This is a genomic window from Alkaliphilus pronyensis, from assembly GCF_009017275.1.
Lineage (GTDB): Bacteria > Bacillota > Clostridia > Peptostreptococcales > Natronincolaceae > Alkaliphilus_C > Alkaliphilus_C pronyensis.
Genome location: NZ_WBZC01000046.1, coordinates 1 through 54,741, shown reverse-complemented (window position 1 = coordinate 54,741; position 54,741 = coordinate 1). Strand labels below are relative to the sequence as shown.

The following is a 54,741-nucleotide window of genomic DNA, read 5'->3' as shown; positions in this document are numbered from 1 at the left end:
TAGTTCTGACACCTTAATCAAATATTTTAATTTTACAGTAATGATGTAATATGTACCCTAATGATAATATATAGCTTAATTCACACTATTTAGCGGAACAATATCTAAAAATTGATCCTTTGGTACCTGTATATATGTATTAGGAACCTTACCAACTATAACCGTCTCTGCAATAGGTACATATGTTGTAACTGCGATTCTGTTGGTACTGAAGGGAACTATGACCCTTACATTGGTATTAATGATTAAGTATATCCTATGCCTTGTTTGGTTAATGCCTGATTGCTGAAATTCTGTTCCAAAATTTACATCCACCATACCTACTGGTGTAACAGTCAGTTTTATTTTTGGGCCATATTGTGCCAATAGTTGACTTCCTAGTGCATTACCTAAAGGTATACGATCGGATGTTGCTTTAATTTGATTAAGCTGTTCCTGTATTGTAAGTGCAACATCTGAGGCCACCTTGTTCATTGACATTGTATTGGCCTGCATTAGTGTAATATTTCCTTCTTCGTCCTCCTTTACATATATTAAATCATCATACTTAATTCCACCCTCAAGGACTAAGCTGACTGCTTGGTTTACTGCCCTTGTTGTAACCTCTTGAGCCTTTAACTCTCCAATAGCCTGAACAGTAGGCATTATTTCCCGGTCAATGTATACAAAGGCCATTGTAGATGATATAAAAATAAAAATCAAAATAAAGATAACCTTAAGCTTAAATAGCTTTTTTCGCCTTAGGGCCTTAATATACAAAAAAACACCCCCTTTTATATATTATATGAATAGTAAACGGGAAAGGTGCATAGTTTTATTTAAGCTTTACATTATCTGCATAGAATGGCAGTTGTTGTATAATACTCTATATCAAATAATTATATGTTATAATGTCTTTATTATATCAAGTATTCTTTTGTTTAACATTATCCTTCTTATATGATATAATTATTCTGATTTATGCTTCTTTAAATATTAATAAATAAGCATATTCTTAATGGAGGTATTAATATGTCAGAAAAAAAATCATCTACAGAAAACAATAAAAACAGTAAAAAGAATAGAAATAAAAAATTAAGTATTTTAAGAGTTATAATATTAACTATAATTCTGATAGGTTTTATTGGTGGAGGCACAGTTGCTGGTATAGTTTTAGGGATTATTAAAGATACTGAGCCTATTGACGCCACTAATATTTATCAGCTGTTGGATGAAAGCTCTTTTATATTGGACTCAGATGGTAATGTATTAGAAAAAATTCAGGGTGAAGGACATAGAATTATAATTGATTATGATCAGATGCCTAAAACTCTTGTTGACGCCTTTGTTTCAATAGAGGATGAACGTTTTTGGAGCCATCCTGGCATTGATATTAAACGTATTTTTGGAGCTACCTGGAGAAATTTACGTACAGGCTCACGTCAAGGTGCAAGTACTATAAACCAACAGCTAGCTAAGGTAATCTTTTTATCCTACGAACAAACCTATACCAGAAAAATTCAAGATGCCTATTATGGTATATTAATTAATCGTCAATTATCTAAGGAGCAAATACTTGAGGCCTATTTAAATACGATAAATCTGGGAAGCGGTGCTTATGGAGTGGAGGCTGCTGCTCAAATTTACTTTTCTAAAAGTGTCGACCAGCTTTCAATAGCAGAATCAGCTCTCTTAGCTGGAATAACCCGTAACCCCAGTAGATATAGTCCTTTAATGACTCTCCCTAAGGAAAGTGTTAATGAAGAGCATTTTGTAATTGACGACTCGGATTCAACTTATTCTATTGTGTATAGAGATTCCTATAGAAATAGAATGCATACTGTGTTGGCTAAAATGCTAGAGCATGGCTATATTACTGAGGAAGAATATGAGGAAGCCCTTAATGAAGATATTCAAGCTAATTTAAAGCCTAATAGATTTTATGCCGATGAAATCTCCTCTTATTTTGGAGACTTGGTAAAAAGAGATGTTATTTATGCACTGGAATCAGAAGGCTATACAAAGGATGAAGCAAGAAACCTACTTCTTTCTGGTGGTCTAAGGATTTATAGTACTATGAATGTTGAAATTCAAAGAATTTTAGAGGAAGAATATGATAATCCCGACAACTTTCCAGGCACCCTAAAGGATGAAGAGGGAAATCTATTGAAGGATGCCGAGGGTAACATTCAACCTCAATCTGCAATGGTAATTATTGACCATAGTACAGGTGAAATAAAAGCACTAGTTGGAGGTCGAATGATTACTGGGCAAAAAATATTTAACCGCGCCCTTTCACCAAGACAGCCTGGGTCCTCTATGAAGCCTATTGCAGCCTATACACCAGCAATAGACCAGGGCTATACTGCAGCAACAGTGATAGACGATATACCTGTTTATTTTAATAAGAATGAACCCAATAAGCCGTGGCCTAACAACTGGTATAAGCATAAATATTATGGATTAATTATCTTCCGTAAAGCCATCGAGCAATCAAGTAATGTTGGGGCAGTTATAGTTGCAGATATGCTGGGCCCTAGTGAAGAAGCATCGAAGTCTATAATGCTGGAATATATAGAAAAAATGGGAATTACAACTGTCGTAAGAAGCTCTGACCCTATAATTATTGGCAATAAGAGGTACTCAGATGAAACCTATTCTACTGCATTAGGGGGTATGACTTTAGGTGTTACACCATTAGATATGACAGCTGCTTACGGTGTTTATGCCAACTTAGGTGTTCACATTGAGCCAATTACCTTTACAAAAATTTATGATAGACATGGTAATTTACTATATGAGAAAAAGCCCACTGTTACAAGGGTTTTAACCCCCGAAGTATCTTATATTATGACAGATATGCTAAGAACAGCTGTTTCATATGGTACTGGTTCAAGGGCTAGGTTAGATAGAGGTAATTCACAAATACCTGTTGCTGGTAAAACCGGAACTACAACAGAAAACAAGGATGCTTGGTTTGTTGGTTTTACTCCCTATTACACAGCCTCTGTATGGGTAGGTAATGATTTACCAAAGCCACTGACGGATGGTAGCCGTATATCTACTGAACTATGGCAAAAGGTAATGGCAAGGGTTCATGAAGAGTATAGTCCGAAAAGCTTTGAAAGACCCGATAACATAATTAGTGTAAATGTATGTAAAATATCTGGTAAACGAGTTTCAGAGCTTTGCCATCAGGACCCAAGAGGTAACGTAGTGGGATCAGAGCTTTTTATTAAGGGCACTGAGCCTAAGGAGGTCTGTGGTCATCATGTTCTTGCAGATATTCACATACCTACAGGAAAGCTTGCTACTGAGCATACTCCTCCGTGGGAAGTTGAATCAAAGGTATTTGTTCAAAGACCAATACCTTACATTCCAGAGGAACATGGTGATATAGTTCCTAGTGATTTTATCTATGAGCTTCCTACAGAATATTATGATCCAATTACTGATTGGTTAGAGGATACACCGTGGCCTGGTTTTGATGGGGATGAAGAGGACTTACAAGACTTTTTTGATAATTACGAATCTATTATTGACTCTAATAATGATGAAAATAATGATTCCAATAATGAAAACAGTGAAAATGAAGAAAACCATAATTCAGAGGACTCTGATAATAATATAATTAGAAATATTAGAAGAACAATAAGAAATAATCAAGATGATGAATAAGAAAACTGTAGCCTTTGCTACAGTTTTCTTATTCAGATGCCTACTATACCCTATTGCTGCTTCCCTCCATAATTACTTTTAAGGCTTTAGTTAGTATTGGCGCACCTATCCTTCTATCATCCTTGCCATTCATTTTTCCAATATCACCTAATCCAACTATTATAGGTGGTTTTGGACATTTTTCAATAATATCAACAGTATCACCATATAAAACCTTAAGTGAGGTTGCCACTCCATTCTTATCTACTGCATTTTCTATTAGACTTCCGTTTTCATCTATAGAAAAATCAACATGTACACCTTCAACCTCCTCGGTGTTTGATGCTACAGCAATTATTCCCATCACTTCAATTTCATCATCTGTTAATAGCTTTTGTAAAGCCCTTTCACCTATTCCCGTATTCTCATTTCCTTCATCATCTGTCATGACAACAACTGGATCATTTTTTGCCTCCTTAACTAAGTTAACAATCTCAGCTCCAGATAAGGGAGTTGGATTGCCTCCCGATTTTGAAATGCATCTACCACCTATCTGTCCAACTGCCATTTCAATTGTTTTTTGTGCACATCTATCACCATCGGTGATAATTATCACTTTTCTTTTATTTTTCAATGGTTTCTCACCTACCCTATGATTTTGTTTTTGGACTAAATAAAATTGCCATAGTATATCCAAAAACCACTGCTGCTGTAATTCCTCCAGATGTAGCCTCTACCCCTCCTGTAAAAATACCAAGTAAACCATTTTCATTAATTCCCTTAAAAACTCCCTTTGCAAGGGCATATCCAAAGCCAGGCAATGGAACTGTTGCGCCTGCACCTCCTATTTTAACTAGAGGCTCATATATTCCCAATGCTGTTAAAATGACACCAGAGGTTACAAATAAAACTAATACCTGTGGAGGATTTAATTTTGTGGCATCCATCAGTAGCTGACCAATTACACATATTAACCCGCCAATAATAAAGGCATATACATATGACATTTTTACCCTCCTAGTTGCCTTTCATTTCTACTGCTATTGCATGGGCAATTCCAGGTATTGATTCTCCCTGTTGAAAGCTTGTTGGGGAAAACAAAGCACCTGTTGAAACCAAAAGTAGTTTCTTAATTTTTTTTAGAATTAATTGCCTATATAAAAAGCCACAAAAAACTACTGCAGAACAACCACAACCACTACCACCGGCATGTGTATCTTGCTTTTTATCATCAAATATCTCTATTCCGCAATCAGTAAAATTCTTTACTATTCTAAAGCCCTCCTTCTTCATTAGCTCTACAGCAATATCTCTTCCATACTTACCAAGATCACCTGTTATTATTAAATCATAATCCTCTGGCCCTCGACCAGTATCAGTCAAATGGGTTGCTATTGTGTTGGCGGCTGCTGGTGCCATTGCAGCCCCCATGTTGTTGACATCAGTAATGCCTAAGTCAACTACCTTTCCTATTGTTGAATAGGTAACTACAGGTCCATTTCCACTAGAGGTTAATAGGGCTGCACCGGAACCTGTAACTGTCCATTGAGATGTGAGGGACCTTTGATTACCTAGTTCAAGTGGATACCTAAACTGTCTTTCGGCTGTAGAAAAGTGACTTGATGTTGTTGCTATTACTTTATCAGCAAATCCTCCGTCCAATAGAACTGCCCCTATACTAATGGCTTCAGTAAAGGTGGAGCAGGCACCATATAAGCCATATAGAGGGAGCTCTAAGTCTCGAGCTGCAAATGTAGTTGAAATCAGTTGGTTTAAAAGATCCCCACCAATCATAAAATCAATATCTGGTATTTTTAGCTTCCCCTTTGAAATAGCTATTGTTACTGCCTCCTTCAATAGCTTGCTTTCTGCCATTTCCCAACTATCCTCACCAAACAAATCATCTTCAAGAACCTCATCATAGTAATCTGCCAGAGGACCTTGTCCCTCCTTAGGCCCAACTATAGAAGCAGTTGTTAAAATTGAAGGAGGGGAAGAAAATTTTATTGTTTGCCTGCCTATTTTTTTTACTGCCACCTCCACTCACCCTACCTTATGAAATAATAAACTATACCTACTATAACAGATGTTGTAATTCCGTATACCAGTACAGGACCTGCTATAGAAAACATTTTTGCTGCAACTCCAAAAATAAAACCCTCTCGTTTAAACTCCATAGCTGGAGAAACCACTGAATTTGCAAAACCCGTAATTGGTACAATCGAGCCTGCACCTGCTACTTTACCTATTTTATCGTAAACTCCAATACCAGTTAAAAATGCCCCTATAAATATCATTATCAATGTTGTAACATTTGTGGACTCTAAATGTGATAGTTTAAACACAGATTCTATAGTATTGTGAAGGAATTGCCCAACAATACAAATTAATCCACCTACACTAAAGGCCCAAAAACAATTTAATAGCAGATTTGGCTTAGGGTTATTACTATCAACCAGCTTCTGAAACTCTTTTTTTTCTTGTGTTTTCATTCGTCTAGCCATAATAATACCTCACTTAACGTAGCTCATTTACAGTAGTCTTTCTTTTTAAATTTTCAAGAGGAAGATTTAAGCTGCTTGCTTCTAGCTGATGGATTTTATTCTTATCCTCTGAATTTTCTAAGGTAACAGGATTAAATCTTCCTTGAGGATAGTAGCATTTTTTTTTCACTTAAACACCTCTATTATTTTATTAGTAGAAAGTCCAACAATGATCCTAAAACCTTACCACATATCAGTGAATACAATATATATATAACATACCCCTGTAGCCTAAATCTTCTTATTAATACTGGAATAACATTCATTACCTCTGCCAACGCAGATGCCAGCAAGCCAACAAAGGTACCCATGAAAAGTCCTATTATAATAATTAGTGGTTTATTAATGCTTATTGCTAAGCTTGTTAATGAAGTAATTGCTGCTAAAACTGAGCCTATAATTATTACATTTTCATATAACTCAACATACTTATATGTGTTGGTTAGCTGTGCCAGCCTAGGTATTATATCTAACAATGTTAATAATGCTACTATACCGCTTCCAACAACTATTCCATTAGAAAACCCAGTTATAATAACTAGAAGATTTATCATTTTTTATTCTTCTCTTTCATTTCAGTATAGTTTTCATTATTCTTAATATAATTATCCATATTTTGCTGATAAAGATACATTTCTACTTCAAGGGGGCTTGGCTCAGTATTTATTTTTTTCTTAAAAATGTGATTAAAAAAAACAGACATACCAACTCCAATTCCTAAACTATAAGGTATTTGCAGTAGCAATGGCGACTCTATTACTTCACCTGTTATAACTCGATAAATGGTTTGATGGGCCAGCTTCATATCAACATCAGAATGAAAGTTGACTATAGCTGTTATTGAGCCTATAAAAAGTAAAAAAGAAACTAAGGCTAACCTGAAAAGCTTTAGTCTGTCCTTCTTATCTATATCTTCTTTAAAGGCCAAAAGAATTTCTGGTTCCCCCAGCACCCGAATGGATGCATTAGGAATTTCCTTCCTTATAAGCTTAATAACTGTCAGTACTGAAATGACATTGGCTTTGTCTTTAGATAATTGCTTATTGCTGTATACTATATTATCTATTTTTTTTTCAATCTCTTTTTGACAGTAAACCTCAACTAGCTCCTTTAAAAAAACAGGCTTATTTTTATTCAATATCACCTTACCCTTTGCTTGAATGTAGATTTCATTATTTGAATCCATTATTTCACTCCTCTAGCAATGTCAGAAAGCTTGGTTTCAATTAATTGGCAGCTCAGGGCCACTTTACTCTCACTTAAGTAGCATAGTATTAATAACTACACCTAGATAAAACAAGATCAGCCTTCTCAGGTACAGGGTCCTCCTGCATGCTACTATATAGTAACCAACTTGAGGCGACAATTATTGAAATGATTAAAATTAAAACTATGTTTTTTTTGTTTTTTAATAACTTCATAGTTGTATCACCATCCTTAATTTTATTATTAACGAAAATCAATATTTAATTCTTTACTAAATGTCTGCAAAAAAAAAGAAATTGATAGTTATCAAATTCTTTTATAAGTAAATTTAAATTGTTAAGCCATCTTCATATATTCCTTCATTGATTTTAAAATCTTCTTTTCAATTCTAGAAACTTGAACCTGTGAAATACCTAATACCTCAGCAATTTCTGTTTGGGTTTTATCTTTAAAGTATCTTAGTATTATTATTTGTCTTTCTCTTGGTTGCAGCTTAGCAATAACATCCTTAAGTATAATTCTGTCAATTACCTCACTATCCTCCAGTGAATCTGTTTCTCCAACCTTATCCATTAAGTGAATTGGTGCTCCATCATCGTGATGTATCACATCATAAAGGTATTCTGGATAGCTACTGGAATCAATTGCCATTACGATTTCTTCCTTAGAAATGTTTAAGTCATCAGAAATCTCTTGAAGTGTTGCTTCTCTCCCCAGCTCTTTTGTAAGCCTTTCCTTTGAATACTTTACCTTAGCAGCAGTTTGCTTTAATGACCTAGATACTTTAATAATGCCATCGTCCCTTAAAAACCTTTTTATTTCTCCTATAATCATAGGTACAGCATAAGTAGAAAAACGAACATCAAAGCTTACATCAAATTTTTTAATAGCTTTAATTAAACCAATGCTGCCTAGCTGAAAAAGATCCTCCTTTTCATAGCCCCTATTTGAAAACTTTTTTATAACACTCCGTACTAAGCCTAAGTTATTACTAACTAGAATCTCTTGAGCCTTAACATCTCCTTTTTGTGCCAGTGCTATTAATCTCATCGTTTCTTCGTGCTGTAATATTTCTCTTTGTTCCCCTGATATCGCCATATGATTCATTTTATCTACCCCTTATTTTACATCCTTGCTCCTATTGAGGCTATTAAATTTTTTTACCATCTTTATTCTTGTTCCCTTTCCTGCCTCAGAATATACATCAACCTTATCCATAAATGTTTCCATTACTGTGAAACCCATACCAGATCTCTCCAGCTCTGGTTTTGATGTATAAAGGGGTTCCATTGCTTTTTCAACATCTACAATACCTTGTCCATCATCTTCGATGATTACTTCAAGCTCATTATCCCTTATTGTACAAATAACCCTAACCATACCCGTAGCCTTTTCATAGCCATGTATTATTGCATTGGTTACAGCTTCTGATACAGCAGTTTTTACATCAGTAATCTCTTCTATAGTAGGGTCAAGCTGAGATGCAAAGGCAGCTACAACTACTCTTGCAAATGCCTCATTCTGAGATTTACTTTCAAACTCTAACTTCATATAGTTCTTATATTCCATTATTTACACTCCTTTACATACTATCCAAGGCATCCTTCAAATTTTCATGTTTATCAACAATACGATACAGTCCTGATAAATTAAATATTTTATCAATTTTATCAGATACTTTAATTACACATACTTTGCCGCCATTCTTTGATATGCTCTTATATCTACCCATTATTACACCAATACCTGAGCTATCCATGAAATGTAGACCACTTAAATCAAATATTAATAGCTTACATCTCTTCTTTTCGATAAGTTCATCTAACTCCTGACGAATCTCCTCAGACACATGATGATCTAACTCTCCCTCCAGCTTAACTACTAATTTATTATCCAGAACTTCATAATTCAATAGCAATACATATACCTCCTCCTATGGATAACTTTATTTCCAGTATATGTTCTATTCTTTATTGTCTATATCCTTCATCAAAAAAACACTTGTTTTGTTTAATTTTAGCTTATTTTGACATTTCTACAATTTTTAAAAGCCTACTTCTTTATTCCAATCATTCCACTTAGTATCATGTTAGTTATGCTTATTAAAATAGAACCTATAACAGCATCCCATAGTGTTGAGACATAAAAGCCATCTACTACTGCCGCAGTAGCATATAGAACTATTCCATTTATAAAAAATGTAAATAAGCCTAAGGTCATAATGTTTAGTGGCAGTGTAAAAAAAACAATTAACGGCTTAACAAAAGTATTAACTAATCCTAATATAAATGCAGCCATTAAAGTAGCTTCAATGGTAGTTACCATTATCCCTCCCATAAAATAAGAAATAATATAAATAGATGCAGCACTTACTAATAAACGAGCTATGAACTTCACAGTATTACCCCCTTGTCTTTCTTAATGATGTATTCAATTATGCTTCTATGCTATACTAATATTATATCTTTCCTATGAATTTTTTTCCAGCAAATTAATGTGACTATTCTTTAACATTTATTACATAATTAGGAGGTAAAACAATGTTTACTGTTGGAGTTATAACAGCAAGTGATAAAGGATTTAAGGGAGAAAGGGTTGACAACAGTGGCCCTTTAATTGGTGAAATACTGAAGGATATTGGTGGTAATGTAGTTGAATATGCTATTGTACCTGACGAAAAAGAAAAGCTAATTGAAAAAATGATTTACATGTGTGACATATTGAATTTAGATTTAATAATAACAACTGGAGGTACTGGTCTCTCACCTAGAGATATAACACCTGAAGCAACACTAGAGGTAATTGATCGCAATGTTCCAGGTATACCAGAGGCAATACGGATGAAAAGTCTTTCTATTACACCAAAGGCAATGCTTTCAAGGGCAGTTGCTGGTATCAGGAAGCAAACTTTAATCATTAACCTACCTGGTAGTCCAAAGGGAGTGCGAGAAGGGCTAGAGGTTATAGTTCCAGCCCTTTCACATGGAATTGGTATATTAAAAGGCAGTGAGACAGAATGCGGTAACGAAAAAAATAGCTAAAAGCAAAATTACCCCTGTATTAAGCAGTAAATTTTTCTGCTTGGTATAGGGTTTTTTACTTCAAATATCTGTTATTTATTTAGAATACAAAAAAATCAATCGGTAATAATAGTATTGAAACCAACCTTTAGAGCCATAAAGTAAAAAAAACATAAAAACTTTTAAAGAAGGTGAACCTATGTCTAGTAAGAAAAAAAAGAAGCTTACTCCTACTCAACAGAAATATCAAGCATTTGCTAAAACAAGAGAGCCTAAAAGACCAGTTGTCACCAATGCAATTAAAGCATTTTTGGTTGGAGGCATTATATGTACATTTGGTCAAGGGTTACAATGGTTTTTTATAAGATATTTTAATTTTACAGAAGTAACTGCAGGTAATCCCACAGTGGCTATTTTAATAATTATCTCTGTTTTACTAACGGGCTTTGGTGTATATGATCATATAGCCCAGTGGGCTGGTGCTGGTACTGCTGTTCCTGTTACAGGCTTTGCCAATACAGTAGCATCAGCCTCTATAGAGCATAGGAGCGAAGGCTACGTATTAGGTGTTGGAGGAAACATGTTTAAGCTTGCAGGACCTGTAATTGCCTTTGGTGTATTTTCTGGATTTGCTGTGGCTTTAACTAAAATAATTATTGAAAAGTTAGGTGGAATATAAATGATAAAGGGACATCAATCCTGGCTATTTAAATCAAAACCTGTCTTAATCTCCTCCTCTGCTGTAGGAGGTCCCTTTGAGGCTAAAGGTCCCTTGGCCGATGATTTTGATGTATTACACCAAGATATTTGGGTAGGTCAAGATAGCTTTGAAAAGGCTGAAAAAAAACTTTTAGAGGATGCATGTGAGACTGCAATTAGAAAGGCAAAGCTTAAAAAGGAGGATATTCATTTTTTACTTAGTGGAGATTTAATGAATCAAATAATATCAAGCAGCTTTACAGCTAGAACTTTAGGTGTACCATATCTTGGTATATTTGGTGCCTGCTCAAGTGCTATGGAGGGATTAGCTTTAGCATCTTTACTTGTTGATAGTCAGAATGCTGAATATACATTAGCTGCTGCAAGCAGCCATAATCTTTCTGCGGAAAAGCAGTATCGGTACCCTACTGAATATGGTGCTCAAAAGCCCCCTACAGCCCAATGGACAGTTACTGGTGCAGGTGCTGCAGTAGTTTCTAAGGCTGGTGATGGACCCTATATTACCTCTGCCACCATAGGCCGTGTTGTTGATATGGGATTGTCTGACCCCTTTAACATGGGGGCAGCTATGGCACCGGCAGCAGTAGCCACTATTGAAGCCCATTTTAAAGATCTGGCTGTTGAACCTGACTATTATGACTTAATTGCTACTGGAGATTTAGGTAAGGTAGGACATAGAATTGCTACAGATCTACTAACAGAACATGGATTAAAAATACCCTCCGATAAATTTACAGATTGTGGCTTACTAATATATGGTGATAATAAGCAGGTTTTTGCAGGTGGTAGTGGTTGTGGATGCTCAGCTACTGTAACCTATGGGCATCTTGTAAATCGAATGAAAAAAGGAGAAATAAATAGAATGTTGATTATAGCCACAGGTGCTCTATTATCTCCTATGTCCTATCAACAGAAGGAAAGTATCCCCTGCATAGCTCATGCTGTATCCTTTGAAATGTAAGGAGGTTTAATATAATGGAAAAATTTATTTGGGCTTTTGTCATAGGAGGAGGTATTTGTGTAATAGGACAGCTTATGATGGATGTTTTTAGATTAACTCCTGCCCACACTATGAGTACACTGGTGGTGGCAGGTGCAGTTCTAGGAGGACTAGGTCTTTATGACCCATTAATAAAGCTTGCAGGTGCTGGAGCAACTGTACCCATAAGTAGCTTTGGTAATGCCCTCGTAAAGGGTGCCCTTTCAGAGGCTCAGCGAAGTGGCATTATAGGGGTTTTAACTGGAATATTTGAAGTAACCAGCGCTGGTGTTTCCTCAGCAATAATTTTTGGATTTATATCATCCTTGATATTTAAACCTAAAGGTTAAAGCTTTACGAAGAAAGGAGGTGTTTTTTTGACGGTAGGTACTCAAATGCAGCAAGTAATAGCAACTCTGCAAAGTGCTTCAGCTACTCTTAAAGGCTTTGCTTTAGAAACTGAAGACCAAAATGCCAAAACACAATTCCAGCAAATAGCAGAATCTCTTGATAATAACCTACAAACCTTAAAGGATAGACAAGCTTATATTAATGAGCAAGAGCCTCAATTTAAGCAGTAGATATATTATCAAAATAAAGAAAGCTTAGTTACAATTATTAGAAGCATGGCGACACTAATCTCCCGCCTAAGAGGCGGGAGTATTAGTAACGCCGTTGTAGTAATTGCGTATTTTAGTTTCTTATGTTTTAAGGTGTGGCTCTAGCTTATCAGTAATCTCCTTGATTTTTAAAGCCATTTGATTATATTCTTTCTTCCACCTTTTATTTTGTGTTTGTAATGAAAAAGTTATAAAATCAGCTTCAATTTTATTTAACGTAGCCATTAAAAGCTCCTTAGTAGTTGGTACTGGCAATTGTATGCTATCATTAAATAAATCAATATATAACTCCCCCATAGAATCTACTTGTGCTATAAAAATATTATCTAATGTTACTCCAGCCTTATCTATCTCTGCCTTTAACCAGCTTCTATTCACACCAATAGTATTTAATGGTTCATCTAGTATATTTCCGTCCAATACTACAGTTTGAGGCTCCCGTATTGTACTAACCTGCATCCTCATATCCTTAGGTGTTAATGGCTGCATTTCTCGTTTTGGCAGTATAGATATATCCCCATTAGCCTCCATTACTGCAAACTCTACATCTGCCAGCTGAAAAATACTTTTCCGTCGTAGCTGTGATAGAAGCTCTTCACCAGTAATTCCTGTTGAATGTAAGTTTTCCTCCAGCACCTTTCCCTCTTTTATAATAACAATTTCTGTACCATAAAAATGATCATGTACCCACTTTGACTTCTGTATTAAGTACCTAACAATGCCAATTGCCAATAGCCAAAATCCTAAGGCTACTATACCCAAAATAACATTTTCTACAACATTTGTTATTATTAAGGCTATTAATACTGCAATTACAAAGCCTGATATGAAATCAAAAGAAGTCATGGCAGATATAGGTTTTCTTCCTATTATTGGTAGAATTATAGCTAAAAAAATAAATAATCCTACTACCTTAAGAATAACTTGTATCCATTCTTCCACTAATATCCCTCCAATACTTAAAAGCCTTTAAACTGTTGTTCTTCTTGTTCTATCTCTTTAATTCTTATGGAAAGGGCATCAATTATAGCTTGTAAATCAGTGTTACATTCCTCCATCAGCCTTTTAGTTTCTGGATTTGGATGATGTAGCTGATATGTTTGAATTGTTGCTAAAGCTCCCTTTAAATTTCCATATGTTTGCTTAACCTGCGTTGCCACCGTCATATATAACCCTACCTCCTTTTGTCTATTAAATATATTATGTTCAATTTTCCGCTATTTAATAAGGCATTAAGAAGGAGTTTATGGATAAATTATGAACTAAAAAGCCTTAGGCTTATACCTTAAGGCATTTATATTTATTATCTAACAATAGGCTTATTAGATAGCTTTAATTCTATCATTTTATCCAGCTCTTCTTCTGTAATATCTCTAAAGGTTCTAAAGGTGTAGCCATTATCCCTATAGTATTCTATTACTTGTGGAAGTATTGATACCATTTCCTTGTTTTTTTCTGTATCATGAAACAGTATTACGATAAAATCCTTACCCTCAGATGCCTTTTTTATGTTTTCAAGCATTTTTTCTCCGTCATTGAAATCAATACCTGTATCACCTGAATTAACATTCCAATCAATATAGTAATATCCTTTTTTCTTAATATCTTCAGTCAACAATGGCATAAATTCCCTTCCACCATAATCAAAGGAGCTATGATTAGATGAACCACCTGGAAAGCGAAGGATTGGTGGAGCTTTAAATCCCATAACCTCTTCATACAGCTTTTCGATGGCATAAAAGTCCTCATAGAAGGTTTCAAGGGTGCTATAGATAGAATAGTCATGGGTATAGGTATGGGGTAAAATCATATTCCCCTCTTCATATGCCTTAAGTGCAATATCTGTATTCTTAATCAATAGCTTACCTATTACAAAAAAACTTGCATTTACTTGATTTTCCTTTAATATCTCCAATATTTCAGTTGTTATTTTTGTAGGTCCATCATCAAAGGTTAAAAATACCTTTTTACCACCATTGGCAAGGGGATTTTCCTCATTTATATTATTTGGTTCTTTATTCCTTATTGCTTCTTCTATAGCTTCCTGAGCCTCATCTTCTATAGCTGTCACTTCTTCTCCCTTTACTTCTTCCTTTGGTAACTTATTTTCATCAATATGGTTGTTATCTGAGTTATTAACGGTTTTTGAGTTTCCTCCAAAAAATCCCTGTGCAATAGTTCCTATTGCAAAAAAGCTAACCATAAAGGTTAATGAGAGAAAAACAATTAAAATTATTTTAAAAAATCTCTTCATAAAATCACTCCAGTCAATTTCAAAAACGTCTATCATAAACCCAGTAAAGTCAGCCGACTATGAATCCTATTAACTGAGTTATTACTGGGCTTATATTCTTTATTCTTTTGTGTAAATAAAATCCTTCATAATTAGCTTAACTCTTTCTAATTCTTCTTGAGGTATTTTCTCATACCAACCTCCGTTAATATAATAGCCTTCCCCTTGTATTGAGGTTTTTTCTAAATCCTCTGTACTAAAGGCTGCGAAGGCCTTTATAAGGTCTTGTATTTCCTTTGGTGTAAGGGTTGTTTTAACATTATTACCCATAATATCCATCATGCTATTTAGTTTTGTTAGTGATTTAAAGGAGGAGACTTTATCAACCAAACCACCAAGTGCCTCCTGCTGTCTTTTCATTCTGTCATAATCACTTGCATGGTTTCCATCATTACTATGCCTAAAACGAACATAATCTAAGGCTTTTTTACCTTCTAGTGTTTGTCTACCTGGCGATAGTCTAATATTTGTCCCATCTGTTGGGTCATCATATTCCATATATCTGGTTACTTCAACTTCAATGCCACCAATTAAATCTACTAGCTTTATAAATCCATCAAAGTCAATAGATACAAACCCATGAATATCTATAGCCAACCAGTTTTCAAGGGTTTCCTCTAGTAGCTTAGAGCCACCTATTGGATAAGCAGCATTAATCTTTTTCATTCCATATTCAGGTATCTCTACATAGGAATCCCTAGGTATAGATATAAGTGTTACTTTTTTCTGGGGGGCATCTATTAAGGCCAGCATAATAGTATCCGAACGCCCTCCATCATCTAGCTGTTTACGGGCACTTATGCCATTTAACAACAAGATAAAGGGCATATCGGTTATTGCTTCATCATGTTGGTTTTCATTGTTAGAATTAGTATTACTATTAACATCTTCTGTAATAGAGATTGCCCTTAATGTAGCCTTGTATTTATGATAAAGGCTAACCCCATACATTAATGATGAGAGCAGCAGTAGGCATACGAAAGCAATGAGGCTTATTTGCCATTTCTTCATCATAAATACCTCCTCTTTAATTACAAATTAATATATGTTTATATCATAATTAATGAAATATCTATTGTCAAATTATATACTAGATAATTACAAGTTATCATTTTCAAAATGTATCAATTTGTGGTAATCTAGCCTCTAGGTCATTTAATACTTTTATAGAGATGAAGTACCTTTTCTGGTGTGGCAGGTAAATCTCTGATTCTTACTCCACATGCATTATAAATTGCATCTGTAATGGCAGGTGCTACTGTATTAATAACCACCTCACCAATTGATTTTGCTCCATAGGGTCCGGTCTCCTCAAAGCCCTCAGCCAGTTCTACATGAATGTTGCCTATATCCATTCTGGTGGGTATCTTATACTCCATAAAGGTATCTGTAATAAGGCGACCCTCTTTAGTATATTTTACCTCTTCATATAGGGCAAGACCTATTCCCTGTACAATTCCTCCCTCTGCCTGTATTCTAGCAAGCTTAGGATTTATTGCTGTTCCACAATCCACTACACCCACAAAATCTATTACATCTACTTTACCAGTTTCTAAATCCACCTCTACTTCTGCAAATCCTGCCATATAAGGTGGAGCTGCTTTTTTAGGAACAAAGGAGCCAGTTGCAGTAAGCTGTACATGAAGCATATTGTAGGTTATTTTTTTAGAAAATTCCTCTAAGGTTATTGATTGCCCATCATTTCTTGAGTATATCCTTTTGCCATCAAAAATAGTATTTTCCTCTATAGTATCAAAATATTTAGCACCATAGGTTACTATAAGGCTTTTCATTTTTTCAGCAGCAGCTATAACAGCATTACCTGTAGTATAGGTTGTGCTTGATGCATATGCTCCACTGTCGAAGGGGGTAACATCTGTATCAGAGGCATAAACGATTAACTTATCTATATCTACACCTAATGCTTCAGCAGCTATTTGACTTAATATTGTATCACTGCCGGTTCCAATATCAGTAGCCCCTAGCATAAGAGTAAAAAAGCCATCATCATTAAGCTTTAGGGTAGCAGAAGCCATATCTATGTTTGGAAGTCCTGACCCCTGTTGTGAAATTGCCATTCCCATACCCCTTACCCTTGTGGAGCTTATAACCTGGTTAGGGTATTTTTTATCCCATGATATTAGCTCTTTCCCTCTATTTACACAGTATTCCAACATACAGCTATCCATATACATTGGCTCTTTACCTGCACCCTTTGTTATAATGTTGTATAGGGGGGTGGTTTCACCTTTTTTAATCATATTTTTCTCCCTAATAGCCACAGGATTTATGTTAAGCTCCTTAGCCAGTTCATTTATGGCTGATTCTAAAACGAAGGTACCTTGTGTAACTCCAAATCCCCTAAATGCTCCCCCTGGAACACGATTTGTATATACAGCCTTTCCATTGAATCTACATGCTTCCACCTTATTATATAGGGTTAAAACCTTTTTACCAGCTGCGGCTAAGGTTGTTTGGGCGTGTTCTCCATAAGCACCTGTGTCCCATAAGCCCTCCATATCTATTGCTCTAATAAGTCCTTTTTTGTCTGCTCCAATGGTTATATCAAATGTCATGGCATGTCTTGAGGTGGTACCTGTGAATACTTCCTTACGGCTATAAACTATTTTAGCAGGTCTACCAGTTTTTAAAGTAACTAAAGCTGGATAAAACTCTGATTGAACCGTCTGCTTTGAACCAAAGCCACCACCTATACGGGGCTTCATTACTCTAATTTTACTGACGGGAATGTCTAGGGCATTGGATAATATCCTTCTTACATGGAAGGGTATTTGGGTTGATGTAACCACTACTAATCTGTCGTAGTTATCTAAGTAAGTATAGGTTCTTTGGGATTCCATCATTGCCTGTGATTGTGACTGTGTAGTATAGCTTCTTTTTATTATAATTTTACTATCCTTTAGAGCCTTTTCCATATCTCCTAAGCTAAAATCAACTTTAGCTACAATATTTTTTACTCTATTATAGCCTACTTCTATATTTGTAAATACATCCTCCTCTGGATGAACTGGAATACTGTCCTCTGCCTCCTTAATATTTAGTACTGGCTTTAGCACTTCATATTCAACCTTTATCAGCTTCATAGCCCTTGTAGCAGTTTTTTCATCTATTGCAGCAATAATTGCTACATCATCCCCAATATGCCTTACATATTCATCCAGTAAAAATTTGTCATAGGGGGACAGCTCTGGATAACACTGTCCAGCCCTAGTAAAGGGTTTTCTTATTACATTTTTGTAGGTAAAAATACAGACTACCCCTGGTACCCTTTCAGCCACGGTGGTATCAATATTTTTAATTCTTGCAAAGGCATGGGGGCTCCTTAAAACCTTTACTAGAAGGGCATCCTTTGGTGCAATATCATCGGTATAGGCAGCTTTACCTGTTACTAGACTCATACCATCTAATTTTGATATGCTGCTATTTACTATCTTCATTGTACTTTACCTCCAAATATTTCTTTATGGCCCTTAGTTGCCCTATGTAGCCTGTACATCTACATAAATTACCATTTAAGTAATGTAATATCTCTTCTTCACAGGGATTTTTAATGCTTTTTTCTAAATAAAGAATACTCATTATGGTACCGCTACTGCAATAGCCGCATTGATCAACACCTTCATCAACTAAATATTTACCAATCACCTTTGCCTCCTCCTATACACCTTCAATGGTGGTGATTTCTCCACCCTCCGCCTTTGCACATAAAAGAACACAGGATAAAACAGCTTTTCCATTTAAATGAATCGTACATACTCCACAGCTGCCTGTATCACAGCCCTGTTTAACCCCAATATACCCATACCTTCTTAATGTCTCCACAAGAAATTCATCAGGTCTAATCTCCAAGGACAGCTTTGACCCGTTAATTATTGTATTAAGCCTCAAGGTAACCCACCTCCAATAAAGCCTTTTTCAGTAAAACCTTACATATTGCTTGTCGATATTGACTGCTTCCTCTACTGTTGCTACCAAAAACTATTTCATTTGATATTATGTCATATATGTCCTTAAGATTTTTATTATTGACGCCGTAATTACTTATATACTCCATTGTGTTATAGGCTAAAACCGCCCTCCCTGGTCTTGCTCCTACAGCTATTTTGATGGTTGGATTTTTGGAAACAGCAATGTTTAAGATAGCATAGTCTCCCCTAGAGTTTCTCATTGACTTAAAGCTTACATTTTTATATTTGCTTTTTATAATGATACTTTGTAAAATATCTTTACTTGCTACTTTTTCTGCCATAAAGGCTTCTAAGGGTATAATACCACCCTTGTAGAGCTTTACCTTTGTATCTAGCACCATTAATGCCGTGTTAAAATCAGAAAAACCATATTTAGAGTATACTGTGGCACCTACTGTAGCAATATTTCTTAATTGCACCCCAACAATTTCCTTAACGGAGTTAGAAAGCATATTGTTAAAGTTTTTGTTTAATATAGGTGATGCTTCAATCTCACCTAATGTAACCATAGCACCTATTTCTATAGATTCCTTAAGCTCGTTAATGCTGTTTAAGCCACACTTTGATAAATCTATAGCTGTAGAAATATTCTTGCTACCCATTCTAATAAATGCACCACCACCTATGAGGGTAGCATTTTTATTTGATATTAAATGCCCATAGGCCTCTTCCAGCGTCGATGGAAAAATATAGTTTTTTATAGTAATCAAATTCATCACCCCTTCGATTCCATTTCTTCCCTCTCTCTTTTTTCATCCCCTAAGGTCTTTTGTGGCAGAATTAAATTCAAAGTAAACACAACTACTGTTGCAATTACAACAGCTGAACTACCAAAAACCATCATCACCCAACTGGGAAACAATTGTAATGATTGGGGAACCTGAGTAATTCCCATACCAAGGGCTACAGCCAAGCCTACTATAGTAATATTTCTACCAGACAACTCATCTTGAATAATTAACTTAATTCCTGTCATTGTTATCATTGCAAATACTGTAATAGTGGCTCCACCCAGTACACTTTGCGGAATTGTAGTCATTACAGCTCCAAACTTCGGTATAAAACCTCCTAAAAGTATAAAGCCAGCTGCAAGAGCTAATACAAATCTACTTACAACCTTAGTCATAGCAACTATCCCTACATTTTGACTATAGGTTGCAGTTGGAAGTCCTCCAAATAAGGAAGCAATTACACTTGAGAATCCGTTCCCAATAATTCCTCCCGAAAGCTCGTTATCGGTAACTTCTCTTCCCATTCCTCCTACTGTTGTGGCTGATAAATCTCCAACTGCTTGAACAGAATTAACTATGTACATTATTACCATTGTTATAATTGCAGATGGGTAGAACTCAATTCCGAAATGCAAAGGCTTAGGTACTGCAAACCATGCAGCCTCCTTTACTGGTGTGAAATCTACTAATCCCATTACAATAGCTATAACATAACCTACTATTATACCAACTAAAATTGAAGCAAGCTTTGTATAGCCCTTAGTAAACTGATTGCAAAACAATACTACTGCAAGGGTAATTAAAGCTATGCCCCAGTTTATAAAGGCTCCATAGGTTGGTGAGCCTACACCGCCAGCAATATAGTTTATTGCTATTGGATAAAGGGACAATCCAATTGTAAATACAACTGTTCCCGCAACCAGTGGTGGAAAATATTTTCTTATTGGCTTTATAAATATACCCACTACAATTGCAGCCACTCCACCTATTAACTGTGCTCCAAAGATACCTGCAATTCCATAGCTAGAGCCAATGGCAATTAGTGAAGGAACATATGCAAAGCTTACACCCATTATTATTGGTAAGCCTGAACCAACCTTACCAAGTGGATAAAGCTGTAGTAGAGTTGCAATACCTGCTATAAACATTGCACATTGAACAAGTAGAGTTCTATCTGCTGAGTTTAGTCCTACCACTCCAGCAACTATGATAGCTGGGGTAACGTTACCAACAATCATTGCTAAAACATGCTGTAATCCTAAGGGTATAGCCTTTCCTAATACTGGAATTCCGTTTAAATCAAATACCGACCTGCTTTTTGTGGTTTCTTTTAACATTGTAATCCCTCCATTTTAGTTTACTTTAAACTTAGTTTTTAGCAGGAATAATTTGCTCCTCCCTTCTTCTTTATTTGAGAATAATTAAATAAACATTCCTAGGAAAACTACATAAAAAAGGTCAGCACAAAAGAAGATTAACTTCTCTAGTGCTGACCCTCTAGAACCTAACAATATACTGCTATTTCTAAAAATTGCCAACTATGCTATTACATTTTAATTTAGCTATACTACTAATGGAGCCTTTTATTTTCTCCTTTAGCTATACATAATTTGCTAAAAAAATCTTTGTCAATATGTTAACATACTAATCTAACAATTGCAACTATAATATTGAAAACGTTAACCTATCTATATCTCTTCTACAATCAATTATTATATCAATTACTTTTACTTGATTCTTTAATATTTCCTTAACTCTTTCTTCTAGTCCATTAATACCCTCTAGGTAAAACAGTCTTCTATTATATTCAACCATACTATGGTTTCTATTATTTGATATTAGGTGTTGCTCTAAGTTGGTAAGAGTATTAAAGGCTTTAATCTCTAAAACATCGCCTTCTATAAAGACTTGAACATCCTTTGGACCTTTACCGCTGTGGACTTTTATAAAATGTGCAACTTCACTTTTTATCTTTTTTTCAATAATTAATTTCTCCTCTTTGCTTAATAAAATATTATCTTCAATTACAGTTTCCTTCATTTTGTTTTTAAAAATCTCTCTTCCTACCTTTTCCATAGTATGAATAAGCTCCATTGGATTAATTGGTTTAACTACATATTTTACAATACCTACCTCCACAGCCTCTATTATTGTCTCTGTATCCGATAGAGCTGAGGTTATTATAATTGATGATGTATATCCCATTTTTCTTATGTTTCTAATCATCTCTAGTCCATCCATTATTGGCATTTTCAAGTCAGTTATAACTATATGGGGATTGTTTTCTTTAAATGCTTCAATTCCTTCTACTCCATTTTCCGCAGTATATAGCTTCCCTATTCTACGCTTTAGAAGCTTGATCATTTCGTATTTGGTGGCTTCTTCATCCTCTACATAAAGCACCCTTAGGTTGCTTAATACATTGTTTTTGTTAGTCATTGCCACAATCATCCACCCCTTTACATGGTACTTCCACTACCATTTTAACTCCATCCTTTGTGTTTTGCCAGTCTATCCTGCCATTTAAATTGTTTTCAATTATTATCCTTGTCATATACAGGCCTAAGCCTGTCCCTTTAGATTTTTCCTTTGTTGTAAAGTAAATATCAAAAATATAATCCTTTATATCATCATCTATGCCGCCACCATTGTCTACTATCTCAGTTATAATGTAATTGTTTTTTTCTAGTATACTTATATTAATTTCTTTATTATCTACCCCAGAAGCTATAAGGGCATCTATTGCGTTTATGATTATGTTAAACATAGCCTGTGAATATTGATTGCTATAGCCATAAGCCTTTTTTGATGTTATGCAATTAAAATAAACCTTAATGTTATTAAGCTTCAATTTTTCCTCCACTAATTCCAACACTGCAATTATACTATCATAAACAGAAAAGGACTCTTTATCAGTTTTCGGATTAGAAAAGTACCTAAAGTCGTCTATTGTATCTGACATTTTATGTATTAGCCTTCTTGATCTTTCAACTGCATCTGTAAGGGAATCCTCAGTTAACTCCCTATGATAATATTCATCTTGTATATTTGCAATAATTAACCCTAAGTTATTTAAGGGCTGTCTCCATTGGTGGGCTATGTTTGCTATCATTTCACCCATGGCGGCCATTCTTGCCTGATATATTATTATTCCTTCCTTCTTTTTGTTTTCCGCCATTTCCTTCTGAAACAGCTCCTCTAACTGTCTCTTTGTTTTCTTCTCTGTAATATGAATTATTAGTATAACCAGTAATAATATTAATGCAGAAAAGAATAGCACCCTTAAAACCTTCTCCTGTACTTTAGCTTCCTCCATTTTTATTGCTTCATAATCAAAAATTAAGGTGTTTATATCAAAGTCCTTAGAAACTAAATTCAATTTATGCAGAGTTTCATGGGTTTTTTCCCATCTATATGGATTTATGTTTCCAACTTCCACAACTGGGTGATAGGTTAATTCTAAAACCTTCTCAGCTTGAAATCTATTATATGCAATAGTAGATTCATTTTTGCTTGTATCTGCTTCAACAAGTAAGGCAATTTTTTCTGCTATCTCCCCAGGATTTTCAAGGGCATATTCCCAGCCTTTTATAGTAGCTCTTTTAAACCCTTCAACCATTTCAGGCTTCTCTTTGGTTAGATTTCGTCTAGTGAATAGGCTATCTCCATAGAAGTCAATACCATAGTCAATTGGTTTTATTGACTTTAATTGAATGTCCTTTTCTTCCGAATAATAAAGAATGCTACTCAAGTAAATTGGAACTACATCATAGGTATCATTAATTAAATCTTCTATAGTGAAGCTACCTGTATGCTGATAAATCTCCAGTCGGCTTGGGTTTATACCCTCTGCTATCAACATTGCCTGTAGCTCTATATCCAATAGATCCTTCTCTCTTCTAGCAGTTTTTAAATCAACTAAATCTACTAATGAAGTAAAGGCAGTATCCTCCTTCATGAAGAACTCAACAGCACTTCTTTGAAAAATTGAGGCTATAATCGATAGGTCATAGCCATTATCATTTGCAATAATAATATCTACAGCCCCAATTCCAAAATCAGCCCTTCCTTCAGCTACTTCATCTGTAGCCTGAAGCACTCCACCATCTTCTGTGAAGCCAGACCTTATCTCAACTTCAAGCCCCTCCTCTTCATAATAGCCCTGCCATAGGGCTGCATAATATCCTGCAAATTGGAATTGATGATGCCACCTCAATTGTAGTACTACTTTTTCTAAAGCCTCAGCTCCATATGTAGTAGTACTCATTAAACTGAATATAGCTAATAATAAAAGAATTTTGAATGTCTTGTTCATTTACTTTACTCCTAATTCCGCTGACTTACCTGTTATTTGCTACACACGGATAATATTTTTTTTACTGCACAATCCACATGATATTGTAAGGATTCATCAACTACTCCTGTAATGTAAATATTGCATTTATTATAGGGTATAAGAATTTTTAGAGCATTGCTTTCTCCAATAGCCTTAGCCATTAGTGGTGTTAACTCACCTAGAATTGAATTAGGTGAAATAATGCCTACTGCACCTACTATAACATCAACCTTATCTGAATTATATACAATAGGATTTTCACCTGTGGCTCCTTCATCTGCCCCTGCCTTCAACATGTTAGTAGTAGCCATAGTATTTGTTCCTAAAGCTAAAACAGAAATATCTTTATTCTTTTGAGCCTTTATCTTCTCTATAATAGCTTTACCAATTCCCCCACCCTGTCCATCTATAACAGCTATACGCATTTTTTTACCTCCATACATTAATTAAAATAATATTATGCTAAGTAAATTATACCAAACCCTACTGTTTATTGACAATCCATCTATTTACTGCTATAATTTTTGTAATTACAGTTATCTGAAGATAATTTTAACCAACAAGAATGTTGTAAATCAAGTAAAGTAATCTAATGCTAATTATAAGAATCATGAAGATTCAATGTTTCTAAGAATAGAAGCACTTCTTCGTGTTTTTTTATGTAGAAATTTAAAAAGGATAGATACTAATGTTTAATGAAAACGCAATAGAATTAAATAATGCTTTTGTAGGTTATGGAGATGTTACTATATTAAAAAACCTTGACTTTAAGGTTAAAATAGGAGAATTTGTATCAATTCTAGGTGAAAACGGTGCTGGAAAAACCACCCTGTTTAAAAGTATCCTTTTAATTCTACCTCTAACAAAGGGAACTATAAGGGTTTTTGACAAGGAAGTAGCTTGGGGAAGGGATAATACATGGTTACGTTCACAAATTGGTTATGTACCCCAAAATCATAATAAAGGTAATTTTCCTATTTCTGTTTTTGATGCAACCCTTTTGGGTCGTTGGGGCTCATCCTTTTCTTATTTTAAGAGACCCTCATTAAGGGATAAGGAAATAACAAGGGAAATCTTAAGGGTAGTAAACCTAGAAGATATGATGCATCATGATTGTAAAGCTCTATCGGGAGGTCAAACCCAAAGACTAAACATTGCAAGGGCATTGGTGAGAAAGCCTAGAATTCTTTTATTGGATGAACCCACCACCCACTTAGATGTAGATTCTCAGAGAAAACTAGATGCAACAATATCCAATATTAGGAATCAATATGAATTGTCGGTAATTATGATTAGCCATGACAAAGCCCATGCAATTAGCTTAAGTGATCGTATAGTATATCTTAGAAATGGAAAAATCTATAATGATATAGGGGTGCCATTATGAACATTATTGAGTTTTTAAAGGTGCCTATTTTCCAAAGAGCTTTAATTGCATCAATTCTAGCTGGCGGAACAATGTCATTGCTAGGTATTGTTATTGTTGTATTTAATATGACTACTATACGATTTGCATTAATGCACTTCGGCTTATTAGGTGGAGCAATTGGCCTTGCACTTGGAGCTAATCCACTTACCGTAGCAATTGCTGCTATTGCCTTAGCCTCGCTGCTATTTGGTCCTCTATCTGATAGGTTAAAGCTAGATACAGGTCTTATTGGAGCCTTCTTTATGACTGGCAGTATTGCAATTGCATTTTTGCTTTTTTATAAAGCAGGAGTCCCGGCCCTTGATGTTTTTAGCCTGTTTACTGGTAGTATATTAACCTTAACCTCCAATGATTTATTATTTATTTGTGTTCTAGCGTTAATTATTGTTTTATTTTACGTTATTTTTTATAAAGAAATTCAATTAATATTCTATGATTCAGATCAGGCAGAATGGTTAGGGGTTCCTACAAAAAAAATACGAAATGCCCTTTTGTTTTTAACCGGTTTATCAATCGGGGTTGCAATGAAGATTGTTGGTGCTTTACTCATTGATGCACTAATACTTTTGTCTGCAATGTCAGCTATGAGATTAGCAAAAAACTTCAAGCAGCTTATTTTACTAACTTCCCTATTTGGAATCCTTACAACCACTGGAGGCTTGTTGTTCTCAATGGTTTTTGATTTTCCATCTGGTGCAACTATAACCTTAACAGGTGTGTTGATTTTATTAATTAGCTTGCTTACCCAAAAATAACTATGTTATGGAGGAGAAAAAATGAAATTTAAAAAAGCTTTTATGATATTATTAATTATATGCTTGTTAACATTAGCTGTAATAGGATGCAGTAATAATACTGATGAGATTACTGGAGCAGATGAGACTTTAAAGGATTTAGAGGAAGCAAGCATTGTGGCCTCAACAAGCTGGACTGCATTAATGGCAGAGGCAGCTGGAGCAAAAAATGTAACCATTATCGCCCCTGTAGAGCTAAAGCATCCCCCTGAATATGATTTTAAACCAAGTGATATTAAAAAAATTCAAGAGGCTGATTGGGTTATTATGGCTGGCTACGAAGCCTTTATGAATAAAATAATTGAGGCTAATAATATAGATCAAGAAAAAATAATAAGAGTAAAAACCACAAATACCTATGATAATTTAGTTGAGCAAACTAAAATAATTGCTGAAAAAATAAATACTGTTAACCTACAGCAGGAATGGGTATCTGAGTTTTCTAATACAATGGATGTAATAATGGAAAAGTCTAAAGAAGGCAATGTCAGCGATATAAGAGTATTAGTCCATACCCATTTAGCAGCCTATACAAAATCCTTAGGCTATGATGTAGTAGAGGTCTATGGTGCAGAAGAGCTAAGCCCTGCTAAAATAGGAGAGCTAGCTAAGCTACAGCCAGATTTAATTATAGATAATTACCACAACCCACAGGGTATAGCAATAGAAGAGCTTAGTGGAGCTAAAAGAGTTGAGTTAAGGAATTTTCCAGGGGTTGAACAGGAAAGTCTTGTAGACCTTATGATTTATAATGCTAAGCTGTTAAATATATATTAAATCTATATTTTAACTGGAGATATGTGTGCCACAAGTGGAATTAAGCCTTTGTTATAATAGTAGCAATTACAATAGGTATTATACATTTTATGTATATATACCTATTTTTTATTGAAAGTGTTTCACATTTCCCTCTAATAGATTATAATTGACTTAGATAAAGCTTATAACCACACAGCAAAACTAATAATGCATAGGGTTTCAAATATCTTGCATTTAGAAACATACCCATTAGTTTAAGCTATAACCATGATATAAGGGGGATTAAAATTGAGTAAACAAGATGAACTTTTTGATTTAATGACTAAGATGTATGCCGACTTAAAAGACGGTCAAAGCAAAATACAGGATGATATTTTCGATATTAAAGGTAAATTGAGTGAAGTTGATACACGACTTGAAAAAGTTGAAATGGAATTTGAAAAAGCAGAGTTTAAGTTAGAACATAAAATTGAAGCTAAAATTGATGCCTTATTCGACGGCTACATACAGAACTCTGAAAAATTAAGTCGTATTGAAAAAGAGGTAACAAAGCACGATGAAATAATCCTAAGAAAGGTAAAACCATGATTAAAAACCCACCCTCCGAAACCTTTCGAAAAGTGGGCTTTATCAACGTTTTAATGGAGCTGATGAGCGGACTCGAACCGCCGAACCTCTTCCTTACCAAGGAAGTGCTCTACCTGCTGAGCTACATCAGCATATTTACTTATACATGCCATCTTTAGGACACTAAAATATTATATATTATATTTTTGCTTATGTAAAGATATATATGCAAAATTATTATATCAAAATTCGCCATCCATAATTTGCCATAAAAGCAATAATACTATCTTAACCTATATTATACTTATCAGTAGCTTAAAATATAACTAAATATGTTTTTACTTATGGACTCTTATGTTTTTCACTCTATTCTTCTCAACTGTTTCTACCTTAAAGCTTATATCCTTCACTTTAATTGCTTCTCCTGTCTTTGGCAATCTACCCAGCTCTCCAATAATAAACCCACCTATGGAATCAAATTCCTCTGTCTCTATATTTATATTCAGCAATTCATTTATATCATTAATTCTTGTAGCACCATCCAATAAATATTCATTATCATTTAGTGCATTAATCTCAACTTCATTCTCATCATATTCATCCTGTATCTCTCCAACAATTTCTTCTATCATGTCTTCCATAGTAACTATTCCTGCTGTCCCTCCATACTCATCTAAAACAACCGATATATGAATACGATTTTTTTTCATCTCCTTGAAAACATCACTAATTTTCTTAAACTCAAAGGTATAGATAGGTTTTCTGATATAATTTGTAATGGTAAATTCTACATTATTGTTTTCAACAAAAAACAAGTCCTTTACATATAGCATGCCTGTAATATTATCTATGCTTTCTTCATAAACGGGGTATCTTGAAAACTGTTGCTGCTTAAATATTTCTATTATCTCTTGAAAGGATGCATTTATATTGATTGCCACTATATCTGTTCTTTGAATCATTACATCCCTAATGCTCATATCTCCAAACTCGAAAACATTATGGATCATTTGCTTTTCGTCAACCTCCAAAACGCCCTCTTCATGGCTTACATTAACCAATGTTTTTAATTCATCTTCTGTAATAAATGGACGATCTTTATCTATTTTTAAACCTAATAGGCTGGCTATACCATTGGTTACATAAGTTAAAATAGAAACTATTGGCTTTAGGGCTACAATAACTAAATTCATTGGCCCTACCACCTTAAGTGAAACTGCCTCAGCTTTTTTTGCAGCATATGACTTTGGTGTTATTTCTGCAAAGATTAAAACTAAAATAGTCATAGCTACTGTAGCAATAGCAACACCATTATTGGGGAATAGGTCTATTGCCAAAGAAGTAGCCAATGCTGATGCTCCAATATTTACGGCATTATTACCAACTAAGATGGTGCTTAACAGCTTTCCTGGCTTTTCCAATAGCTTGCTTATCATGTCAGCCCCTTTAACTTTCTCATCAAGCATGTGTCTAACTCTTATCTTGCTTATAGACATTAAGGCAGTCTCTGAAGCAGAAAAAAAACCAGATAGAATAAGCAATAAAAATAAAACTAGTATTCTAAACATATAGTTCAAAGGATTCACCTACCATCAAATTATCTCATTACATTTAGTATAGCATTTATTAAAAAATATTAAACCCTATATTGTCATGTCTAGTATGCTGTTTTTTCCATAGATTGAAGTCTGCTTTTGTGGGTAAATACTTAAAAAGTAATATAAAGTGGGGAGTGCTTAATATGAGCTTCAAGGTACCTGAATCAACGAGAATATCTAATGTGCATCTTCAAGTTTCAAACTTGGAATCATCCCTCAGATTTTATAGTAAATTACTAGGCTTTAAAATCATTGAAATTAACAGCAATATAGTATATTTATCAGCAACAGGCCATTACCCTTGTCAAATTATTATGTCTGTTATCGATAATTCAACTGAAAGACCCTATAGGACAACTGGATTATATCATATAGGCATAAGGGTGCCTAATCGAATTGAACTGGCTACTATACTAAAACGATTACTTGATTCTAATTGGCATTTGTGTGGATTATCTAATCATACAGTTTCTGAATCAATTTACTTAACAGATCCTGATGATAATGGAGTAGAAATATATGCAGATAGTCCTAAAAAGAATTGGATAAATAACCTTCACATGTCTACTACTTCTTTGAATCCACGGAGTCTCTTAGATGAACTATCAAGCAATAATAGCATCACTTGGAAGGATATTGATCCTCAAACCGATATTGGTCACATACATTTACAGGTCTCTAACCTAAAAAAGACAGCAGATTTTTATCAGCATGTAATAGGCTTTAATGTTACATGGCGTAGTTCGCCTGGTGCAATTTTTTTAGCCGCAGGCTCTTATCATCATCATATAGCTTTAAATACTTGGAGCAGTAAAGATGCTATAGCACCACCAACTAATAGTGTTGGATTAATTTCATTCTCCCTAGAAATAGATAACCTACAATCATTAAACTCACTTAATAAGCATCTTTTGGAATACAATTACACCTTTAAATCCTTCTCTAATAATGGTAATGATGGTGTTTTACTGCATGATCCCGATGGAGTAAAAATACAAATTGTAACCAATAAAAAGCAAATAAGTTCGCCTTAATAGCCGGAGAACTTATTTGCTTTTACTTGTTATTCATTACCGCAGTGAAGTTAAAACTCCATCTGAACTAAGTTTTCTTTATAAGCTTAACTGCTGTACCATAAGCTAGTATTTCGGCAGCCCCTTGCATAACAGCAGATGTTGAAAATCTAACATTTATTATGGCATCTGCTCCTAATTCTGTAGCTTCTTTAGTCATCATGTCTATTGCAGTCTCTCTAGCTTCTACAAGCATTTGTGTATACTCCTTAAGTTCACCACCCACTATATGTCTTAAGCCCGCCATAATGTCTTTTCCTATATGCTTAGCTCTAATTGTACTTCCCTTCACTAGACCCAACACCTCGGCAACTTCTTTGCCAGGCACCTCAGAGGTAGTAATTACTAACATGTTATATCCTCCCTTTCTTATTTATACTTAAATCAAATGTAAAGTCTATAATATATATAAGCTCCAGCAATAATAGTTACAAATCCACCTAAAATAGTTAGTACTTCTTTATACATTGGTCTTCCTTTATTTTTTTCATTTATAAACTCAACTAAATCGTAGGTTATTTCATCAAAATATGGAATGGCATGTGTTTTCTTAAATGTTACATTAATGTTACTGCCAACAAACGAACTATTAACAGATATTAATGACTTTGAATTATGTAGAATATATTTTACATCAGAAAACTCCTCAACCTTATTATATTCTATTCTGTAGCCCTTTAAAGCCGATTCAATAAATTCTACTATGTAGCTTTTTTGTATTCCAGGAACACTTATTTTTTTTGTAGATAAAATTTTATAAAAACCATACATATTAAGTAATATGAGGGCTATAGCTAATAAAGATAAGATAGAGAATACATTAAATTCATTAAAAATATTTTTCATGAATGTTTGGTTTAAAAATAAATAAAATGCTACTATAGAACATAATACATTAACGGTTCTGGACTCACTAAATGGGTTACTTGATAGTAGTTTATTAATACCATCAAAAATTAAAGCAGCTCCAAAAAATAATATAGCCATTACAATGTCAATTTCAATTACCCCCTTCCCCCAAAAACATTTTCTATTTTTATCGTCTTTTAATTTTCAACTATCTCTTCTTGTTTTCAATTTCAATTTTTCATTTTCCATTTTCAATTTTCCATTTTCAGTTTTCCATTTTTAATTTTATGTTTGTCTTTCAACTTTTCACTTTTCACTTTTCACTTTTAACTTTTAACTTTTAACTTTTAACTCTTAACTTTTCACTTTTTCCTCCTCTACAACCACTCTATATTCTATACCTTTAACACGTATATTATATACCCTAGTGGTGTTTTTTTCCATTATTTTCTCCTTTAGGCTTGAAAATTTTTTTTCTACATCATCCAACATTTTCTCTTCATCAATCAGTAGCTGCTGTGCTTCTTCTACTGCTATCCTCTGAAACCTAATTTTATCACCAGGCTTCATTTGAGCAAGTAAAGAAATATCAGTTGAAATAACATTGGCAATTTTAGCATAGCCACCTGTTGACTGTCTATCAGCCATCATAATTATTGGCTTACCATCTCCTGGAACTTGAATTGCTCCTAGGTTTATTCCCCCAGAAATAACATCCGAACCACTTACATGCTTTAGTCCAGGTCCCTCAAGCCTATAGCCCATTCTATCGCATTGATTAGTCAGTTGATACTCCTCACTTAAAAAGACATCAATAGTATCCTTTTTAAACATATGTAACTCTGTTCCTAATATTACTCGAACTACTCTATTATTATAATTTTTAATATAATTAAGTTTAATTTTTCTATCCTCTAGTAATATACCAGGCTTTTTAAGAGGGATAAAATCCTCTTCTTTTAATTTCCTTCCTTTAAAGCCTCCAAATTGCCCCCTCATATATGTTGATTTACTTCCCATAACTGGCTTTATACTAAAGCCACCTGAAACAGCCATATACCCTCTACAGCCATTTTTAAGACCCTTAAACTTTAATTTATCTCCAGGTTTTACTACATAGGTACGATACATATCTATGTCAACATCATTGATGGTAGGAGTTAGATTTCCTCCAGTAATTGCTATTGTTGTTCCGCAGTTAAATAGTATTTCTGGACCCAGCATAGTTATTTCTAATGCACCTTCACCTCTATCATTACCCACCAGTATATTTGCTAATTTGAGGGAGTACTTGTCCATTGCCCCCGAAACAGGAATTCCATATTGCTGAAATCCTACTCTTCCTAAATCTTGAATTGTGGTAAGAAGGCCAGCCCTGAGTATTCTTATTGAAGACATATTATACACTTCCCTTCAAACTGTACTTGACCTTATAAGTTCCCTCATTTACTTCATTTTGCATGTTTACAAAGGTGTTTTTATCAATGGCTTCAAATCTTATATATTGTCCAGCCTTTAATAAAACATATGGCTCCTCTTCAGGATTAAATAATTTCAATGGCGTTCTTCCAATTATTTGCCATCCGCCTGGGCTTTCTATAGGATAAATACCCGTTTGATTGCCTGCAATACCCACAGAACCAGCTTCTATTTTTTCACGTGGCACCTTAAGTCTTGGGGTAGAGATTTTCTCCTTCATACCCCCTAGATAAGGAAATCCAGGAGTAAAGCCAATCATATAGATAAGATAATCAACTGATGAATGTAATTCTATAACTTCATCAATTGAGATTCCATTATGATTTGAGACATTTATTAAGTCTGGTCCAAACTCACCACCATAGGCAACTGGAATATGTACAACTTCAGAGGGTGGTAGATTAATGCTATGGACTATTTCTTCTATACACCTCAGTTTTTCTACCATTTTTTTAAAGGTTATTTTCGTGGCATCATAAATTACCAATAATGAAGTGTAGGCAGGAATCACTTCTATAATTTCATTGTGCATATTAAGGTTTTCTGCAATGGCCTGCTGGAAGCCTCTTACCTTAATATTTATATCCTCGCTTATTTGGTTACTAAAAACTATAAGAATCCCATTATCTCCTGATGGTTTGTAATCAGCTTTAATATTCATTTTTCCTTATATGATATAGTCCTAGACTAAAATCATACTCTCCTTCCCTTATTTATGGATTTAATACTGATTCCCTCTTCCTTTAATTTTATATTTATATTTTTGGCAAATTCTAAAGCCATCTCATTATCACCATGAATACAAATGGTATCGGCTTTAACTACTATATCTTTTCCATACATGGATTTAATCTTGCCTTCTTTAACCATTCCTAAAACCCTATTATAGCACTGATTCACATCATGGATAACTGAGCCAGCAATACTTCTACTTACTAAAGTACCATCGCAGCTGTGGGCACGATCAGCAAAAACTTCATTTAAGCCTTTAATACCTACCTCTGCTGCCGCCTCTATTAATTTTGAGTTAGCTAATCCAATTAAAGACAAACTGGAGTCAATATCATAAATAGCCTCTGCTATTGCCCTAGCAAGTTTATAGTCACTGGCAGCCATATTATAAAGGGCACCGTGGGGCTTTACGTGGTTGAGCTCACCTCCATTAGCTTCAACAAAGGCCTTTAGGGCTCCCACCTGATATATTACGTATGCCTTTGCTTCGTCTGATGATACTATCATATTTCTTCTTCCAAAGCCCAATAGATCAGGAAAGGCTGGATGTGCTCCAATGGCTACACCCTTTTCCAGTGCTAATTTAACAGTTTTATCCATTATAACAGGGTCACCTGCATGGAAGCCACATGCTATATTTACCGACGAAACGTAATTTATAATATCCCTGTCGTTTCCAATAGAATAATTACCAAATCCCTCTCCCATATCACAATTTAAATCAACTGAAAGCATGTAGCAACTCCTTCCTTTACTTAATTTAGTAGCGTTACAAAGGATTCTAGCATATCTCCTTTTTTTCTCTTTGTAATGCATTTACAACAACATTTCTAATCTTTTCAAACATATGTAGATTTATCTCAAGGCTTAATCCATCTACTGTCATCTCATTTTTTTTACTACAGCCATCTACTCCTCCTGCTGAAACCATACCCTTAAGCATAGCTATCTCTTCAGTAGCTTCATGTAAAAGCATTTCCTCAGACATTATTGACAGACCTGCCCCTAAACCATGGCCTCCCCAGTTGGAAACACCAGCAACTATCAAATAGTCAGTTGATGTAATAGCACATATATCATGGCCATTTGATATGTTTTCCTTTAGTTGTGTTGCAATTTTACCCATTCCCATCTCATTTCCACCGTCACCAATTGCAATTCTAGTAATGCCAAGCTCTAGGGCTAAATGAAAAAAAGTATCGGTATTTGGTACAAAACCAGTTATATCCTCACCCCTCATTGAATAGCATCTTCCATCAGAAGCCCTACCGGGTCTTTCTATTGCAACTATATGGGTTGGATTAAAGCCATTAATTATTCCCCTGCAATAATCATCAGTATTATTGAATGGAACAACCTCAATCTCTAGGTTAATATTTAACCCTTTACAGCAGCCTGCCACAAGGCCTTTAGAATACTCATCAGTTACTACAAGCACCTCTTTTCCTATCTGCATTAAACAATTGGCTAAGGATACTGCTCCTATTGGCCCATCGGTTTCACCAGTCATTGTATCCTTTATACAAAAGCCTGTAATAATTATTACCCTTTTACTATTATACAGTTCATCTACAGCCGATTGTAAATCCCCATACTGAAGCATTTCACTTAAACCCCTATTGCCGATATCTAATCCAACTATTGCCTCTATCTCCTTTAAATATTCATCCTTCATAGTTTTTTCAGCTCCTCATCCTTAAGGTCAGTAATAAACATATGGCCTGGAGAATGGGTAATTACTAGCTCAAGTTTCGCCCTCATTATTGCCACCTGCGGTGTTACTCCACAAGCCCAAAATACTGGTACCTCATCCCCTTTAAATGTAACTCTATCTCCATAATCTGGTGAATTAATATCTACAATACCTATCTCTTCCGGACTCCCCACATGAATAGGGGCACCATGAACCTTTGGAAATTGAGACGTTATCTCCTTTGCCTTATCAACCATATTTCTAGGTATTGGTCTCATGCTGACAACCATATTACCACTAAAAATACCAGCAGGTAAACAGTTGATATTAGTTATATACATTGGTACATTTTTATTTTCTTCAATGTGTCTAATAGGAATACCAGCAGTCATTAGGGCATTTTCAAATGTAAAGCTACAGCCCAATAAGAAGGATACAAAGTCATTGTTCCAGAGGTTTACTATATTGCTTACCTCCTCTGTTAATAGTCCATTTTTGTATATTCTATATTTAGGTAAGTCCTTCCTTAAATCACCAGTGGCAGCAGTAAGAATTGGTGTATATTCCCCTCTCTCACATACATCTAACACTGGACATGGTTTTGGATTTCTTTGACAAAATAAAAAAAAGTCAAAGGCGTATTTATAGGGTACTATTACTAAATTTGCTTGAGTAAAGCCTGGTGCTAAGGAAGGTGTAGGCCCCATCCATTTATTTTCTCTGATGAGTTTTCTTGCAGCCTTCCCGTTATAGATCTCCATTTCCATTCCCTCCTTTGTCATACAATTTTATTATACAACAATTTTTGCTGATGTCCTCTAAATTTTCAAAATAATATTACTCTTTGCATATTACATCTTGCAAATGTATATTTTCACATGGGTTTATAGACTATAATTGCATTGTAATAATTTAAATGTTCTGTTAATTGTAATTCTTTTAGTATTAATTTGTAGTTTTCTGTGGGCAAGCAGTATAATTATATTAGTATTGTAACTTGTATTTTTAATTTGGATGTTGTATTTTCAACATTTATACATAACGCTTTATTTTATTGTTAATTTATTATATAATAGTGTAAATGATATTTTAGTTGTTCTTACTTTCATTTTTAAAATTTATTTATATTTTTATATACTTCTCGTCTGTATAGATGTATATTTTTTATGTCAACTAAAGGATAGTTTACTATCTTTTAATAAAAAACATTAAGGGGGAAAAAAAATGAGAAAATTTAAAGCACTTTCTTTTCTTTTAATCTGCATTCTTATGATTGCTACTTTTACAGTAGGCTGTGGAGCTAAAGAAGAGCGACTTGCAGTGGCTACAGGTGGTACTTCTGGAGTATATTATCCACTAGGTGGAGCATTTGCGAACATCATTACTGAAAAGGTTGATGGAGTAACCGCCAATGCTGAATCTACTGGTGCTTCAGTTGAAAATGTAAATCTACTTAACAATGGTGATGTAGATTTTGCAATGGTTCAAAATGATATTTCATATTACGCCTTTAACGGTATAGAAATGTTCCAGGATAAAGAGGCAATGACTAACTTAAGGGGATTAGCCACACTTTATCCAGAAACAATTCAAATTGTTGCTGCAGGTTCAGCAAATATAAAATCAGTTGAAGACTTAAAAGGCAAGCGTGTTGCAGTAGGGGCTCCTGGTAGTGGTACAGAAGCCAACGCTAGACAAATATTAGCTGCATACGGTTTAACCTATGACGATATCGAGGCTGACTATCTTTCCTTTGGAGAGGCTGCAGACAACCTTAAGGATGGTCACATTCAAGCAGCATTCGTAACAGCTGGAACACCTACTGCTGCAATAACAGACTTATCTACTACACATAATGTTAACTTGGTTCCTATTCCATCCAATAAAGCTCAGGAATTAATTTCTGATTATCCATATTATGCTGAGGTTACCATTCCTGCAGGAACCTATAAAAACCAAGATGAAGATGTAAGTGCAGTGGCGGTTATGGCTATGCTTACTGTTAGAGCAGACCTTGAAGATGATGTAGTCTATGAGATTACCAAAGCTCTATTCGAAAACCTTGATTCTTTATCTGCTGCCCATGCAAGAGGTGGCGATGTAAATATTGATAAAGCATTAAATGGAATGTCTTTAGAAGTTCACCCTGGGGCTCAACGCTACTATAATGAAGCTAAGTAATAAAAGTAATAGAAAAGGGTGTCGATTAAATCGATGCCCTCAACTATTAATTGTATTACTCTTAACCCTTATTATTTTTATAATTCATTTGACTTTACCAGTTTATTCTGCTGTAAAGATTTTTAGTGATTTTAATACAACTAAATATTTTATTGTTAAAGAAAATAGTGAACTATACATTGACTATATCCACTCGGTTATGAAAACTCCTGTACGGGATGTTTTTGAAGTGAAAAAGAATAATACTTTACTTCTAGTTAGAACTGAGTATAGTTCCTTTGGAGCTGGATTACCTACTGAAAATTATGGCACCATTCAGTTAGTAGATGGTGTTTATATAAATAGAGGAATCAATAAAGAGCTGACAATCATTCCCCTAAGAGTAGGAGCAATTGCAAACCATAAAGTCCAATTAGAAGATGGAAGATTTATATTTTTAAAGGATTTCATAAATGTTGGTAGCTTAGTCAAAATAAAAGCTGTTAAAATTAGTAGATTGCAGGCTTTCTTTATTGAAGGGAGGAATCGCATTGGAGGATAAGCAAAAACGTATTCAAGATGCCGTTGAAGAAAAGATAAATGTTGATGAGAAGCTAGCTGAGTTTGATACTTCATCAAACACCCGTAAGCTTGTGGGTGTTCTGGCTAAGGCTATAACTATTATAGCAATTGTAATGTCTTTATTTCATCTTTATACTGCAGGTGCAGGTACTCTTTTAGCTATGAAGCAAAGAGCATTTCATTTATTGTTTGTATTTGTACTGGGCTTTTTAATGTATCCAATCAGTAAAAAATCTAATAAGACAAAAGTTCCTATTTATGATTGGATTTTTACAATAGCAGGTATTGTAGTTACAACTTATATTATTTTTAACTTTGAAGCCCTAGTAAAGAGAGGTGGAATACCTAATAATTTAGATATTTTTCTAGGTATTTTAGCTATTTTACTTGTGTTGGAGGTAACCCGTAGAAGTATTGGTCCAGAACTTCCCACAATTGCTATAATTTTTATAGCATATGTATTTTTAGGTCCCTATTTACCAGGCGTACTAGGACATAGAGGCTATGCCTTAGACAGAATAGTAAATCAGCTGTACATGACAACAGAAGGTATCTTTGGTACCCCCTTAGGAGTATCATCTACTTTTGTTTTTATGTTTATACTTTTTGGTTCATTCTTAGAAATTACGGGAGTGGGACAATTCTTCATCGATGTAGCCTTTGCTGCAGCTGGACACAAAAAAGGTGGACCTGCTAAGGCAGCTGTTTTAGCCAGTGGATTTATGGGTTCAATATCTGGTAGCTCTATAGCTAACACTGTAACAACTGGAGCCTTTACTATTCCACTAATGAAAAAGGTTGGCTATAAAAGTGATTTTGCTGGTGCAGTAGAAGCAGCCGCTTCAACAGGTGGACAAATATTACCTCCTGTAATGGGTGCTGCCGCATTTATCATGTCGGAGTTCACTAATATACCATATATAAGAATTGTTATAAGTGCAGTTGTACCTGCTTTACTATACTATTTAGGTGTTACCATAATGGTTCATCTACAAGCTTCAAAGCAGGGCTTAGAGGGTATACCTAAGGAAGAATTACCTGAATTCAAAAGTACATTTAAAAAGGGGTTTCATCTTCTACTTCCCCTTTTATCTGTAGTAGTATTTTTGATTAGATTCTCTCCCTTAAAGGCTGCTTTCTTTAGTATTTTAGTAGCTTTAGCCGTAAGCTTTATAAGATCCCATACTAGAATTAATTTTAAGGATTTATTATATGCTTTGGAGGATGGAGCTAAAAAGGCAGTTAGTGTTGCAGCAGCATGTGCTTGTGCTGGAATTATAGTTGGTATAGTAACCCTTACTGGTCTGGGTCTAACCTTTGCAAACCTAATTGTTAGTCTAGCGGGAGGAATGCTTATACCTACTTTATTCTTAACAATGATAGCATCAATAATTTTAGGTATGGGTTTACCTACTACTGCAAAGTACATTGTACTTGCAACTATGGCTGCACCTGCACTAGTAGAGCTGGGGGTGCCATTAATTGCAGCCCATCTATTTATTCTATACTTCGGAGTTATCGCTGATGTTACACCACCAGTTGCATTAGCAGCCTATGCTGGGGCAGGAATAGCAGGAGGAGATTCCTTTAAGACTGGTCTTAATGCATTAAAGCTTGGATCAGCAGGGTTCTTAATTCCTTTTATATTTGCAATTAGCCCTAAACTATTATTAATAGATGTAACATTTGTAGAGGCAATTATGGCAATCACAACAGCTTGTTTAGGAATAGTTGCTTTTGCCAGTGGAGTTCAAGGTTATTTTTTAACTACTACTAAGATTTATGAAAGAGTAATGTTTATTATAGCTGCTTTACTCTTAATTCATCCAAACGTAACCATAGACTTTGTTGGATTTGTATTATTAATAGCGTCAGCAGCTATGCAATATCATAGATATAAAAAATCAAAGCCATTAGCCACTAATAGCTAAAAAGCTGATATAATGCTTATAAAAAAAGAAACCATTGATGGTTTTTTTTTTTTATTATCTTCTTGTTATATTGATATTTGCTACACCTGCATCTATATCAATAATTGCTTTACTTGATGCTTCTTCATAGCCAGGTGAGATATAATATCCATTAGACTTGATCCAACCTAGATTAGATAAGTTAGTTTTATTTAAGCCTCCATCTACTCGTGCTTTAATTCCTAACCCTTTACTGGCAATAATATCTAAATTAGATGCCCCACCATTAATAGATATATCTGTTAGTTGTCCTTTATCTCCAAGTATTAACTCTACATCACCTGCTCCTACTTTTAAATGTAAATCCCTTATTATTAATTTCCTTAAATCTATTTCACCTGAAACAGCTCCTACATCTGCATCTATGCTCCAGGGGATTTCATTGTTTAATTTAAAGACATAATATGGAGTTTCTCCATCAAAAAAGCTAACTGTGTTGGACTTTGATTCAAACTCTACAATAGCCCTCTTATGACTATTTTTGTGTTGAATACCATGGCTCACATATCTGTTATCAATTGATGCTTCAACTAAATTATCAGCAGTTCCTCCAACATTAAACATTAACCCACCCAGCTTCAGCTTTAACTCCGCTGCTTCAACTGCATCATGTTTTTCAATTGTTATATGATCTAATATAGCTGAATTGGTAGGATAATTAGAATTATAATAAACTCCATAGCTTATGATTGCTATAATAAATAGAATCCAAGTTGTTGCTGATATAACAGTATTCTTTTTGAAGATTGTATTTACGCCTACTACCACCAGCAGTAAAGGCCAAAGCTTAAAAAGACTATTGAAAACTGACCAGCTAATAAACCCTAGATTTATTAACAGAAACATGATTCCAATGGATATTAACATGATTCCCCCAATTATTCTATCTCGGTTCATCATCTTCACTTCCTTCCATTAACTAAAACATAAAGGCCTATAGCGATTAAAACAGCAGGCCAAAAGACTTTAAGGTTTATCCAGTGAAAGCCGAAAATATTTCTACTGAACATTATTCCACCAGCAATAATTAAACCTAAGCCAATTATAAAATTATTGTTATCACTTCTTGACTTCTCATCTTTTAAGGGTTCATTAGCTCCTTCATTATCATTATAGCTATTAGTGGTATCTACCTCCTCATATTCAACATCAATGCTATTACTATTGGATTTAGGCCTCTCTGACATAATAATTGCTGCTATAATATATACTATTAATCCTACTCCACCTGTTAATGTGAATATAACCCAAAGTAATCTTACAATTGTGGGGTCAACATTAATATATTCAGCTATTCCACCACATACACCTGCTAATTGCTTATCTCTTGATAGATATAGTCTTTTCCCCATAACCATATCCCTCCCTTCTGTTTTCACCTTAATAGATTATTATTAAGTGTTATCTATTATTAATTACGTTATAAACTGTAATTTGTTTATGGTTTTAAGCAAAATTAATTAACTTTAGAACTAATAACCTTAAACTACTTGAGAAACTATATCGTCTATTCTTTCTTCAAGTAAAAGACCTTTTAAGGTATTGCTATCTTTATTGCTAGGGTCAAGCCATATGTCTGTATTTTCCATAGTAAGAATGACCGGCATACGATGATGAATTTTTTTAATGGCTGGCATTGCCTCCTTAGTAATAATAGTAAATCCAGTATATGCCTCATCATTTTTATAAAACCTTCCATACAAACCTGCCATATAAAATAGCTTATGTTTGTTTAAGAAAATTTTGAATTTAATCTTTTTATTACCCTCATTTAACCATTCAAAATAGCAGTTGGCGGGTATTAAGCATCTTTTTTCAGTTAGAAGATTTTTAAACATAGGCTTACTATCAACAGTTTCTCCCCTAGCATTTATTATTAAGCTTTTAATATAGGGTACTGAAAACCCCCATTTAAAAATATCAATTTTATTACCATTGTTATTATGAATAACTGGATAGTCATAGGATGGGAAAATTTCTCCCCTATTTAAGCTTTGTTGCCTATTTATTTCAATATTAAATCTTTTTATGACTTCATCTAAATCCCCTTCAAAGAAAAATCTTCCACACATAAGTATCATCTCCTAGAAGTTTATAGCTCATCTACAGACGGCTTCAATACTTTTAAACCAAAGGTAAAGAATACAATACCAAATAATACAAGTATAGCTAGATCATTAAATATACCTTCTATACCTATACCCATAACAAGCTTATCATAAGCCTCCATCAACCACTTTTGAGGTAAAAACTGTGCAATGTTTTGCAATTTTTTTGGCATAAAAGCTATAGGGAAAAAACTCCCCCCCACTAGACATGTAGGCACTACCACCAAAGTACTTATGGCATTATATTTTTCTATATCAGAAATGAATGATGCTAAGGCTAAGGCTAAGGCTGTAGCTGCTATAAGAAAAAATATCATTATAATAAAAATACTGCCAATAAAGGCTTGATAATTTATATTTAAAATAGTACAGGTTAATAGTAAAAACATAAGTATTTGTACTGTTCCTATTGCTACAGAGCCTAAAAGTGTTCCCATAGTTATATCATATTCACTTAAAGGAGCAGAAAACATTCTCATAAGTGTTTTACCTCTTTTATCCTCTAAAAATAAAGCAATTGTTGAAGCCATAAACATTAGAACAAACATTGATAAAAAGCCAATAACGATTCTACCTTCTCCAAAAGTATTGGATTGTGCTTCCTCTGTTGCTTCTACTACACCACCATTTACTATATAGTTTTCTACCTTCCCCTTAAAGGTCTGTAGATCTTGACTATCCTTCAAAGCATATATTTTTATACCATTAGGGTTAGTAGTATCTAGTGATTTAATGTCTATGGCAAATTGAACGACTTTGCTTTTTATTGCTTCTTCGACTGAAATATCTGGTAGTTCTATAATTTTATATTGATTATCTTGTTGAAGTACTTGAATTAAACCATCCCCTATAATTTTATTTAAAACGCCAACCTCTATTTCCTTTTGCTGTGTCATGGAAGAGGCTAATATGCCTGCTAATATTGGAAATACAAGAAAATACAATAAAGTACTTTTTTCCTTCAATACTCTCTTTATGAAATTGATGGCAATTAATATACTATTCATATATATTGTTCCTCCCATACAGATATATTCCAAACAGGGTTAATATTAATGCAATAGCTGTAAGAACTATTATCGAGAAGCCACTTTCAATAAGTGAGCCACCCTCTATTACCCTCATATAAATGTCATAGCCCCACCAGTTAATAGTAAATCTACTGGCTAAGCCAAAGCCACCATTTTGAGTTAATCCTCCACTTAAAAAAGTCATAACAACAATTGTAAAGGACATAATACCTGATGCAATTTTACTGCTTTTAAATAAACCACCTGAAACAAAAGCAATAGATAGTGATACAGAGCCTAGAAGAAATGTTGCCAAAAAAAGCCCCCAATATGATGTTCCCCAATCAATATTAAATAGTAAATATGAAAGATATATAATAGTAAAGGAGGTTAAAAGCAATAAAAATGAATATCCTATTAAGCTCCCTATAAGATAATGGGATTTCTTCACTGGAGCGGTAAAGACCCTCATTAACGTACGCTCCTCCTTTTCTGCTATTATTGTAGTTGCAGCAATTATTCCCGATATCAATACATACATTACCAGTATAGATACAGCAAATTGTTGTACCATAGAGATGGATTTAGCACCACCAATAATAATTACCTCTACTATTGAACTACTATTATTGAAAAATTCTTCATCTAACCTATTATATAATGTGTCCATAATAAATATCTGAAAAATAGGCACACCGATTAATATAGGTAGCATTATTAAATTATTAAAAAAAGATTTTATTATAAGCTTTGCTATTCTAAATATATTCAACTAAAATCGCCTCCTAATCTCTTAAGCTTTTTCCAGTCAATTGAAGGAATACATTTTCTAGATTAACATCTGACAAAACTATATTTTTTATCCTTACTTGATTATTTGCCAGTATAAATAGTATATCTTGAAGACTTTCCTGTGGGCTTTTTGAGATTACCTCTATTTGATTATCTAATGTATGAATTGATATGATGCCTGGTAGCTTCTTCAATTGATCTATTGAAGCTATATCTTCATCTACCACATCTATTACTATTTTTTCACCTTTTGATATTTCTTTCTTTAAGCTTTCTTTATCTCCTAAGGCTATTAGCTTTCCATTATCCATAATTCCAACCCTATTACATATGGCCTCAACCTCTTCCATGTAGTGACTTGTATAAATAATAGTGGTGCCATTTTTATTTAGCTCTAAAATTGAGCTTAATATATGATTTCTCGATTGTGGATCTATCCCAACTGTTGGCTCATCCATAATTATGATGTCAGGCTTATGAGCTATTGCACAGGCAATATTTAATCTTCTCTTCATTCCACCTGAGAATTTTTTAGGCTTTTCTTTTCTTCTTTCTATTAACCCAGTAATGTTTAATGCCTCATCTATTTTATTCTTTAAATCCTTTCCCTTTAAACCATAAAGACTACAAAAAAATCTAATATTGTCTTCAGCTGACAAGTTGCTATAAATAGCTAGTTCCTGTGGAACTAAACCTAGTTTTCTTTTTACAACTAGGGGGTTTTTTTTAACATCAACACTATCAATTATAATGCTCCCATTATCAGGGGCTAAAAGACCCACCATCATCTTTATAGTTGTACTTTTACCAGCACCATTTGGACCTAATAAGCCAAATATCTCTCCTTTATCTATAGAAAGGCTTATTTGATCTACTGCAATTTTGTTTGAGTACCTTTTAATTACATTGTTTAAAGAAATATACGACATCTATATCACTCCTAAATAAATTTATCTTTATCTTTATATTTATATTTTATAATATTAAGTGGTTTCCCTCTATTACTTTAGGTCATTATAAGTAATGACAAAAGTCATTAAATAAATCCATAAAAAACCTAGCATTGTATTGCTTCAATGCTAGGTTTTTAAAGCTGTTTTTTGCCTCCCTTAAGATAAAAAATAGCAATTTGTGTTCTATCTCTTAAGTTTAACTTGTCTAAAATATCAGATATCTTGTTTTTCACTGTACCTTCACTTAAAAATATCTTTTCTGCAATCTCTTTATTAGCATAACCCTCTGAAATTAACTTCATAATACTAACTTCAGAATCAGTTAAGGAGTATTCTTGCCAATCAGTTGATTTTTCCATATGAAGCATTGACTTAAGCTTTGTAGTAACATCTGGATGAAGCAGTAAACTTCCTTGATTAACAATTTTTATAGCTTCAATAATTTTATCTGGTGATACATTTTTAAGTAGAAAGCCCTTAGCACCATTCTTTAGTGCCTCAAATATATAGTCATCATCATCAAAGGTTGTAAGAATTATAATTTTCTTATTAGGATACTGATTTATAATTTTTTTTGTTGCAATTACACCATTACATATTGGCATTCTTATATCCATAAGTATTACATCTACATCGATATTTTGTAGGTTATTATATGCTTCATCTCCATTACTGCTGGTGTTAACTACTTCAATTGCTGTATCCGTTGCTAATATGTATTTTAAGCTACTACGAATCAATTCATCATCGTCAACTATCATTACTTTAATATTCATTTTATCCCCCTTCTTTTTGGCAAAACAGTTATTACAGTAAATCCATTTCTTGAAGTCTTAATTTCAAGTTTTCCTCCTAATAAATTAGCCCTTTCCTCCATTCCCCTTATACCCATACCCTTGTTTATAGTAGTTGCTCCTTTACCGTTATCAGAAACCTCCAATACTACCTCATTAGCATTATAATTCAAAGTCACATTAATCTTACTCCCTTTTCCATGCCTTAAGGAGTTAGTAGTAGCCTCCTGTAGATTTTTATAAAAAGCTGTTATATCACCAGGTAGCAGATCATAAGGCTGTCCTTCAATATTAAAGGAGGTATTAAGCCCTGTTTGCTTTGAGAAGTTATCTAAAAAGTCCTTAAGAGTTAGAATTCCTCCTCTATACTTGATTGGCTTCATGTTCTTAACTGTGGTTCTAAGAAGGTCAACACAATCCCTTAAATAATCCCTAGCTGATTCAAGCATTGAATTAATGTTTTTTCCATTAGAGCTATTATATAAAATTATAGCTTCAAGTTGCATAAGTAATGCTGTTAATCTATGTCCTATAGTATCGTGTATTTCAACAGATATTCTGTTTCTTTCCTCTAACTGGGACATTGCTTCAACCCTTTCAGTATAATCCTCAAGGATATTTTTTGTATTTTCAAGCTGTATGCTATATCTTCTATTTTTATCATATAGCATTTCAATTTCTTGAATCTTACTTTCCATTTTCCTAACTTGACCAGCGAAAACATAAATCAAGAAGAATATAATGCTATTCATTAATATTAACTGATAAGATAAATCATTCATATTAGCAACATAAATAAATAAGGCAAAAAACAATATGCTATAATATTTTTTTAACATAGTCAATGAGTCTAATAGGGTTATAAATATTAGAATATAATTAATTCCTATATAATTGTAATTGATGAATATTATCATTGGAATATCTATAAAAATTGATAAGTTAATGCTATTTAATTTAGATAAATAATTTACCCGTAATTGTGAATTTAACATAAAAACAAGTAATGATATAACATATATAAAATCTACATTATTCTCTACTATCACCATTCCTATAATTGCTATTAATATTATAAAGAGTCTTATTATCTGCTTTAACTCTAAAAGCTTTGAAGACATAATGGTGCCCCCTTACCTTTAAAAAGTATCCCACTCCCTCATGAAAGGTCATCATTTACTTAACTCAGCTTTCTCCATCAGACTTCTTCCATGTTCTCTACATTCTATAAGTATTTTTTCGTCGGAAGATACGGGCTTTTCATCTAAGTTTGAAACGAAGTAGTTACCTATATATTCTGTATTAATAGATTTAAAAAATAAATCCATTATTGGTGTTATAGCAGAGAGCCCATAGGGTTGCTCTTTAGCACCTGCTGTGCATATCACAAATCCTAATCTCTTTTTATCTCTATCTATCATGGAATTATTTAAGGCATATTTACTTGACCATATAGCTTGATTTCTATCAATTAGGGCCTTTAATTGTGCACTTACACTATTAAAATATAATGGTGATGTAACTATTATTATATCTGAATTGTTGTATTTTTCATATATTTCATTTGTAGAATCCTTCAAAATACACCCTAGTTTTTTTGTACAGGCATCACAGGCAATACAGGGTAGGGCCTTAACCTCTGCTGCATATATCTTTTCAACCTCTATATTTGTGTCTATGTCTTTCATACCCTTTATAAAATTTTCTAGTAAAATATCATTGTTCATACCTTTTCTAGGACTACCTACTATAGCTAATACTTTAATCATAATAACATCCTTTCAATATATAATACTTTTTTGTTTAGACTATAAAAGCCTAAATTTACCGTTATATATAATATTATATATTATTTGTTTTAAAGTTTACATATCTGGTTACAAAGAATACTTAGTTCAGATGGAGTTTTAGCTCCATCTGAACTCTAGTTGCCCTTATTTCGAAGCATGGCGGCACTTATCTCCCACTTAAGAAGTGAGTGTTAGTAACACCGCTGAGATAAAATGTTATATTTTTATATTTATAAGTGATACTAAAACATATAATACAAAGGATGTGATGTTGTTGTCAAAATTAATCTTTTGGGAATTGGTAGGAGTATTCATTATTTTTGTTTTGGGAACGATATTCCACTTCGCCTATGATTGGTTGGGTAATATTAAGGCATTAGGATTCATATTTCCTGTTAATGAAAGTGTATGGGAACACTTAAAGATGGTGTTTGGGCCCTTCATTATTTTTTCAGTGTTTGAGTATTGTTTTATTAATAAATCATTTAATAAAATGATAGTTGCCAAGACTTTAGCAATATTTTCAGCATGTATAGCAATTATTTTACTTCACAATGGTTATAGATTAATACTAGGTCATCATGTAGTTATAATTGATATTGTAATATTTCTCTTATCAATAGTATTTGGTCAGTTTTTAAGCTATAAGATTCTTTCTGGTTCTCATCCTAGAATGTTTACTATTGATTTATCATACCTATGTATTTTTCTCCTATTTGTTGCATTTATTTTTCTTACTTATAATCCTCCAAATATTTTTCTATTCAAATAGCTCTAGTCGATATATTTAATTAAATGAAGCCATTAAAATAAAGAAAACTTAGTTCAGATGGAGTTTTAACTCCACCTGAACTCTAGTTGCCCTTATTTCGAAGCTTGGCGGCACTTATCTCCCACTTAAGAAGTGGGAGTGTTAGTAAGTCGCTGAGATAAATAATGGCTTCAAACTGAAGACAAAGCATATAATTTTAACAAACCCGATTTTTAAAACTTAAGTAAACGATTGGCGAAGTTAGAATAAAAAAGAGCGAAAAGATAATCAGATTAGGATTTTCAACTGTTTGAGCTTAAGCGAGTTTTGAAAATTCCTGATTATCTTAAGCTCATTCCCGTTTGGTTCTGAGCGGGTTTACGTAGTTTTGAAAATATCAAGAGTTTGTCTACAATCTAAAGCCATTAAAATAAAGAATGGCTTCATTTAAATATAATGTTTCCATCCTTCATTTCTTCAATAATAGCTAAGGATTTTACATTAATGCCTTTATCTCTTATTAATTTTCCGCCCTTTTGAAATCCCTTTTCTATTACTATACCTACACCCTTTAGATTACAATTTGCGCTATCAATTATTTGCTTTAACCCCAGTAAAGCTTGTCCGTTTGCTAGAAAATCATCTACTATTAAAATATTGTCCTTTTTATCTAAATAACGTTTAGAAACTCTTATTTTATAGGTAATATCCTTTGTATAAGAATATACCTCGCCTTCATAGGTATCCTTATCAAGATTTTTTGATTGTGTCTTTTTTGCAAAAACTACTGGAACTTTAAAGTATTGGGCAGTTATTGCTGCTATAGCAATTCCTGACACCTCTGCAGTTAATATTTTTGTTATATTATAATCCTTAAATAATCTATAAAATTCCTTACCTATTTCATTCAAAAGCTCTACATCCAACTGATGGTTTAAAAAGCTATCTACTTTTAAAATGCCATCTCCTTCAACCCGCCCTACTTCTAGTATTTTTTTCTTCAATAGTTCCATACTACACCTCCATAGATTTAAAGCATTTTATTGGTTTTTAATAGAAGGATAAAATGCTTTGTTTTTTATGTCTTACATAATAAAATCCCTGTTAACATTCTACAGGGATATACATTAATAGTAATAATAACAAAATCAAAAGACATTGTTTTTTCTATTTCTGCTACCCGTAGTCAAGCCATTTACGGTGGCTTGGTAGAAACTTATGGACCATATTTCCATTATTATACGAGAAAAAAATAAATTTAATATTAATTATATCTAACTTTCAAAAGCTTATCAATATTAATAGCATTTTTTCTTTATATTAAACGTACAGCACCTCTGAATTTCCTCCAGTGACGTTTAAGGGAATCTATTGATAGCCCTCTACTTGGGGACATGTGTATAAAATCAGTATCACTTATCATGATGCCTGAGTGGGTAATAATATTTCTTTTCACAGCAAAATACACCAAATCTAAGGGTTGTAGCTCTTTAATGTCTACAGCCTTCCATCCCAATGATTTTATTCCCCTAATATAACGATCGGGATCTTCTAAATACCAACGGTAGTTTATTGGTTCACCATCACTATCGGGTAGCTTTATTCCAAATTTCTCATAAAACAATATAATAAAGCCAAGACAGTCGATTCCCTCATCAAGACTTCTACCATTATGCTTGAATCGTGCATTTTTAAAGCCTTCAATTACCTCTTTAACCTTCTCTTGAAAATTATCTATTTCCATAATGTCCCTCCAGTTTAAATGTAATACTTAAGTCTTATGATAATATTTTATGTATAATCATTAAACTGGTGAGGGGTAATAGTAAAAGAGCTGGAAAATTCCAGCCCTTTAATTATGCTTTACTCTTTGGTTTTTTATTAATAAATATGCCTATTATTAGCAGCAGAGTTCCTAGTCCGTAGAAGAAGGTAGGTGTAAGCTCTCCTGTCTTAGGTAACGTACCTATTCCAAGTGGAATCTCCTCTTCCTCTAGCTCCTCTTCTATAATTTCTGGCTCTTCAACTTCTGGTTCACCTTCTGGAATATCTTCTTCTTCTATTTCTTCAATTTCTTCAGTTTCTATTATTGTAGGAGGATTAGGTCTTGGTCTTGGTCTTGGTCTTGGTGGATCACTAGGTGGTGTATAGCTTGTTGAAACTATCCATTTTACTGTTATAGATGCTGCTTGATATTCATTTGTGGTATCTTCATCCGGTAGCTCTACTTTAAAATCTAACTTAATATTATTGTTAGGTTGTATTTCGCCTATATACTGTGGAGTTTCTAATCCTTTAACTGAACCTGAATAAACAACTTCATCATTCTGATTTGTTATTATAAGCTTCAACTTGTCATTTAGGTTTCCTCCACCTTTTCCTTGAATCTCTCGTACAGTTCTATTATTTAGATATACAGGTAGAGGGTGTTCTCCATCGTTTGATACGGTCATGTAAGATTCCTTTTCATCTCCTGGGTTTAAGTTGTTTGTTGCTACGTTTTCTTGAGATAGCTCTACCCTCAATCCGTATTCACCACCGATAACCTCAAGAGCGAAGGTGTCCTGCAATCTTGTAGCAAGGGTAAAACACATAATGACAAGAAGTGTTAATACAATGTTGGCTATGGATTTAAGAATTTTACGTTTCATGGTAACACCCTCTCTTTTAATACATATATGGAAGCTTCTAATAAAAAACTTTTATCTATATATTACTCTTCATCAGATACTTCTAAACCCCACATTGCTTCAGCAGCACCGTTGCTTGCTTGAACTGCTTCTGCATTTAGACTAAATATATACTTTGCTCCTTGATACTCATTTCCAGTTTCTTCACCCTTTAAGTAAACATTAAAGCTAAGTGTTCTTGTTCTTTCATCCTCATCTGCCTCATCTCCGTAGGTACCTGCTATTCTTCCAAGAACATTTTCTTCATTTTCTTCTACTACATAGTAATAATAACCTGTTTCAAAGCCTTCTAAATTAAGTATCCAATTATCGTTACCAATTACATTCCAATCTACATTTTCAGGTGATAATAATGGTTCAGTTGAATTACCTAATTCTATTTGATATGTTAAATGAGAACGACTTGGTCTGTTTCCTTCCCAATCCATTGTTGATTCTCCAGTAAGAACAAAGCCTTCACCAAGATTTTCTCTTCTAATAATTAAATAGCTCCATCCATTTTCTTCAATAAAGTTTTCTGCCCCTAACTCAATGCCATCAAGCATAAGATTATTAACTAATACACTATATGCTTCACTGGTTGATCTGGTGGTTATAACTATATCATTGAAATCTTCTTCGTCAACAGCATATGTCATTGTAATGGCATCATCTCCACTACCTACTATATATGTAACAACCTCACCATCAAAGGTTAGCTTAAATGGAACAGCTGTAGCCTTAGGCCATGTAAAATGATTCTGAGTTCCTTGAGCTGGGCTATGGCTTCCCTCTTGAATAATTCCTAGTTCCCAGTCTCCTGATCCCTCTACACCTATTCTTGCCATTGCTCTTAATACACTATTGAATGTCTCTAAATCCTCTAAGCTTTGAATCCCAATCCAACCCTTATCTAGTTTTGCTCTAAGGTTAATTGCCTTTGTACCTTCATTAATAAAACCCCACTCAACAGTCCCTTCGTCTCCAGGATTCCAGTTATCCCAAGTTACAGTTTCGCCAAGCACAGCTTCGTCTGCTTCAAGAATTACTGTACCAGCTGTAAAAGTAGTCTCCCCCGCGTCAGCCTCATCAGTAAACCAAGCCATGGTTCCACCTGCTACCATTGCGATAGCCATTGTTAATGCCATCATAGTAAAAATTATTTTTTTTCTCATTTCCATTCCTCCAATTATTTTGTTTTTATATAATTGGCGGCCAGGCTACCACCCAGCAAAAGCTGAAAGGCCCTATGGCTTTGCGTCCCTATTTTTCAATAGGTTTGCCTTTTCATTTGAAACTACATTATCTTTTGAAAAAGTCCACACCCCAAGTTGTGTCCTCTGCTGCTGCATTATTTGATGCTTGAATAGCCTCAAACACAGTTGAAATAACATATCTTTTTCCTTGATATTGATTGTCAGTATCTTCACCATCTACTTTTATTTCTACACATAGCTCAGATTCATAAACCTCATTATCTTCTCTTTGGTATGTTCCTCCTAAATAACCATCATAATAGTAATAATCAGTTGCCTCATCATAAAACCAATCGGAATCATCGCAAACTGTAATGGTAATTACATCTATTTCCTTATCTCCGTGGTCTGGTGTAAATTCTTCCCACTGATAAGTTTCTTCGTTATACTGATACCAATTCCCTATTAATTTAGCCCTTACATGAATATCCTTTGTTCCAGTATTCTCTACATTATACTTTTTTGTAGAAGTATCACCAGGATTCCAGTTATGGTCTTTATCCTTATATCCACCTTTAACATAAATGGCATTTACATCATAGCCATCGGCTGCGTTTCTATCATTATCAGAAATATCTTGATCATTTTTAAAATCTTCTCTCTCAGAAACATCAATCAGCTTAATGAACTTAGCATAATCTACTGTTTCGGGTAGAGTAAAGGTACTGGTAATCTGATTACCCTGACTTGATGGTTGATTAGTAGCTGTACCAATAAGTATCCAATCTTCTCTGTTTTTACTAACATATACATCAGCCTTTTCCTCTGGATAATGGTTTCTCCCCCATGTATCCTCAACTACAGTAACAACTGAGAATTCTTCACCAGCTAATATAATGTGGCTAAACTCAACCTCTATTTCACCACCAAAGCCTAGACTAAAGAAATTTTTTTCATTTCTGCCACTTTCTAAAGATAACACTGCATTGGGATCTGACCGTAGAGATACAACATCTTCACCGTCATATCTTTGACCCTGCTGAGCTTCTACCACCCACTTAGGAAATATGTTATCATTTGTCCATTCGTGAACTTCTTCCTCTGGAATATTAACTACTTGATCTGCCTCAATCTTAACAGTACCAGCTGTAAATGTGGTTTCTCCTGCGTCAGCAGTTGAAGTAAACCAAGCCATAGTTCCTCCAGCTATCATTGCTGCTGCAATAACAATAGTTAGTACACTAAATATAATTTTATTCTTCACATACACACCTCCATTTTTAGGATTTGCGGCTAGGCTGCCACTCAAATGAAAGGCCCATTAGCTTTGCGTCCCTACTTTTCAATAGGTTTGCCTAAAATATATTATTGAGTTGGTACACCATAGATACTAGTTCCCCACTCATAATATGCTGCATTATTAGAGGCTTGTATTGCCTCTGCTTCAATATCTATCTTATACTCTGCCCCCAAGAAGCCTTCAATAGTATCAATAGAAACCTCAAATGTTAAATAGATTACTTCTTTTGGATCTACAACACCTGTATAATAATACCACCCTTGATTTTCTTCCCATTCAGTACTAATTAATATCCAGTTTGTGTTGGTTTCTCCATTTATACTACTAACCTCATTATCTGCTGCTAATACCCACTCATGATTTATCTTAGCCCTTAAAAATACCTCATTACTTCCATTGTTTTTGAATTTCCAGGAAACTGTTTTTGAGTTAGAATCTTCTCCATCAACAGGTAACCAATCAGAATCTTCTTCGGAATTTTTCGAGACATCTATATCTATTGTTCCAAAGGTAAACTTCGTATCTTCCACTGGAGCCCCATCAGTAAAGTAGGCAGTAGTAGCACCTATTATTAATGTAATAGAAATCAAAAACACCGAGAAAGACATTACTATTTTTTTAATCAAAGCATTCACCTCCCACCAGCTTTATCATATTTATGTTAGGATTCCTTTGCTTCTTTAATATACTTAAAAAGATTAAATAGCTGTGTTACTATTATAATTGCTCCTGGAACTATCATAAGAAGTAAGAAGCCCTCTTTAGTTCGTGCAAAGGAGAACACATAACCAACTAAGGGTATGCTGTATTTTACAACACCAACAACATTTTTTGCTGGAACTGGTAATGGATCATCCATATTATTGGCATCACCCCTTGTCTGAAATAGGATGGTGCCTTCATTATGTATTCCAACGACCCTATGGGTAGTAGCAGAGCCACCATCATTACCAGTATAGGTTATAATATCATTTACCTTTATATCCTCTGGATTTGCTTCCTTCACAAATATTATGCTTCCAGTTTTAAAGGTAGGACTCATACTACCACTTAGTACTATATACATTTGATGTCCTGCTATTGATGGTGGCCCCTGTGTTTGCTTGCTTTGGAACAGCATTATTAGCATACCAATTATAATAACACCCATTATACCTATAAAAATGTTTGAAGCTATTATCTTAAACTTATTCATTTTATTATTGTTTTTATTATTATCTTGAATTTCAAGAGAATGATTTTCCATTTGTTTCAATCCCTTCAAGCTAAGTTTTCCTATTCTTCTTTTTCTAACTCATCCTCTTCTTTTAAAAACGAGTCGTTATCTATTCCTTCTTCTATTTCTTCATCTTCTTCTTCGTCCTCTTGGCCTTCTTCTACTTCTTCATCTTCTTCTTCGTCCACTTGGCCTTCTTCTATTTCTTCATCTTCTTCTTCCTCTTGACCTTCTTCTATTTCTTCATCTTCTTCTTCCTCTTGACCTTCTTCTATTTCTTCATCTTCTTCTTCCTCTTGACCTTCTTCTATTTCTTCATCTTCTTCTTCGTCCTCTTGACCTTCTTCTATTTCTTCATCTTCTTCTTCGTCCTCTTGACCTTCTTCTATTTCTTCATCTTCTTC

The 54,741-nt window shown here is 34.1% G+C and carries 65 protein-coding genes, 1 tRNA gene and 3 riboswitches; of the genes, 15 read left to right on the top strand and 51 right to left on the bottom strand.

What is annotated here, in order from left to right:
* Positions 1 to 75 precede the first annotated feature (75 nt).
* Positions 76 to 759, bottom strand: coding sequence for a sporulation protein YunB (gene yunB, locus F8154_RS11635; RefSeq protein ID WP_243141240.1), 684 nt, complete (start codon positions 757 to 759; stop codon positions 76 to 78).
* 252 nt (positions 760 to 1,011) lie between these two features.
* Here yunB and F8154_RS11630 point away from each other — a divergent pair, with 252 nt between their 5' ends.
* Positions 1,012 to 3,657, top strand: a complete 2,646-nt coding sequence (locus F8154_RS11630; protein WP_151861791.1) for a transglycosylase domain-containing protein — start codon at positions 1,012 to 1,014, stop codon at positions 3,655 to 3,657.
* Positions 3,658 to 3,700: 43 nt separating this feature from the next.
* Here F8154_RS11630 and F8154_RS11625 read toward each other — a convergent pair whose 3' ends face one another.
* The 12 genes from F8154_RS11625 to F8154_RS11580 form a co-directional block, all read right to left on the bottom strand.
* Positions 3,701 to 4,270: a stage V sporulation protein AE gene (locus tag F8154_RS11625; protein WP_151861790.1), complete on the bottom strand. Its 570-nt coding sequence runs from the start codon at positions 4,268 to 4,270 to the stop codon at positions 3,701 to 3,703.
* A 16-nt stretch (positions 4,271 to 4,286) separates the two neighbouring features.
* Entirely contained in the window at positions 4,287 to 4,643 is a 357-nt protein-coding gene (gene spoVAE, locus F8154_RS11620) for a stage V sporulation protein AE (RefSeq protein ID WP_151861789.1), read from the bottom strand.
* A 10-nt stretch (positions 4,644 to 4,653) separates the two neighbouring features.
* Positions 4,654 to 5,673: a stage V sporulation protein AD gene (spoVAD, locus tag F8154_RS11615; protein ID WP_151861788.1), complete on the bottom strand. Its 1,020-nt coding sequence runs from the start codon at positions 5,671 to 5,673 to the stop codon at positions 4,654 to 4,656.
* 11 nt (positions 5,674 to 5,684) lie between these two features.
* Positions 5,685 to 6,140, bottom strand: a complete 456-nt coding sequence (gene spoVAC / locus F8154_RS11610) for a stage V sporulation protein AC (RefSeq protein ID WP_330577898.1) — start codon at positions 6,138 to 6,140, stop codon at positions 5,685 to 5,687.
* Positions 6,141 to 6,153: 13 nt separating this feature from the next.
* A complete protein-coding gene (locus F8154_RS15165; protein WP_192930276.1) occupies positions 6,154 to 6,309 on the bottom strand; it encodes a hypothetical protein in 156 nt (51 codons plus the stop codon).
* 13 nt (positions 6,310 to 6,322) lie between these two features.
* The gene (locus tag F8154_RS11605; protein ID WP_151861787.1) at positions 6,323 to 6,733 is read right to left on the bottom strand and encodes a stage V sporulation protein AB; all 411 of its coding nucleotides are present in this window, start codon (positions 6,731 to 6,733) and stop codon (positions 6,323 to 6,325) included.
* Positions 6,730 to 7,365 (bottom strand): stage V sporulation protein AA, encoded by a 636-nt coding sequence (locus tag F8154_RS11600; protein ID WP_151861786.1) that lies wholly within the window; start codon positions 7,363 to 7,365, stop codon positions 6,730 to 6,732. The genes F8154_RS11605 and F8154_RS11600 overlap by 4 nt, the downstream gene beginning before the upstream one ends.
* A gap of 88 nt (positions 7,366 to 7,453) precedes the next feature.
* A complete protein-coding gene (locus F8154_RS15160; protein WP_192930275.1) occupies positions 7,454 to 7,600 on the bottom strand; it encodes a hypothetical protein in 147 nt (48 codons plus the stop codon).
* Between the two features lie 121 nt (positions 7,601 to 7,721).
* Positions 7,722 to 8,492, bottom strand: coding sequence for an RNA polymerase sporulation sigma factor SigF (sigF, locus tag F8154_RS11595; RefSeq protein WP_151861785.1), 771 nt, complete (start codon positions 8,490 to 8,492; stop codon positions 7,722 to 7,724).
* Between the two features lie 12 nt (positions 8,493 to 8,504).
* Positions 8,505 to 8,954 carry an anti-sigma F factor gene (spoIIAB, locus tag F8154_RS11590; RefSeq protein WP_151861784.1) on the bottom strand — a complete coding sequence of 150 codons (450 nt, stop codon included), beginning with the start codon at positions 8,952 to 8,954 and terminating at the stop codon, positions 8,505 to 8,507.
* A gap of 13 nt (positions 8,955 to 8,967) precedes the next feature.
* Positions 8,968 to 9,303 (bottom strand): anti-sigma F factor antagonist, encoded by a 336-nt coding sequence (gene spoIIAA, locus F8154_RS11585; protein ID WP_151861783.1) that lies wholly within the window; start codon positions 9,301 to 9,303, stop codon positions 8,968 to 8,970.
* A 134-nt stretch (positions 9,304 to 9,437) separates the two neighbouring features.
* Positions 9,438 to 9,782, bottom strand: a complete 345-nt coding sequence (locus tag F8154_RS11580; RefSeq protein ID WP_151861782.1) for a phage holin family protein — start codon at positions 9,780 to 9,782, stop codon at positions 9,438 to 9,440.
* Between the two features lie 143 nt (positions 9,783 to 9,925).
* On the opposite strand from F8154_RS11580, the gene F8154_RS11575 reads away from it, so the two are divergent.
* From F8154_RS11575 to F8154_RS11555, 5 genes are all read left to right on the top strand, one after another.
* Positions 9,926 to 10,426, top strand: coding sequence for a MogA/MoaB family molybdenum cofactor biosynthesis protein (locus tag F8154_RS11575; protein ID WP_151861781.1), 501 nt, complete (start codon positions 9,926 to 9,928; stop codon positions 10,424 to 10,426).
* Positions 10,427 to 10,604: 178 nt separating this feature from the next.
* A complete protein-coding gene (gene spoVAC / locus F8154_RS11570) occupies positions 10,605 to 11,084 on the top strand; it encodes a stage V sporulation protein AC (protein ID WP_151861780.1) in 480 nt (159 codons plus the stop codon).
* Entirely contained in the window at positions 11,085 to 12,086 is a 1,002-nt protein-coding gene (gene spoVAD, locus F8154_RS11565) for a stage V sporulation protein AD (RefSeq protein WP_151861779.1), read from the top strand.
* Positions 12,087 to 12,100: 14 nt separating this feature from the next.
* A complete protein-coding gene (gene spoVAE, locus F8154_RS11560; protein ID WP_151861778.1) occupies positions 12,101 to 12,454 on the top strand; it encodes a stage V sporulation protein AE in 354 nt (117 codons plus the stop codon).
* Positions 12,455 to 12,481: 27 nt separating this feature from the next.
* Positions 12,482 to 12,685 (top strand): DUF1657 domain-containing protein, encoded by a 204-nt coding sequence (locus F8154_RS11555; protein WP_151861777.1) that lies wholly within the window; start codon positions 12,482 to 12,484, stop codon positions 12,683 to 12,685.
* 120 nt (positions 12,686 to 12,805) lie between these two features.
* Here F8154_RS11555 and F8154_RS11550 read toward each other — a convergent pair whose 3' ends face one another.
* From F8154_RS11550 to F8154_RS11500, 12 genes are all read right to left on the bottom strand, one after another.
* Entirely contained in the window at positions 12,806 to 13,666 is an 861-nt protein-coding gene (locus F8154_RS11550; protein WP_151861776.1) for a DUF421 domain-containing protein, read from the bottom strand.
* A 17-nt stretch (positions 13,667 to 13,683) separates the two neighbouring features.
* A complete protein-coding gene (locus tag F8154_RS11545) occupies positions 13,684 to 13,890 on the bottom strand; it encodes a DUF1657 domain-containing protein (protein ID WP_151861775.1) in 207 nt (68 codons plus the stop codon).
* 137 nt (positions 13,891 to 14,027) lie between these two features.
* Positions 14,028 to 14,978, bottom strand: coding sequence for a polysaccharide deacetylase family protein (locus F8154_RS11540; RefSeq protein WP_192930274.1), 951 nt, complete (start codon positions 14,976 to 14,978; stop codon positions 14,028 to 14,030).
* A gap of 99 nt (positions 14,979 to 15,077) precedes the next feature.
* The gene (locus F8154_RS11535; protein ID WP_207706882.1) at positions 15,078 to 16,028 is read right to left on the bottom strand and encodes an LCP family protein; all 951 of its coding nucleotides are present in this window, start codon (positions 16,026 to 16,028) and stop codon (positions 15,078 to 15,080) included.
* A gap of 140 nt (positions 16,029 to 16,168) precedes the next feature.
* The gene (locus F8154_RS11530) at positions 16,169 to 18,475 is read right to left on the bottom strand and encodes a xanthine dehydrogenase family protein molybdopterin-binding subunit (RefSeq protein WP_151861772.1); all 2,307 of its coding nucleotides are present in this window, start codon (positions 18,473 to 18,475) and stop codon (positions 16,169 to 16,171) included.
* Positions 18,459 to 18,683, bottom strand: coding sequence for a 2Fe-2S iron-sulfur cluster-binding protein (locus F8154_RS15630; RefSeq protein WP_330577897.1), 225 nt, complete (start codon positions 18,681 to 18,683; stop codon positions 18,459 to 18,461). The genes F8154_RS11530 and F8154_RS15630 overlap by 17 nt, the downstream gene beginning before the upstream one ends.
* Before the next feature lie 12 nt (positions 18,684 to 18,695).
* The gene (locus tag F8154_RS15625; protein WP_330577896.1) at positions 18,696 to 18,926 is read right to left on the bottom strand and encodes a (2Fe-2S)-binding protein; all 231 of its coding nucleotides are present in this window, start codon (positions 18,924 to 18,926) and stop codon (positions 18,696 to 18,698) included.
* Complete coding sequence (locus F8154_RS11520; protein WP_207706881.1) at positions 18,916 to 19,716, bottom strand: FAD binding domain-containing protein; 801 nt, start codon at positions 19,714 to 19,716, stop codon at positions 18,916 to 18,918. Before F8154_RS11520 ends, F8154_RS15625 begins: the two co-directional genes overlap by 11 nt.
* A gap of 5 nt (positions 19,717 to 19,721) precedes the next feature.
* The gene (locus F8154_RS11515) at positions 19,722 to 21,074 is read right to left on the bottom strand and encodes a uracil-xanthine permease family protein (RefSeq protein ID WP_151861770.1); all 1,353 of its coding nucleotides are present in this window, start codon (positions 21,072 to 21,074) and stop codon (positions 19,722 to 19,724) included.
* Positions 21,075 to 21,399: 325 nt separating this feature from the next.
* A complete protein-coding gene (locus tag F8154_RS11510) occupies positions 21,400 to 22,176 on the bottom strand; it encodes a Na-translocating system protein MpsC family protein (protein ID WP_151861792.1) in 777 nt (258 codons plus the stop codon).
* Positions 22,169 to 24,052 carry an ABC transporter substrate-binding protein gene (locus F8154_RS11505; RefSeq protein ID WP_151861769.1) on the bottom strand — a complete coding sequence of 628 codons (1,884 nt, stop codon included), beginning with the start codon at positions 24,050 to 24,052 and terminating at the stop codon, positions 22,169 to 22,171. Before F8154_RS11505 ends, F8154_RS11510 begins: the two co-directional genes overlap by 8 nt.
* Before the next feature lie 32 nt (positions 24,053 to 24,084).
* A complete protein-coding gene (locus F8154_RS11500) occupies positions 24,085 to 24,498 on the bottom strand; it encodes a DUF3842 family protein (protein ID WP_151861768.1) in 414 nt (137 codons plus the stop codon).
* Between the two features lie 263 nt (positions 24,499 to 24,761).
* Here F8154_RS11500 and F8154_RS11495 point away from each other — a divergent pair, with 263 nt between their 5' ends.
* The 4 genes from F8154_RS11495 to F8154_RS11480 all read left to right on the top strand — a co-directional run bounded on the left by F8154_RS11495 (position 24,762) and on the right by F8154_RS11480 (position 27,643).
* Complete coding sequence (locus F8154_RS11495) at positions 24,762 to 25,460, top strand: metal ABC transporter ATP-binding protein (protein WP_151861767.1); 699 nt, start codon at positions 24,762 to 24,764, stop codon at positions 25,458 to 25,460.
* A complete protein-coding gene (locus tag F8154_RS11490; protein WP_151861766.1) occupies positions 25,457 to 26,257 on the top strand; it encodes a metal ABC transporter permease in 801 nt (266 codons plus the stop codon). Before F8154_RS11495 ends, F8154_RS11490 begins: the two co-directional genes overlap by 4 nt.
* Positions 26,258 to 26,278: 21 nt before the next feature.
* Positions 26,279 to 27,073, top strand: coding sequence for a metal ABC transporter solute-binding protein, Zn/Mn family (locus F8154_RS11485; RefSeq protein WP_151861765.1), 795 nt, complete (start codon positions 26,279 to 26,281; stop codon positions 27,071 to 27,073).
* Positions 27,074 to 27,343: 270 nt separating this feature from the next.
* A complete protein-coding gene (locus F8154_RS11480; protein ID WP_151861764.1) occupies positions 27,344 to 27,643 on the top strand; it encodes a hypothetical protein in 300 nt (99 codons plus the stop codon).
* Positions 27,644 to 27,697: 54 nt separating this feature from the next.
* Here F8154_RS11480 and F8154_RS11475 read toward each other — a convergent pair.
* Positions 27,698 to 27,774, bottom strand: a tRNA-Thr gene (locus tag F8154_RS11475).
* Between the two features lie 186 nt (positions 27,775 to 27,960).
* On the bottom strand, positions 27,961 to 29,190 hold the full coding sequence (locus F8154_RS11470; RefSeq protein ID WP_330577895.1) for an HlyC/CorC family transporter: 1,230 nt from the start codon (positions 29,188 to 29,190) through the stop codon (positions 27,961 to 27,963).
* Between the two features lie 173 nt (positions 29,191 to 29,363).
* Between F8154_RS11470 and F8154_RS11465 the strand changes: the two genes are divergently transcribed.
* Positions 29,364 to 30,254, top strand: coding sequence for a VOC family protein (locus tag F8154_RS11465; protein ID WP_151861762.1), 891 nt, complete (start codon positions 29,364 to 29,366; stop codon positions 30,252 to 30,254).
* 67 nt (positions 30,255 to 30,321) lie between these two features.
* Here the strand turns inward: F8154_RS11465 and F8154_RS11460 are convergent, their stop codons facing one another.
* The 7 genes from F8154_RS11460 to F8154_RS11430 all read right to left on the bottom strand — a co-directional run bounded on the left by F8154_RS11460 (position 30,322) and on the right by F8154_RS11430 (position 35,807).
* On the bottom strand, positions 30,322 to 30,645 hold the full coding sequence (locus F8154_RS11460) for a YbjQ family protein (RefSeq protein ID WP_151861761.1): 324 nt from the start codon (positions 30,643 to 30,645) through the stop codon (positions 30,322 to 30,324).
* A 32-nt stretch (positions 30,646 to 30,677) separates the two neighbouring features.
* Positions 30,678 to 31,280, bottom strand: a complete 603-nt coding sequence (locus F8154_RS11455; protein ID WP_151861760.1) for a hypothetical protein — start codon at positions 31,278 to 31,280, stop codon at positions 30,678 to 30,680.
* A gap of 216 nt (positions 31,281 to 31,496) precedes the next feature.
* The gene (locus F8154_RS11450) at positions 31,497 to 32,540 is read right to left on the bottom strand and encodes a 5-oxoprolinase subunit C family protein (protein WP_151861759.1); all 1,044 of its coding nucleotides are present in this window, start codon (positions 32,538 to 32,540) and stop codon (positions 31,497 to 31,499) included.
* A gap of 1 nt (position 32,541) precedes the next feature.
* A complete protein-coding gene (gene pxpB / locus F8154_RS11445) occupies positions 32,542 to 33,282 on the bottom strand; it encodes a 5-oxoprolinase subunit PxpB (RefSeq protein WP_151861758.1) in 741 nt (246 codons plus the stop codon).
* A gap of 32 nt (positions 33,283 to 33,314) precedes the next feature.
* A complete protein-coding gene (locus tag F8154_RS11440) occupies positions 33,315 to 34,088 on the bottom strand; it encodes a LamB/YcsF family protein (RefSeq protein ID WP_151861757.1) in 774 nt (257 codons plus the stop codon).
* Between the two features lie 46 nt (positions 34,089 to 34,134).
* Positions 34,135 to 35,028 (bottom strand): DUF4392 domain-containing protein, encoded by an 894-nt coding sequence (locus F8154_RS11435; RefSeq protein ID WP_151861756.1) that lies wholly within the window; start codon positions 35,026 to 35,028, stop codon positions 34,135 to 34,137.
* Entirely contained in the window at positions 35,025 to 35,807 is a 783-nt protein-coding gene (locus tag F8154_RS11430) for a putative hydro-lyase (RefSeq protein WP_151861755.1), read from the bottom strand. Before F8154_RS11430 ends, F8154_RS11435 begins: the two co-directional genes overlap by 4 nt.
* Positions 35,808 to 36,270: 463 nt before the next feature.
* Between F8154_RS11430 and F8154_RS11425 the strand changes: the two genes are divergently transcribed.
* From F8154_RS11425 to F8154_RS11415, 3 genes are read left to right on the top strand one after another with little or no spacing between them, the layout of a single operon-like run.
* On the top strand, positions 36,271 to 37,227 hold the full coding sequence (locus F8154_RS11425) for a TAXI family TRAP transporter solute-binding subunit (RefSeq protein WP_151861754.1): 957 nt from the start codon (positions 36,271 to 36,273) through the stop codon (positions 37,225 to 37,227).
* The gene (locus F8154_RS11420) at positions 37,214 to 37,768 is read left to right on the top strand and encodes a DUF1850 domain-containing protein (RefSeq protein ID WP_151861753.1); all 555 of its coding nucleotides are present in this window, start codon (positions 37,214 to 37,216) and stop codon (positions 37,766 to 37,768) included. The genes F8154_RS11425 and F8154_RS11420 overlap by 14 nt, the downstream gene beginning before the upstream one ends.
* On the top strand, positions 37,758 to 39,719 hold the full coding sequence (locus F8154_RS11415) for a TRAP transporter permease (RefSeq protein ID WP_151861752.1): 1,962 nt from the start codon (positions 37,758 to 37,760) through the stop codon (positions 39,717 to 39,719). Before F8154_RS11420 ends, F8154_RS11415 begins: the two co-directional genes overlap by 11 nt.
* Before the next feature lie 54 nt (positions 39,720 to 39,773).
* Here the strand turns inward: F8154_RS11415 and F8154_RS11410 are convergent, their stop codons facing one another.
* The 9 genes from F8154_RS11410 to F8154_RS11370 all read right to left on the bottom strand — a co-directional run bounded on the left by F8154_RS11410 (position 39,774) and on the right by F8154_RS11370 (position 47,184).
* Complete coding sequence (locus tag F8154_RS11410; RefSeq protein WP_151861751.1) at positions 39,774 to 40,658, bottom strand: LiaI-LiaF-like domain-containing protein; 885 nt, start codon at positions 40,656 to 40,658, stop codon at positions 39,774 to 39,776.
* 2 nt (positions 40,659 to 40,660) lie between these two features.
* On the bottom strand, positions 40,661 to 41,110 hold the full coding sequence (locus F8154_RS11405; protein ID WP_207706879.1) for a PspC domain-containing protein: 450 nt from the start codon (positions 41,108 to 41,110) through the stop codon (positions 40,661 to 40,663).
* Between the two features lie 129 nt (positions 41,111 to 41,239).
* On the bottom strand, positions 41,240 to 41,830 hold the full coding sequence (locus tag F8154_RS11400; RefSeq protein WP_192930272.1) for an SOS response-associated peptidase: 591 nt from the start codon (positions 41,828 to 41,830) through the stop codon (positions 41,240 to 41,242).
* Between the two features lie 20 nt (positions 41,831 to 41,850).
* Entirely contained in the window at positions 41,851 to 42,873 is a 1,023-nt protein-coding gene (locus tag F8154_RS11395) for an ABC transporter permease (protein ID WP_192930271.1), read from the bottom strand.
* Positions 42,866 to 43,648, bottom strand: a complete 783-nt coding sequence (locus F8154_RS11390) for an ABC transporter permease (protein WP_151861747.1) — start codon at positions 43,646 to 43,648, stop codon at positions 42,866 to 42,868. The genes F8154_RS11395 and F8154_RS11390 overlap by 8 nt, the downstream gene beginning before the upstream one ends.
* Positions 43,649 to 43,661: 13 nt before the next feature.
* The gene (locus F8154_RS11385) at positions 43,662 to 44,597 is read right to left on the bottom strand and encodes an ABC transporter ATP-binding protein (protein ID WP_151861746.1); all 936 of its coding nucleotides are present in this window, start codon (positions 44,595 to 44,597) and stop codon (positions 43,662 to 43,664) included.
* A 158-nt stretch (positions 44,598 to 44,755) separates the two neighbouring features.
* Entirely contained in the window at positions 44,756 to 45,397 is a 642-nt protein-coding gene (locus F8154_RS11380) for a response regulator transcription factor (protein ID WP_151861745.1), read from the bottom strand.
* Positions 45,394 to 46,536 (bottom strand): sensor histidine kinase, encoded by a 1,143-nt coding sequence (locus tag F8154_RS11375; protein ID WP_151861744.1) that lies wholly within the window; start codon positions 46,534 to 46,536, stop codon positions 45,394 to 45,396. The genes F8154_RS11380 and F8154_RS11375 overlap by 4 nt, the downstream gene beginning before the upstream one ends.
* Before the next feature lie 51 nt (positions 46,537 to 46,587).
* Complete coding sequence (locus tag F8154_RS11370; RefSeq protein ID WP_151861743.1) at positions 46,588 to 47,184, bottom strand: flavodoxin family protein; 597 nt, start codon at positions 47,182 to 47,184, stop codon at positions 46,588 to 46,590.
* A 295-nt stretch (positions 47,185 to 47,479) separates the two neighbouring features.
* Between F8154_RS11370 and F8154_RS11365 the strand changes: the two genes are divergently transcribed.
* The gene (locus F8154_RS11365; RefSeq protein ID WP_151861742.1) at positions 47,480 to 47,977 is read left to right on the top strand and encodes a DUF6512 family protein; all 498 of its coding nucleotides are present in this window, start codon (positions 47,480 to 47,482) and stop codon (positions 47,975 to 47,977) included.
* 422 nt (positions 47,978 to 48,399) lie between these two features.
* Here F8154_RS11365 and F8154_RS11360 read toward each other — a convergent pair whose 3' ends face one another.
* From F8154_RS11360 to F8154_RS15155, 8 genes are all read right to left on the bottom strand, one after another.
* The gene (locus tag F8154_RS11360) at positions 48,400 to 48,969 is read right to left on the bottom strand and encodes a xanthine phosphoribosyltransferase (RefSeq protein WP_151861741.1); all 570 of its coding nucleotides are present in this window, start codon (positions 48,967 to 48,969) and stop codon (positions 48,400 to 48,402) included.
* A 150-nt stretch (positions 48,970 to 49,119) separates the two neighbouring features.
* A riboswitch (purine riboswitch) is annotated at positions 49,120 to 49,221 on the bottom strand.
* Positions 49,222 to 49,271: 50 nt separating this feature from the next.
* A complete protein-coding gene (locus F8154_RS11355) occupies positions 49,272 to 49,700 on the bottom strand; it encodes a C40 family peptidase (RefSeq protein WP_151861740.1) in 429 nt (142 codons plus the stop codon).
* Positions 49,701 to 49,812: 112 nt separating this feature from the next.
* Complete coding sequence (locus F8154_RS11350) at positions 49,813 to 50,607, bottom strand: LPXTG cell wall anchor domain-containing protein (protein ID WP_151861739.1); 795 nt, start codon at positions 50,605 to 50,607, stop codon at positions 49,813 to 49,815.
* Positions 50,608 to 50,669: 62 nt separating this feature from the next.
* Positions 50,670 to 51,800, bottom strand: coding sequence for a TasA family protein (locus F8154_RS11345; protein ID WP_192930270.1), 1,131 nt, complete (start codon positions 51,798 to 51,800; stop codon positions 50,670 to 50,672).
* A gap of 32 nt (positions 51,801 to 51,832) precedes the next feature.
* Positions 51,833 to 51,919: riboswitch (cyclic di-GMP riboswitch) on the bottom strand.
* Between the two features lie 8 nt (positions 51,920 to 51,927).
* A complete protein-coding gene (locus tag F8154_RS11340) occupies positions 51,928 to 53,085 on the bottom strand; it encodes a SipW-dependent-type signal peptide-containing protein (protein ID WP_192930269.1) in 1,158 nt (385 codons plus the stop codon).
* Positions 53,086 to 53,106: 21 nt separating this feature from the next.
* Positions 53,107 to 53,187: riboswitch (cyclic di-GMP riboswitch) on the bottom strand.
* A complete protein-coding gene (locus F8154_RS11335) occupies positions 53,187 to 53,747 on the bottom strand; it encodes a hypothetical protein (protein WP_151861736.1) in 561 nt (186 codons plus the stop codon). Its footprint overlaps the riboswitch before it by 1 nt.
* 35 nt (positions 53,748 to 53,782) lie before the next feature.
* Positions 53,783 to 54,367 carry a signal peptidase I gene (locus F8154_RS11330; protein ID WP_151861735.1) on the bottom strand — a complete coding sequence of 195 codons (585 nt, stop codon included), beginning with the start codon at positions 54,365 to 54,367 and terminating at the stop codon, positions 53,783 to 53,785.
* Between the two features lie 29 nt (positions 54,368 to 54,396).
* Positions 54,397 to 54,741 (bottom strand): hypothetical protein (locus tag F8154_RS15155; RefSeq protein WP_192930268.1); only part of this gene is annotated, 345 nt, incomplete at its 5' end.

Excerpts from the sequence above, each read along its gene's own strand:
- F8154_RS11630 (WP_151861791.1), top strand. The coding sequence starts at position 1,012 with ATGTCAGAAAAAAAATCATCTACAGAAAACAATAAAAACAGTAAAAAG.
- spoVAE (WP_151861789.1), bottom strand. The coding sequence starts at position 4,643 with ATGTCATATGTATATGCCTTTATTATTGGCGGGTTAATATGTGTAATT.
- spoVAC (WP_330577898.1), bottom strand. The coding sequence starts at position 6,140 with ATGGCTAGACGAATGAAAACACAAGAAAAAAAAGAGTTTCAGAAGCTG.
- F8154_RS11605 (WP_151861787.1), bottom strand. The coding sequence starts at position 6,733 with ATGATAAATCTTCTAGTTATTATAACTGGGTTTTCTAATGGAATAGTT.
- F8154_RS11600 (WP_151861786.1), bottom strand. The coding sequence starts at position 7,365 with ATGGATTCAAATAATGAAATCTACATTCAAGCAAAGGGTAAGGTGATA.
- F8154_RS15160 (WP_192930275.1), bottom strand. The coding sequence starts at position 7,600 with ATGAAGTTATTAAAAAACAAAAAAAACATAGTTTTAATTTTAATCATT.
- sigF (WP_151861785.1), bottom strand. The coding sequence starts at position 8,492 with ATGAATCATATGGCGATATCAGGGGAACAAAGAGAAATATTACAGCAC.
- spoIIAB (WP_151861784.1), bottom strand. The coding sequence starts at position 8,954 with ATGGAATATAAGAACTATATGAAGTTAGAGTTTGAAAGTAAATCTCAG.
- F8154_RS11575 (WP_151861781.1), top strand. The coding sequence starts at position 9,926 with ATGTTTACTGTTGGAGTTATAACAGCAAGTGATAAAGGATTTAAGGGA.
- spoVAC (WP_151861780.1), top strand. The coding sequence starts at position 10,605 with ATGTCTAGTAAGAAAAAAAAGAAGCTTACTCCTACTCAACAGAAATAT.
- spoVAD (WP_151861779.1), top strand. The coding sequence starts at position 11,085 with ATGATAAAGGGACATCAATCCTGGCTATTTAAATCAAAACCTGTCTTA.
- spoVAE (WP_151861778.1), top strand. The coding sequence starts at position 12,101 with ATGGAAAAATTTATTTGGGCTTTTGTCATAGGAGGAGGTATTTGTGTA.
- F8154_RS11545 (WP_151861775.1), bottom strand. The coding sequence starts at position 13,890 with ATGACGGTGGCAACGCAGGTTAAGCAAACATATGGAAATTTAAAGGGA.
- F8154_RS11540 (WP_192930274.1), bottom strand. The coding sequence starts at position 14,978 with ATGAAGAGATTTTTTAAAATAATTTTAATTGTTTTTCTCTCATTAACC.
- F8154_RS11535 (WP_207706882.1), bottom strand. The coding sequence starts at position 16,028 with ATGAAGAAATGGCAAATAAGCCTCATTGCTTTCGTATGCCTACTGCTG.
- F8154_RS11530 (WP_151861772.1), bottom strand. The coding sequence starts at position 18,475 with ATGAAGATAGTAAATAGCAGCATATCAAAATTAGATGGTATGAGTCTA.
- F8154_RS11515 (WP_151861770.1), bottom strand. The coding sequence starts at position 21,074 with ATGTTAAAAGAAACCACAAAAAGCAGGTCGGTATTTGATTTAAACGGA.
- F8154_RS11510 (WP_151861792.1), bottom strand. The coding sequence starts at position 22,176 with ATGACTAACAAAAACAATGTATTAAGCAACCTAAGGGTGCTTTATGTA.
- F8154_RS11505 (WP_151861769.1), bottom strand. The coding sequence starts at position 24,052 with ATGAACAAGACATTCAAAATTCTTTTATTATTAGCTATATTCAGTTTA.
- F8154_RS11500 (WP_151861768.1), bottom strand. The coding sequence starts at position 24,498 with ATGCGTATAGCTGTTATAGATGGACAGGGTGGGGGAATTGGTAAAGCT.
- F8154_RS11495 (WP_151861767.1), top strand. The coding sequence starts at position 24,762 with ATGTTTAATGAAAACGCAATAGAATTAAATAATGCTTTTGTAGGTTAT.
- F8154_RS11490 (WP_151861766.1), top strand. The coding sequence starts at position 25,457 with ATGAACATTATTGAGTTTTTAAAGGTGCCTATTTTCCAAAGAGCTTTA.
- F8154_RS11485 (WP_151861765.1), top strand. The coding sequence starts at position 26,279 with ATGAAATTTAAAAAAGCTTTTATGATATTATTAATTATATGCTTGTTA.
- F8154_RS11470 (WP_330577895.1), bottom strand. The coding sequence starts at position 29,190 with ATGTTTAGAATACTAGTTTTATTTTTATTGCTTATTCTATCTGGTTTT.
- F8154_RS11465 (WP_151861762.1), top strand. The coding sequence starts at position 29,364 with ATGAGCTTCAAGGTACCTGAATCAACGAGAATATCTAATGTGCATCTT.
- F8154_RS11460 (WP_151861761.1), bottom strand. The coding sequence starts at position 30,645 with ATGTTAGTAATTACTACCTCTGAGGTGCCTGGCAAAGAAGTTGCCGAG.
- F8154_RS11455 (WP_151861760.1), bottom strand. The coding sequence starts at position 31,280 with ATGGCTATATTATTTTTTGGAGCTGCTTTAATTTTTGATGGTATTAAT.
- F8154_RS11450 (WP_151861759.1), bottom strand. The coding sequence starts at position 32,540 with ATGTCTTCAATAAGAATACTCAGGGCTGGCCTTCTTACCACAATTCAA.
- pxpB (WP_151861758.1), bottom strand. The coding sequence starts at position 33,282 with ATGAATATTAAAGCTGATTACAAACCATCAGGAGATAATGGGATTCTT.
- F8154_RS11440 (WP_151861757.1), bottom strand. The coding sequence starts at position 34,088 with ATGCTTTCAGTTGATTTAAATTGTGATATGGGAGAGGGATTTGGTAAT.
- F8154_RS11435 (WP_151861756.1), bottom strand. The coding sequence starts at position 35,028 with ATGAAGGATGAATATTTAAAGGAGATAGAGGCAATAGTTGGATTAGAT.
- F8154_RS11430 (WP_151861755.1), bottom strand. The coding sequence starts at position 35,807 with ATGGAGATCTATAACGGGAAGGCTGCAAGAAAACTCATCAGAGAAAAT.
- F8154_RS11425 (WP_151861754.1), top strand. The coding sequence starts at position 36,271 with ATGAGAAAATTTAAAGCACTTTCTTTTCTTTTAATCTGCATTCTTATG.
- F8154_RS11420 (WP_151861753.1), top strand. The coding sequence starts at position 37,214 with ATGAAGCTAAGTAATAAAAGTAATAGAAAAGGGTGTCGATTAAATCGA.
- F8154_RS11410 (WP_151861751.1), bottom strand. The coding sequence starts at position 40,658 with ATGATGAACCGAGATAGAATAATTGGGGGAATCATGTTAATATCCATT.
- F8154_RS11405 (WP_207706879.1), bottom strand. The coding sequence starts at position 41,110 with ATGGGGAAAAGACTATATCTATCAAGAGATAAGCAATTAGCAGGTGTA.
- F8154_RS11400 (WP_192930272.1), bottom strand. The coding sequence starts at position 41,830 with ATGTGTGGAAGATTTTTCTTTGAAGGGGATTTAGATGAAGTCATAAAA.
- F8154_RS11395 (WP_192930271.1), bottom strand. The coding sequence starts at position 42,873 with ATGAATAGTATATTAATTGCCATCAATTTCATAAAGAGAGTATTGAAG.
- F8154_RS11385 (WP_151861746.1), bottom strand. The coding sequence starts at position 44,597 with ATGTCGTATATTTCTTTAAACAATGTAATTAAAAGGTACTCAAACAAA.
- F8154_RS11380 (WP_151861745.1), bottom strand. The coding sequence starts at position 45,397 with ATGAATATTAAAGTAATGATAGTTGACGATGATGAATTGATTCGTAGT.
- F8154_RS11375 (WP_151861744.1), bottom strand. The coding sequence starts at position 46,536 with ATGTCTTCAAAGCTTTTAGAGTTAAAGCAGATAATAAGACTCTTTATA.
- F8154_RS11370 (WP_151861743.1), bottom strand. The coding sequence starts at position 47,184 with ATGATTAAAGTATTAGCTATAGTAGGTAGTCCTAGAAAAGGTATGAAC.
- F8154_RS11360 (WP_151861741.1), bottom strand. The coding sequence starts at position 48,969 with ATGGAACTATTGAAGAAAAAAATACTAGAAGTAGGGCGGGTTGAAGGA.
- F8154_RS11355 (WP_151861740.1), bottom strand. The coding sequence starts at position 49,700 with ATGGAAATAGATAATTTTCAAGAGAAGGTTAAAGAGGTAATTGAAGGC.
- F8154_RS11350 (WP_151861739.1), bottom strand. The coding sequence starts at position 50,607 with ATGAAACGTAAAATTCTTAAATCCATAGCCAACATTGTATTAACACTT.
- F8154_RS11345 (WP_192930270.1), bottom strand. The coding sequence starts at position 51,800 with ATGAGAAAAAAAATAATTTTTACTATGATGGCATTAACAATGGCTATC.
- F8154_RS11330 (WP_151861735.1), bottom strand. The coding sequence starts at position 54,367 with ATGGAAAATCATTCTCTTGAAATTCAAGATAATAATAAAAACAATAAT.